This is a genomic window from Catellatospora coxensis (assembly GCF_016862635.1).
GTDB classification, from domain to species: Bacteria; Actinomycetota; Actinomycetes; order Mycobacteriales; family Micromonosporaceae; genus Catellatospora; species Catellatospora coxensis.
The window spans coordinates 1-57671 of record NZ_BONI01000053.1 but is presented as its reverse complement, the minus strand read 5'-3'; the positions used below and the strand labels follow the sequence as shown (position 1 = coordinate 57671).

Genomic DNA, 57671 nt, shown 5'->3' with positions numbered 1-57671 from the left:
TGCGCGCCCCGCTGCGCGACGCCGACGTGTTCCCGAAGACCGAGTCCGGCCGGCTGCGCACCTGGGTCGGCGTCGGCGGCTCGCCGCAGTCGGTGGTGCGCACCGCGCGCCACGGACTCCCGCTCATGCTCGCGATCATCGGCGGGCAGCCCGGCCGCTTCGCCCCCTACATCGAGCTGTACCGGCGCGCGGCCGAGCAGCTCGGCACCACCGCGTACCCGGTCGGCATGCACTCGCCCGGCTTCGTCGCCGACACCGACGAGCAGGCCAAGGAGATCTTCTGGCCGCACTACCGGGTCATCCGCGACCGGATCGGCGCGCTGCGGGGCTGGCCGCCGATCCGCCGCGCCGAGTTCGACGCCGAGGTCGAGCACGGGTCGCTGTACATCGGCTCACCGGACACGGTCGCTCGCAAGATCGCCCAGACGGTCCGCACGCTGGGCGTCGGCCGGTTCGACCTCATCTACACCGCGGGCGCGCAGCCGGTGAGCGCCCGCCTGCGGGCCGTCGAGCTGTACGGCACGAAGGTCATCCCCATGGTCCGCGACCTGCTCGCCGCCTGACCCGCCGGCACGGCATCGACCCCGAAGGACACGAGATGAACGACATCGCCCCGGACGGTCCGCGGACCCTCGGCATCCTCGGCGCGGGCAAGCTGGGCACCGTCCTCGGGCGGCTCGCCGTGGCCGCCGGATACCGGGTGCTCATCGCCGGGTCGGGGGACCCGGCCAAGATCGCGCTCACCGTCGAGGTGCTCGTGCCCGGCGCGGCCGCCGTCACCGCCCGCGACGCGGCCGTCCGCGCCGACACCGTCGTGCTGGCCCTGCCACTGGGCAAGTACCGCAGCCTCGACGCGGACACGCTGCGCGGCAAGCTCGTCGTCGACGCCATGAACTACTGGTGGGAGGTCGACGGCATCCGGGACGACCTCACCGACCCGCGTACCTCGTCCAGCGAGACCGTGCAGGCGTACCTGCCCGGGGCTCGCGTCGTGAAGGCGTTCAACCACGTCGGCTACCACGACATCGAGGACCAGGCGCGTGCCACCGGGCAGGCGGGACGGACCGCCGTCGCGATCGCCGGGGACGGCGCCGCCGACGTCGCCGCGGTCGCCGCGCTGATCGACGCGCTCGGCTTCGACCCGGTGGTGGCCGGTCCGCTGGCCGAGGGCATCCGGTTCGAGCCGGGCACCGAACTGTTCGGCGCCGACGTCGACGCCGCCGAGGTCCGGGCCCGGCTCGACCGCTTCCCGCAATCGGAACGCGGCCGCGCCGTCGCCCTGGCACGGGGGTAGTCGCTCGCCACCGAACAGGGCTCTGAAATCGGGCGGCCGAGATGGTGTCAAGGCGGCTAGGGTCAGCCGGTGCTGCCCCAAGAACATCTGATCGCCCGCGTACGGGAACTCTGCCAGGCCGATGAGCACCTCGTCGCCGCGCTCACGTACGGCTCCTTCGCACAAGGCGAGGCCGACGCGCACAGCGATGTCGAGTTCTGGCTGTTCTTCGGCGGGAACCACGCCCCAGCGCTCGACCACCGCGCCTGGCTCGACCGGGTCGGCTCCGTTCGCCACGTGGTGGTGAACGAGTTCGGTTCCCACGTGGTGTTCTTCCCGGACCTGATCCGCGGCGAGTTCCACTTCGCGACGGCCGACGACATCGCCTCCGTCGCCGGGTGGCCCGCCCGCAGTGCCCCGACCGACCGCATGATCGTGCTCGACCGCACCGGCGCGCTGCGGCAGGCCTTGGACGCGCTGCCCGCTCGTCCTCATCTGCCGACCAGCGCGAAAGAGATCGACGAGCTGTGCGGACGCTTCGCCAACTGGCTCGTCCTGGCGTACCACGTGGCGCAGCGCGGCGAACTGCTGCGCGCCGTCGACGCCCTGTCGCACGCCCAGCGCTACCTGCTGTGGATGGCGCGCCTGGCCGAGGGCAGGACCGGACACTGGCTGACACCGTCCCGCCGGGCGGAGTTCGACCTCGGCGTCGAGCTGGTCGATCCGCTCCGCCGGACCGTCACCGCGGCCGAGGCCGGTGCCGTCGGCGAGGCCATCGCCACCGCATGGGTCTGCGGCCGCCGGTTCTGGGTCGCGCTCGCCGAGCGTGTCGGCGGTGAGGTGCCACGCGAACTGTTCGCCGATCTCGATGCGGTCACCCTGTCGGCGTCGCGGCCAGCGTGAGGCAGATCGCCGCGACGGCGCATGCGCGTGGTCATCACGATGGGCTGCGGTGACGTGTGCCCGTACTTTCCGGGCCAGCGCCACGAGGACTGGAAGCTCGACGACCCCGCCGGGCAGGGCATCGACGCCGTACGCCCGATCCGCGACGAGATCCGCGACAGGGTCAAGGCCCTGCTCGACGACCTGGTGGCCGCTGACCGCTGAAGCGGTCCGGAGGCTGCCGGGCTGCGACGGCCCGGCGCGGCTCACCGTCAGGGACGGCCGGAGCAGCGACTACACTTCGCCGGACGCTGCCAGCGACGCCACCGTGCCACCGACCCCCGGGTGCTGCGGCGTCGACCACCGCCGAGGAGCATCCGGTGAGCCGAGCCCACGACCACGACACCGCCGACGGCCACGCCGGGCACGCGCACTCCCACGCCCCGGTCCCGGTGTCCCGGCGGGCCACCCGGCTGACCCTGGCCGCGCTGATCCCCGCCGCCGTGCTAACCCTGGTCGGGCTGTTCCTGCTGTGGCCCGGCGACCTCAAGACCGAGCCGTGGACCGGGGCCGTCAACCACGACGGCGTCGTGGCGTCCGTACGGATCATCGACTGTGCCGACGCCGCCGAGCCGCCCGCCCAGACCCCCGAGCAGAAGGCCCCGCCGGTATGCGGTGACGTCGTGGTGCGGCTCGCCGACGGCAAGGTGGTCACCACCTCGATCCCGTCGGGTCCGGGTGCGCCCGAGGTCGAGGCCGGTGACAAGGTCGTCGTGATGGAGACCGAGTCGTTCGAGCAGGACGGCGTGATCAAGTACGATATCGCGGACCACGACCGCACCGACGGGCTGTGGGCGCTGGTGCTGGCGTTCGTCGGCGCGGTGATCGCGTTCGGCCGCTGGCGCGGCGTGTCGGCGCTGGCCGGGCTGGCGTTCACGTTCGCCGTGCTGCTGATGTTCGTGGTCCCCGCCATCCTGCAGGGCAGCTCGCCGCTGCTGGTCGCCATCGTCGGCTCGTCGTTGATCATGCTGGTGGTGCTCTACCTGACCCACGGCTTCAACGCGCCCACGTCGATGGCCGTGCTGGGCACGCTGACCGCCCTGGCGCTGACCGGTGGCCTGTCGGCGCTGTCCGTGTCGCTGCTGCACCTGACCGGCATGGCCAGCGAGGAGTCGCTGTACGTCACGTTCGTCAACGCCGACATCAACATGCCGGGCCTGCTGCTGGCGGGCATCCTCATCGGCGCGCTCGGCGTGCTCGACGACGTCACCGTCACTCAGGCGTACACGGTCGCCGAACTCGCCAACGCGAACCCGAACCTGGGCTTCGGCGGCCTGTACCGGGCGGCGTCGCGGGTCGGCCGCGCGCACATCACGTCGGTCATCAACACCATCGTGCTGGCGTACGCCGGCGCGTCGTTGCCGACGCTGCTGCTGCTCACCGCGGGCGGCGCGCCGCTGGGGGAGATGCTGACCAACGAGTTCCTGGCGCAGGAGATCGTGCGCTCCGTGGTCGGCACGATCGGGCTGATCTCCGCGGTGCCGATCACGACGGCGCTGGCGGCCCTCGTCAGCAGCCGGAGCGAGGGCAAAGCCGCGACGCCGCGACGCACCCGGCCTCGTCAAGCCGACGCGCTTGAGCAGGCCTGGGGGCTGCCGCCGGAGGCGGACGCGTTCCGGCACCCGGCACCGGTCCGGCACGACCACGGCTGAGCTGCGATCGCCGAAGCCCTGCCGCTACCGCCGGGATACGGGGTGGGCAGGGTGTCGGCATTCGGACGTGTCGATGGCAGTGCCGGTGCTGCCGTCCGCGGCTGCCGCGCTGCCGAACAGGTGCCTGTTTCGGGCATGAATCAGGCACGCCCGATCCGTGGCTGCCGGCGGTCGGTCAGCCGCAGGCCGACGCCCCGTACCGCGTCGATGGTGGCGCCCGTGCCGAGCTGGCGCAGCTTGTGCCGGAGCCGCTTGACCACCGACTGGACGTCCGCCTTGCGTTCCAGGCCCTCGTCGCGCCACACCGCGCGGTGCAGCTCGGCGTAGCTCCAGATCCGCACGGGCTCGGTGGTCAGGCAGGTCAGCAGGTCGAGTTCCAGCCGGGTCAGGTCGACCTCGCGATTGCGGCAGCGGGCCGTGGACCTCGCCGAGTCGATGACCAGGGAGCCGTCGCCCGCGGCGGGCGCTGCCTCGGCACGCTGCTGCGGGGCCGCGATCAGCCGGCGCAGCTCGTCGAGGTCGGCCACCAGCAGGATCGGCGCGATGCCGTCCAGGCGTTCGGCGAGCCGGATCCGCTCGGCGGGCGACGGCGCGACCGCGATCAGCAGGGGGAACGGCTCACTGTCCGGATCGGACACTGCCGACTCGGTCTTCTGTTCCTCGATCACGGCAACCGCCCGAATGTGGTGAGCATGCTGACCAGCTCTCGTCATGGTCCTGACAGTGATTGGCAAATTCGCCGCCAACCTGGCAACCGTTAGCGACAAGTTGCTCACGGCAAGTTATTGATCGTCCTTTCTGCTCGATCATAGTGTCCAAACGGGCAACCGGCGTGACCCGCGCGGTGTATGGGGGTGTCACCGAGGGAGTCGTCGGATCGGCTCCATCGAACCGGGACGCCCCCGCACCCTCACTTTGGCTCGTTTCAATCGGGGTCGTTCTGAGGGAGGCAGCACCGATGTTCAGACGTCCACAATGGAGAACCAGTGCCACCAGGAAACTGGTGAGCGCCGGAGCGGCGGCCGTGCTCGCCGCGACCGGGCTGGTCGGCACCGGCTCGGCCGCACAGGCCGCGCAGGCCGCGGCCGACAAGATCCGGCCGGAGCTCGCCAAGCAGCTCCAGGCCAAGAGCGAGGGAGACTTCTGGATCCGGTTCGGCGACCGCGCCGACCTCAGCAAGGCCAAGGCCGTCAAGGACTGGGCCGAGCGCGGCACCGCGGTCGCCCAGGCCCTGCGCAAGACCGCCGCCGAGAGCCAGCAGAAGGTGCGCGCCGACCTCGACGCCGCGGGCGTGAAGTACCAGACGTTCTGGGCGACCAACGCCATCAAGGTGAGCAGCGGCTCCCTGGCCATGGCGCAGAAGTACGCCGCCCACGCCGAGGTCGAGGGCCTCTACGCCCCGATCGTCTACCAGGTGCCCGAGACCACCAAGGGCGCCGACGAGCAGACCGTGAACGCCCTGGAGTGGGGCATCGCGAACATCAACGCCGACGACGTCTGGGCGCAGTACGGCGTCAAGGGCGAGGGCATCACCATCGCCAACATCGACACCGGGGTCCAGTTCGACCACCCGGCGCTGGTCGCCTCCTACCGGGGCAACAACGGCGACGGCACGTTCGACCACGACTACAACTGGTTCAACGCGGCCAACACCTGTGACACGCCGTGCGACGACGACGGCCACGGCACGCACACCATGGGCACCATGGCCGGCGCCGACGGCGCGAACCAGATCGGCGTCGCGCCGAACGTCAAGTGGATCGCCGCGAACGGCTGCTGCCCCAGCGACGCCGCGCTGATCACCTCCGGCGAGTGGATGCTGGAGCCGACCGACCTGAACGGCCTGAACCCCGACGCGAGCAAGCGGCCCAACATCATCAACAACTCCTGGGGCACCGAGCTGCCGTCCAACGACCCGTTCATGGAGGACGTGACGCTGGCCTGGGCCGCGTCGGGCATCTTCGGCACCTGGTCCAACGGCAACAACGGCTCCGGCTGCCAGACCAGCGGGTCGCCGGGCAGCCTGGTCAGCAACTACTCGACCGGCGCGTACGACGTGAACAACAACATCGCCGGGTTCTCCTCCCGCGGCGCGGGCCAGAACGGCGAGATCAAGCCGAACATCTCCGCGCCCGGCGTGAACGTGCGGTCCAGCGTGCCCGACGACGGCTACGCGAGCATCAGCGGCACCTCGATGGCCGCCCCGCACCTCGCGGGCGCCATCGCGCTGCTGTGGTCGGCGGCCCCGGCCCTGGTCGGCGACATCGACGCGACCCGCGCCCTGCTCAACGGCTCGGCGGTCGACAAGGCCGACAGCCAGTGCGGCGGCACCGCCGCCGACAACAACGTCTACGGCGAGGGCCGCCTGGACGCGCTGGCGCTGCTCAACGCCGCGCCGATCGGCGACACCGGCACGCTGGCCGGCACCGTCACCGACGCCACGACCGGCAGCCCGCTCGCGGGTGCGACGGTGACCATCACCGGCTCGGTCGACCGCGAGGTGAGCACCGGGGCCGACGGCAGGTTCTCCACCCTGCTGCCGGTCGGCGCCTACCAGGTCGCCGTGGCGCTGTTCGGGTACACCGGCACGACGCGCTCGGCGACGATCACCGACGGCGCGACCACCACGGTCGACGTCGCGCTGAGCCCTGTCCCCAGCGTCGACGTCACCGGCTCGGTCACCGACGGCTCCGGGCACGGCTGGCCGCTGTACGCGAAGGTCACCGTCGAGGGCCCGTCCGGCGTCTACGACCACACCACCCCGGTCAACGGGCGCTACGCCCTCCGGCTGCCGGCCGGGGCGACGTACAGCCTGAAGGTCGAGCCGCAGTACCCGGGCTACCAGACGGTCACCAAGGAGGTCGTCGTCGGCACCGGCAACGTCGTGGCCAACGTCGCCGTGCCGGTGAAGGCCGACAGCTGCACCACCGCGCCCGGCTACGCCTACGGCTCCGACGGCGAGTACGAGACCTTCGACGGCACGACCGTGCCGGCGGGCTGGTCCGTGGTCGACAACAAGGGCAACGGCCAGGTCTGGAAGTTCACCGACGACGGCAACCGGGGCAACCTCACCGGTGGCAGCGGCGGCTTCGCGATCATCGACAGCGACGACTACGGACTCGGCGGCGCGCAGGACAGCTCGCTGGTCAGCCCGGTGGTCAACCTGACCGCGGTCACCGCCCCGGTCATCCGGTTCAACCAGGACTTCAACCAGCTCGGCTCCGACCGGGCCGACGTCGACCTCAGCCTCGACGGCGGCGCGACCTGGACGAACCTGCTGCGGCAGGCCGCCGACTTCCGCGGTCCGCGGACCACTGAGATCCCGATCCCGCAGGCCGCGGGCCAGTCGCAGGTCCAGGTCCGCTTCCACTACTACGACGCGTCGTACGAGTGGTGGTGGGCGGTCGACAACGTGCTGATCGGCAGCCAGGTCACCTGCGCCCCGGTCCCCGGCGGGCTGGTGCTCGGGCACGTGCGCGACAAGAACGACAACTCGTACATCAACGGCGCGACCGTCACCAGTGACGACAAGCCCGCCGAGAAGGCCACCACCGTGGCGACCCCGGACGACCCGGAGCTGCCCGACGGCTTCTACTGGATGTACTCGTCGCTGACCGGCGCGCACAAGTTCACCGCGCGGGCCGGCAACTACGTCAGCCTGAGCAAGCAGGTCACCGTGCAGTCCGACTGGGCGACCGCGGCGAACTTCGTGCTCGCGGCCGGACGCCTCACCGTGCAGCCGGCCAAGGTGAGCGCGACCGTGCAGATGCCCACCGGCAAGGCCGGCAAGACGTTCACGGTGACCAACAGCGGCGGCGCGCCGGTCGCGGTCGAGTTCAGCGAGCGCGAGGGCGGCTTCGAGCTGCTGCGGGCCGACGGTTCGAAGACGACCCGCCAGGAGGTCCTCGGCAGCGCCGGAGCGCCGGAGCAGCGGCTCAACACGCCGACGTCGTTCGCGGCGAAGGCATCGACGGGCAAGTCGGCCAACGTGGCGTCGCCCGCGGTCGGCCCGCAGGCCGAGCCGTGGACCGACATCGCCGACTACCCGGCCAACGTGATGGACAACCGGGTCGTCAGCCTCGACGGCAAGGTGTACTCGATCGCGGGCGGCAACGGCACGGACTCGTCGACGAAGAACTTCGTCTACGACCCCGTGGCCCAGACCTGGACGCCGATCGCCGACCTGCCCGGGGCCCGCAACGCCATGGCCGTGGGCGTCCTCGGCGGGAAGATCATCGCCACCGGCGGCTGGGGTGACTCCGGCCCCGACGGCAGCACCTGGTCGTACGACCCGGTGGCGAACACCTGGACGGAGAAGGCCGACAACCCCGCGCCGCGCGCCGCGGCCGGGCAGGCGGTCGCCGACGGCAAGCTGTACGCCATCGGCGGCTGCACCACCGCCAGCTGCACCCCGATGTCGAACGACGTGGTCCGCTACGACCCCGCCACCGACAGCTGGGCGGCGGTCGCCGACTACCCGAAGTCGGTGGCGTTCGCCTCCTGCGGCGGGATCGACGGCACGGTCTACTGCACCGGCGGCAACGACGGAAGCGCCGCGCAGAAGGCGAGCTACGCCTACGACCCGGGCGCCGACAGCTGGACGGCGATCGCCGACGCGCCGACCGACAACTGGGCCAGCTCGTTCGCCGTCGCCAGCGGCAAGCTGCTGGTCGTCGGCGGCTCGCTGGGCGGGGCCATCAGCAACGCCGGCTTCGCCTACGACCCGGCCGCGAACTCGTGGTCGAACCTGCCCAACGCCAACACCGCCCGGTACCGCGGCGGCGCGGCGTGCGGCTTCTACAAGATCGGTGGTTCGTCGGGCAACTTCAGCGCGATGCCGGACAGCGAGGTGCTGCCGGGTCTCGAAGGCTGCGCCGAGGCGGCCGCCGACGTCAGCTGGATGACGATCGACAAGACCGCCGTCACGCTGGCGCCGGGGGCGAAGGTCACCGTGACCGTCGCCATGTCGGCCAACGTGGACCAGCCGGGCACGTACACCGCCTCGGTCGGGATCAAGGAGAACACGCCGTACACGGTGGCTCCGGTGGCCGTCACGATGACCGTGACACCGCCGAAGACCTGGGGCAAGCTGCTGGGCACCGTCACCGGTACCAGCTGCCAGGGCGTGAGCGCGCCGATCGTCGGCGCGGTGGTCCAGGTCGACTCGTGGGCCAACTCGTGGACGTTCGCGACCGACGCCCAGGGTAGGTACGCCTACTGGATGGACCGCCGCAACAACCCGCTGACGCTGATCGTCGCCAAGGACGGCTGGAAGCCCCAGACCCGCCAGACGAGGATCAACACCAGCACACCCACGGTGGAGGACTTCGCCCTGTCTCCCATCCGGTGTTGACGGCTGACCGCTAGCTGATCCGGCCCGCCCGGTCCTCCGACCGGGCGGGCCGGACCATGTCCGGGGCGGCCGGGCCGGTCAGACCGGGGCGAGCCGGAAGCCGACGCCGCGGACCGCGTGGACGGTCACCGCCGCGTTCAGCCGGGCGAGTTTGCGGCGCAGCCGCCGCACCACCGAGTGCAGGTCGGAGCCCCGGCCCAGGTGCTTGTTGCCCCACACCTCCAGGTGCAGCCGCTCGTAGGTCCAGACCTGGCCGGGCACGTCGGCCAGGCAGAGCAGGACGTCGTGCTCCAGGCGGGTGAGGGCGACCTCCCGGTCGCGCCAGCGCAGCACCCGGCGGTCGGAGTCGACGGCCAGGTCGGCCGGCGGCGGCTGCGGGCGTTCGGGAACCCGGGCGGTCGCCGGCGGGGGCGGGGAAGCGACCGCGGCGACGGGCGGCGGCCCGGCGACGCCGAGGAAGTCCCGAGCCTGCTCGACGCTCGACACGATCAGCAAGCCGGCGCTGCCGCCGAGCAGCCGGGCCAGGTGGCGGCGCTCGGCAGGTGATGACGCGATGCCGATGACCAGGGAGCCGACCGGGATTCCCCGCATCTCCCGACACCTCCCCACTTCCCATCGATGGACCATCCTCGATGGAGATGAATATAGGTGAGGGTCGGGTGCCGCGCTCGCCGGATACGGCGACGGGAGGTGTGCCAAGCTCTCGCTTGTCCCTCCCGCGGTTCCAGTCTAACCGACGGCACCTGCCTCTCGAATCGGCCCGAATGACGATCTTTGTGCGCTGAGCCGCACATATGCTCGTCACTCCACCCCATTCGCGACTCCATGGGAGCACTGTGCCTGACGTCAGAACGCAGGAGATCGCCGTCGAGCAGCAGGTCGTCGACCGGGTCTACGACCGGACCGAGGCCATGCGCGCCCAGGCCGAGCAGCTGGCCCGCGAGGGCCACGGGCGCGCCGCCGCCGGTCCCGCCGGCGGACTCGTGGAACGCGACGCGATGGTCCACCACGCGGCGGGCAAGCTGCGGGCGCTGGACGCCGAAGCCGAAGGGCTCGTATTCGGCCGCCTCGACTTCGACGACGGCGAGACCTACCGCATCGGCCGTCTCGGCGTCCGCGACGAGGACCGCGAGCCGCTGCTCATCGACTGGCGGGCCCCCGCCGCGGCGGCCTTCTACCGGGCCACGCCCGGCGAACCGCTCGGGGTCGTCCGCCGCCGCGTCATCATCAGCCGCGGCCGCGAGGTCGTCGACCTCGACGACGACCTGCTGACCCCCGACGACGCCGGAAACCTGCGCGTGCTCGGCGAAGGGTCGCTGCTCGCCGCCCTGCAGCGGGCCCGCGGCCCGCAGATGCGCGACATCGTCACCACCATCCAGCGCGAGCAGGACGAGGCGATCCGCGCCCCCGCCCGCGGCGTCACCCTGATCAGCGGCGGTCCGGGCACGGGCAAGACGCAGGTCGCCCTGCACCGCGCGGCGTACCTGCTCTACACCGACCGGGGCCGGTTCGCCGACGGCCGGGTCCTGGTCGTCGGGCCGTCCACCGTCTTCACCAACTACATCAGCCGGGTCCTGCCCGCGCTCGGCGAGGACAGCATCCAGCTGCGCGCCCTCGGCGAGCTGGTCGACGGCGTCAGCGCGGTCCGCCGCGACCCCGCGCCGGTCGCCGAGATCAAGGGCAGCACCCGCATGGACGCGGTGCTGGCGGAGCTGATCTGGCAGGCCCCGCCGAGCGCACCGGACCAGCTGAAACTGGTGTACGCGGGCCAGGTCCTGAAGATCGGCCACGGTGAGCTGTCCGCGGTGCGCGAGCGGGTGCGCGCCGCCGCCGCGGCCACCGGGACGCTGCCCAACAGCGCCCGGCCCCTCGCCGCGAAGGCGCTGCTGGAGGCGCTGTGGGCCGAGGTCGACGGCGAACACCTGGACCGGGACCTGTTCGTCGACGACGTCGGCGACCGCCCGGAGTTCCGGAGCTTCCTCGTCGCCTGGTGGCCCCGGCTGAGCCCGCCCGACGTGCTGGCCTGGCTCGCCGACGCCGCCCGGACCCGCGGCGTGCTCGGCGACGCGGCCGGGATCCTCGCCGCCTCCTACCGCGGGGGCGCGGACTGGTCGATCGACGACGTGCCGCTGCTGGACGAGCTGACCGAACTGCTCGGCGAGCCGCCCGCCGCCCCGGCCCCGCGCGCCGAGCCCGCCCGGCTGCGCGAACTGACCACGGGCCCGCAGCTCGTGGACACGTTCGTGCTCAGCCTCGGGCTGCACGACGGCTGGAGCCTGTACGCCCCCGGACTGCCCACCCCGATGGCCGTCGCCGGGCAGTCGATCGACAACGACGCGATCGCCGCCGCGCAGCGCTGGGCCGCCGCGATCATCCTGCGGGAAGGCCACCAGGTCGTCAGCTGGATCGACGGGCACGACCCGTACGGCGAGGACGGTTACGTGCCCGTGCTCGCCGAGCCGCTGCCGGTGGCCGAACCGGACGACGAACCGGCCACCTGGGACGACTACGCCCACGTGATCCTCGACGAGGCGCAGGACCTGTCGCCGATGGAGTGCCGGATGATCGCCCGCCGGGCCGCGTACGCGTCGATGACCATCGTCGGCGACCTCGGCCAGGCGACCCATCCGCTGGCCGCCGCGTCCTGGAAGGAGCTGCTGGCCCGGCTCGACCGGCGCGAGGCGCGGATGCTCGATCTGCGCACCGGATACCGGGTGCCGCAGACCCTCGCCGACTACGCGGCGCGGATGCTCGCCCCGGGCATCGCGCCGACGCGGTCGTACCGGCCCGGGGGAGAGCTGTCGGTGCGGCAGGTCGACGACCTCGCCGCGGCGGTGCGGGAGGCCGCCCGCGACGCGCCGCACGATCGCAGCGTCGCGGTTGTCGCCGCCGACCACCTGATCGAGGCGCTCGGCCCGCTGGCCGACGCGCCGCACGTCACGCTGGTGCCGGCGGGCCTGGTCAAGGGCCTCGAATACGACCACGTCATCGTCGTGGAGCCCGCCGCCATCGTGGCAGCCGAACCCCGCGGCCGGCAACGGCTGTACGTCGTGCTGACCCGCGCGGTCGCCCGGCTCGACATCCTGCACCGTGCTCCGCTGCCACCCGCTCTGGTGCCTGAGCCTGAGTGACTCGGCGTAGTCCCGGCCGTGCGAAGGTCGTTTCGACTGCGGCTACATCTTCTTTGATGTGCCCACATCAAAGAAGATGTAGCCGCACGCACGACATGGCAGTCCGGTACGGTGCCGCGCATGACCACGGACGTGCACACGATCGACTGGGCGTCGCTGGAACACGCCTACGGCCCGGCGATCGACACCCCCGGGTTGCTCGGCGACCTGTGCTCAGCCGACGATGCCAAGGTCGCCGCGGCGCACAGCGCACTGTGGGCCAGCATCAACCACCAGGGCACGGTGTATCCGGCGACGGTCGCGGCGGTGCCGGCGCTGATCGACGCGGCGTTGCACGCCGTGCACCGGCGCGCGGACCTGGTGACCTGGATCGGCGCGCTGGCCGACCCGGCCCACTCCCACGGCCGGGACCTGCCCGCGGTCCAGACGGCCGTGCGGGAGCACGCGGCGGCGCTGGCTCCTCTGCTGGACGACGAGGAGCAGGAGGTCCGCGCCGCCGTGGTGTACCTCGCCGCGCAGACCAAGGCGGTGCCGGCAGCCGATCTCCTGGCGCTGTGGGAGTCCGAGGACGAGACGGACGTACGCGTCGCGCTGCTGTTCGCGCTGGCCGGGTGCGATGCGGAAGGCAGCGCGGAGACTCTGATCGAGGCTTTCCGCGACGACGAGCCCGAGGTGCGCCTGGCCGCCGCGCTCGCCATGCGGCGGGCCGGCCTGCTCTGGCCCGACGGCGCCGCCGCGGCGCTGGTCGAGGTGTACGAGGCGGAGGCCGACCTCGACGACGACTGGCACGGCGAGCACGAGCCGACCACCGAACTCGTCGTCGACGCGCCTGAACCGGTCCGGGAAGAACTGCTGACCAGGCTGCTGAACGCCGCATCGGCGGAGGTCCGCGGCACGGCACTGTGGATCACGAGTGTGCTGTTCCGGGAACGGCGGTCAGCGCGGGAGCGCTTCATGCCGCTGCCGAAAGCGCTGCTCGACGACCCGCGGACGCGGTCGGCCGCTGCCGACGTGATCCGCCAGGCGGGGCCGGCGGGCGCGTGCCACCGCGACGAACTGGCCGAGATCGCGGCCGGCTACCCGGCCGTCGCGACGGCGCAGGGCTTCACCGCGGAGCTGTACGCGGTGCAGGCTCTGATCCGGCTCGGTGATCCGCGCTGGGTCGGCTTCGCCTGCGCCGGGGCCCGCGCGGGCGGCGGCCATCACCTCCACCGCGGAGCCGCGCCGGTCAACCCCGAGACCGTCGCGGCGGTGCGGGCCCGGCTGGACGCGCTGCCGACCGGTGCGGTGAGCAGCGCCGACCGGGCCGAGTTCGCGACACTGCGAGCCGCGTTCGGCCCCTGGGGCGCGGCGGCGTCGCCGCTGGTGGCACGGCTGCGGGAGCTCGTGCCGGCGTACGGCGTTCTCGCCGGCGGCGTCCTGGCCGCGCTCGGCGACGACTCGCCGGTCGTGGTCGGCAGCGTGAGCGCGGCCGCGGCGACCGGCTCGATCACCGACGCGGTCGACCTGTGGCGGCTGACCGGAGCGACGGAGCCGCTGGTCGCTGCGGTGCGGTTGCGCCTGGATTCCGCCCGCCGGACAGCCGAGCAGGAGCCGCCCGACGGCACCGCGCGCTACGACGTCGAACGGGGCCTGCGCGATGCCATCCCGGCCGGAGCGTGCCTGGGTGAGCTGGCCGGCGACCTGCGCGCGGTGGCGCTGGGGGAGCAGCACCACGGCCGGCTGCGGCTGGCCGCTGCCCGGCTGCTGTGGGCGGCGACCGCCGAGACCGACGTGCCGTCGGCCGTCGCCCGGGGTTGCCTGAGCGGCGACCTTCCGGTGGCGAAACACGTCGCCGCGGAGGCGCTGGACCTGGTCCGGCAGGTGGACGACCGGACCCTCGCCGAGGTCTGCCGGGTCTGGTTGGACGACGACGGCCGCGCCGGGGTCGCCGCCGCGCGGACGCTGTGGGCGTTCGGGACGCCCCCGGCCGAGCTCATGCCGTGCCTGCGCCGCTGCCTGGAGAGCGGTTGGCTGAACCCCGCGCGGGAGGCGGTGGACCTGATCGTCGAGATGGGACACGCCGACGCGCTGCCGTTGCTGCGTGAGCTGGCCGAGCGCGACGAGGCCGTCGTCGTCGCCGGTCTCGAACCCGACCTCGTGTGGAACGACGAGGAGCTGCGCGACCGCTTGCGGGCAGCGGTCACGGCACTGGAGTGACACCACAGCGCGCCCGCCGGCCCGGCGTCGGCCGCGGCGACACCGTCGGCCGGCCGCCAGGCTTGCCCTGCTCAAGGCTGGTCTGATGGTTGGAAGGGCACCTTCTATAACGCGGAGCGTTAAGAAGGTGCCCTTCCTTTGTTCGGGGCTGTCAGTCGGTGCCGGACTCCATGGCGGCGTTGTCGAGCAGTTCGTCGTCGCCGGGGGCGTGGCCGCGGGAGGCGATGGTGTCGGCGCCGCCCTCGGGCAGCGCGCCGATGAGCTGGTGCGGGCCGGGCGGGACGGCGGCGGTGACCTGCAGGTGCGGGCCGCCGCCGACGATGCCGAGCTGGGCGTACTGCTCCAGCTTGGCGCGCGAGTCGGCGATGTCGAGGTTGCGCATGGTCAGCTGGCCGATGCGGTCGACGGGGCCGAACGCGGAGTCCTCGGTGCGCTCCATGGACAGCTTGTCCGGGTGGTAGCTCAGCGTGGGGCCGGTGGTGTCCAGGACCGAGTAGTCCTCGCCGCGCCGCAGCCGCAGGGTGACCTGGCCGGTGATCGCCGAGCCGACCCAGCGCTGCAGGGCCTCGCGCAGCATCAGCGACTGCGGGTCGAGCCAGCGGCCCTCGTACAGCAGCCGGCCCAGGCGGCGGCCGTCGTTGTGGTACGCCGCGACGGTGTCCTCGTTGTGGATCGCGTTGACCAGCCGCTCGTACGCGGCGTGCAGCAGCGCCATGCCGGGGGCCTCGTAGATGCCCCGGCTCTTGGCCTCGATGATCCGGTTCTCGATCTGGTCGGACATGCCCAGGCCGTGCCGGCCGCCGATGGCGTTGGCCTCCATGACCAGGTCCACGGCGGAGCCGAACTCCTTGCCGTTGATGGTCACCGGCCGGCCCTGCTGGAAGCCGATGGTGACGTCCTCGGGCTCGATCTGCACCGAGCTGTCCCAGAATCGCACGCCCATGATCGGCTCGACGATCTCGATGCCGGTGTCCAGGCGTTCCAGCGACTTGGCCTCGTGGGTCGCGCCCCAGAGGTTGGCGTCGGTGGAGTACGCCTTCTCGGTGCTGTCCCGGTAGGGCAGGTCACGGGCGAGCAGCCACTCGGACATCTCCTTGCGGCCGCCGAGCTCGCTGACGAACTGGGCGTCCAGCCACGGCTTGTAGATCCGCAGCGACGGGTTGGCCAGCAGGCCGTAGCGGTAGAAGCGCTCGATGTCGTTGCCCTTGAAGGTGGAGCCGTCGCCCCACACCTGCACGCCGTCCTCCAGCATCGCCCGCACCAGCAGGGTGCCGGTCACGGCACGGCCGAGCGGGGTGGTGTTGAAGTAGGCGCGGCCGCCGGAGCGGATGTGGAACGCGCCGCAGGCCAGCGCGGCCAGGCCCTCCTCGACGAGGGCCGCGCGGCAGTCGACCAGCCGGGCGATCTGCGCGCCGTACGCGTGCGCGCGACCGGGAACCGACGCGATGTCCGGTTCATCATATTGGCCAATGTCTGCGGTGTAGGTGCACGGAATCGCACCCTTTTCGCGCATCCACGCGACAGCCACAGAGGTGTCGAGTCCGCCGGAGAAGGCGATTCCGACGTGTTCACCGACAGGAAGGGACGTTAGGACCTTGGACACCTGCAAAGTATATGCACACGGCCGTATGACTATGCAAGTTGCGTGGTGGAGCGAGTCGCGGGCATCACCCGTACGTGGCCCGGCGGCGGGTGGTGATGCGCTGACCTGCCCGGGAGCGCACCATGGCCGGTCTAGCCTGGGGTGGTGGCGATGTCGCAGGCACGGCTCACACTGCTCGACGGCAGCACCTTCTTCACCACGGACGGCCTCGGCGACACCGGCGGGCCCGACGACGGCCTCTACTTCGCCGACACCCGTCACCTCTCCGTCTGGCGGCTGACGCTCAACGGCGAGGAGCTGCGCCTGCTCAGCTTCGACACGCCCCAGTACTACTCGGCGCGCATCCACGCGACCCTGCCCAGCGCGAGCGTCGGGGTCAACCCGGCCCTGTCCGTCCGGCGCGACCGCATCGTGTCCACCGGCGTGCACGAGGACGTCATCGTGCAGAACTACGGCGACGAGGTGTGCGAGCTGGTCCTCGAACTGTCGCTGGACGCCGACTTCGCCGACATCTTCGAGGTCAAGGACGCGAACATCGGCCCCCGCCAGGTGAACGCCACCGTCGCCGACGGCACGGTGACCTTCGCGTACCGCAACGGCGACTTCACCCGGGCGACCGCCGTCGTCTTCAGCGAGCCGGGAGAACTCGGCCCGACGGGCATACGGTGGGCGGTGCGGTTGCCCGCCCACGGCGAGTGGATGACGTGCATCGACGTGACCTGCTCCGACAACGACGGCGAGCACCCGCTGCGGGTCGGGCACGGCGGCTTCGGGCAGCTGGAGCCGGACATGCCGCAGACCATGCAGCAGTGGCTGGACGCCGCCCCGGTCCTGCACACCACGTTCGACCCGGCCCGGCACGCGTACCGGCACGCCCTGATGGACCTGGCCGCGCTGCGCTTCCACCCGCTCAAGGGCAGCGCGCACTCGGTGCCGGCGGCCGGGGCGCCCTGGTTCATGGCGCTGTTCGGCCGGGACAGCCTGATCACCGCGTACCAGGCGCTGCCGTTCCATCCCCGGCTGGCCCGGACCACCCTGCTGGCCCTGTCCATGGTCCAGGCCACCGAGACCGACGACTTCCGCGACGCCGACCCGGGCAAGATCCCGCACGAGCTGCGCCACGGCGAGCTGACCTTCACCGGCCGCACCCCGCACAGCCCCTACTACGGCACCCACGACGCGACGCTGCTGTTCCTGATCCTGCTCGACGAGTACGAGCGCTGGACCGCCGACACCGCGCTGGTCCGGCAGCTCGAACCGGCGGCCCGCGCCGCGGTGGGCTGGATGCGCGGCCCGGCCGACCCCGACGGCGACGGCTACCTCGAATACCGCACCCGGTCCCCGCAGGGCCTGGCCAACCAGTGCTGGAAGGACTCCTGGAACTCGATCATGTACGCCGACGGGCGGATCGCGAGCCCGCCCATCGCCACCTGCGAGATCCAGGGGTACGCCTACGACGCGCGGATCCGCACGGCGCGCCTGGCCCGGGAGCTGTGGGGCGACCCCGACCTGGCCGAGCAGCTCGAAAAGGAGGCGGCCGCCCTGCGGCAGCGCTTCAACACCGACTTCTGGCACCCCGGGCGCGGCCACTTCGTGCTCGCCCTCGACGGCGACAAGCGCCAGGTCGACGCGGCCACCTCGAACATCGGGCACCTGCTGTGGAGCGGCATCGTCGACGACGAGCACGCCGCGGCCACCGTCGCGCTGCTGCTCGACCCCCGGATGTCCTCCGGCTGGGGCGTACGGACCATGTCCAGCGCCGACCACGGCTACAACCCGATCGAGTACCACGACGGCACCGTCTGGCCGCACGACACCGCGATCGTCGCCGAGGGCCTGCGCCGGTACGGCCACCGCGACCGGGCCGCCGAACTCGCGATCAAGCTGCTCGAAGCGGCGGCCGCGTTCGGATACCGGCTGCCCGAGGTCTTCGCGGGCTTCGACCGCGAGGGCAACAAGCCGGTGGAGTACCCGACGCCCTCCTCACCGCAGGCCTGGTCGGCGGGCTCGGTCCTGCTGGTGCTGCGCACCCTGTTCGGCCTCGACGTCGTGGACGGCGCCCTGCGCCGGGCCGAGCGCCCCGCGGCGTTCGACGGCCCGATGCGCCTGGAGAACGTCCTGGTCCGCGGTCGGCGGCATACCGTCGAGATCTGATGCGCGGTGATCAGCGGGTCGCGCGAGAGGTCACGATCTCCACACCGCCGCCGAACCCGACTCGGCCGCTCAGCCTGCGCCCCGACGCCCAGGGCCGGCGGTAGGCCCAGGCCGCGTCACGGTCGGCGACCTCGCCGACCACGATCGTGAAATAGGTGGCGACGCCCTTCCACGGGCACACGGTCCGCCTCGTGCTGGGACGCAGGTACTGCCAGGCCACGTCGGCGGCGGCGAAGTAGACGACGCCGCCGGCGCGGACCGTGTCCTCGCCGTCGGCCAACACCGCACCCCGCCACACGGCACGCACTCGCACCGGCCTCACGTCCTCGCCGCCCCCGGCTTCGCGGGCCGCGCGCGGGTGGCTGGTGGACAGCCACCCCGCGCCGGCGGTCAGCAGCCGGTCAAGGCGGTCACGCGCTCATCAGGTTCTCGTCGACAAATCGGGTCGAATGACGGCTACCCCGATAGCGCCCCGTCAAACAGCGGACGGGTCATACGCCGCCTGCCACGAGCCGGTACACATGATCTTTAACTTCTCTGAATGCCGATTCCCGGCCATCCTGAAAGACATGCCCACCGACGTCGCCCTGTTCATCGGCACCACCTGGCTGCTCGCCATGCTGCCCGGCGCCGGACAGGCGCTCATGCTGCGCCAGCCTGGTCACCGCCGCCTGGTACGTGCTGTTCACCTGGGCGGTGAACCGCGGCCGCACGCTCGTGTCGCGACCTGCCGTGCACCGCGGGCTGCAGCTGCTCACCGGCGGCACGCTCGTCTGCCTCGGCGCCGCGGTCGCCCTGGGCGGCTGAGCCCGGCGGGAGGACCAGCCCGGCCAGGACCGCGGTCGCGAGCACCAGCACGGTGAACGCGAGCAGGGCCGGGCCCAGCCCCGCGAGCGCCACCGCGGCCGGGGCGAGCAGCGCGCCGGCGACCGCGGCCGTGGCGTCGCCGGTGTGGAAGGCGGCCGAGACCCGGCCCAGCATGCCGTCCGGGGTCGAGGTCTGCACGCGATGCCCGGTGACGATCTGCGCCACCGCCCCGGGCACCCCGCCCACCGCCAGGGCGAGCACCGCGACGTGCGGCGAGGTCGCGGTGAACATCACCAGAAAGCAGACACCCACCGCGGCGTACGCGACCGTCAGGACGGCGCGCGTCGCATACCGCGAAATCATGATCCTGCTGATCGCGGACCCGCAGAGGTAGCCGACGCCCAGCCCCGCGATCAGCCGGCCCAGGGTTTCCCCGGAGGCGTGCAGCCGGTCGGCGACGAAGGGGATCAGCAGCGCGGTGAGCGCGGCGTTCGCGGTCCAGTAGATCCCGCTGGTCGTCAGCAGCCCGCGCAGCAGCGGGGTGCGGACCACGTGGCGCAGCCCCGCGCGCAGCTCGGCGGTGATCCGCCGGGCGGTTTCGGGCGACGGGCCGGTGGCGGGGATGGCGACCCGTGTGATGATCGCCGCGGCGGCCAGGTAGCTCGCCACATCGACCAGCACCACCGCCTGGAACCAGCCCGTGGCCACCAGGTAGGTGCCGAGCAGCGGGCCGAGCATCCGAAAGGCGCTGTTGGCGAAGGCGGACAGGGCGTTGGCCGAGGCGAGGTCCGGCTCGCTGCCGACCACAGCCGGGGCCACCGCCCCGAGCGCGGGCCGCAGGAAGCAGACGGCGATGCTTTCGGCCAGCAGGCCCACGTAGAGCAGGGACACCCGGTCCGCGGTCGTGGCCAGGACCATCATCGCCACAGCGCCCGCGCTCGCCAGGTTGGCGGTGACGATGATCCGCTTGCGTGGCCACCGGTCCACCGTCAATCCGGCCCACGGTCCGATCGCCATCGTGGGCAGGGCCTGGACGGCCAGCGCGAGCCCGGTCGACATCGCCGAGTCCGTCAGCCGGTACGCCTGCAGCGGCACCGCCATCACCAGCAGCCAGGAGCCGAAGGAGTCGATCGTGGACGCGGTCCACAGCAGACGGAAGTTCCGGTTGCGCAGCACGGTGGGCTGAAATCCACGGACCGCCCGCGCCCGCCCCGCCTAGGATCGCCTGATGTCCCACCCGACGTACCCGCTGCGCACCGAGCGGCTCACGCTGCGCCCGATCACCCTGGACGACCTGGACGACGTGTACGCCTGGCAGAGCCGGCCCGACGTCGTGCGCTGGATGCTCGGCGCGGGACCGCGCACCCGCGAGCAGTCGCTGGCGTCGGTGACCGCGATGGCGGCCGAGGACGCGCTGCGCGCCGAGGGCGACTGCCTGACCCTGGCCGCCGTCGCCGAGGGCAGGGTGATCGGGACCGTGGAACTGGTCTGGCGCAGCCAGGCCGATCACACGGCCGAACTCGGATACGTCTTCCACCCCGACCACGGCGGCCGGGGGCTGGCCACCGAAGCCGCCCGAGCGTTGCTGGACTGGGCGTTCGGCGAGTTCGGCCTGCACCGGGTGTACGCCCGCTGCCACGCCGGCAACGAGGCGTCGGCACGGCTGATGGCGCGGCTCGGCATGCGCCGGGAGGCCCGCCACGTCGAGAGCTACCTGTTCCGCGGCGAATGGGCCGACCAGCTCGTCTTCGCCGTCCTCGACCGCGAGTGGCGGTCACCGGGCCCGGCCGCAGCGGGCTGACCTCCGCCGTCCGGGTGGCGTGCCTGTCGGAATGGCGTCGAGCCGTTGGCGGGCGCCGCGCGCCGGTGCCACAGTGCGTTGGCCCGCGGCGGTGTTCGCCCCGGGTGTCGCAGCACGGTGGAGGAACACGTGAGTTTCACCAAGGACGACGGTCCGGCGCGCGCCGGGTTCACCGCCGCTCTGGAGGCGGGCGGGTACGGGCTGCCCGACCCGTCGACGGCCGGCCACGGGCACGCGCACGGCGTCGACGGGGTGTCGACGTCGGTGCGCACGGCGGTGCACCGCGGGCGGGAGATCCGCATCGAGACCACATACAAGATCACTATTGACGGCAAGCCGCTGGAAGGCGGCCTGGAGGTCCTCGACAACGGCGCGGTCCACTATCACGGGCTGCCGCAGTACGCGCTGCCGTCGGCGATCGACATGTGCAAGCGGGTCCTGGACTACTTCGGCACCGAGCCGCCGGCCGCCGACGAGCTCGGCTGCCTGACCGGCGAGCACGGCGAGCACTGCGGCAACGGCACCACCTGCTGCGTGCCCGACCAGGGCCGGCACGGCACGGACCACGAGCACGGCCCGGACCACCAGCACGGCGAGCACGGGCACCAGCAGCCGGTCCCGGCGCAGCCCCAGCCGCACGACCACGACCAGCACGAGCACCACGGGGAGGGGCACCGGTGACCGCCGTACGCGCCGACATCCAGACCTCCGACGCCGCCCGCGACCGCTTCCTGGCCGGTGTCGTCGCCCTCAACGCCGAGCAGTCGGGCTACACCACGTCGCAGCTCAACCAGCTGCTGTCGCCGTCCCTGCCGGGTTTCCGGCTGTACGGCGTCGACCAGCCGCTGACGACCTGGGACCTGTTCGTGCTGTGGCACTTCGTGGCGATGCAGATGCCGAGCAGCCCGCAGCGGCCGATGCGCAACCTGGCCCACGGCGGCCCGATCTTCCTGCCCTGGCACCGCATGTTCCTGCTGCGCCTGGAGCAGCAGATCCAGCGGGTCACCGGCGACCCCGACGCCGGCCTGCCGTACTGGGACTGGACCGTCGACGGCGGCCTGCCCGCCGACCAGCAGCACGTCAGCTCGCTGTGGGGGGCGGCGGCGCTGGGCGACGCGCGCGGCGACGTGGTCAGCGGCCCTCTCGCGGCGATGCGGGTGCGGCTGATGGGCTACGGCACGCAGCTCTGGTCGGTCGCGCCGCGTCCGCTGCAGCGCAACGCGGGCACCGACACCGACGTGCCGGGCCTGCCGACGGCCGAGGACGCCAAGTGGGCCCTCGAAGAGGGGATCGGCTACGACAGCGCGCCCTGGGACGTCAGCTCCGACGGCTTCCGCAACCGGGTGGAGGGCTGGATCGACCCGCGCCGGGTCGGCCAGGCGGGCAGCCCGCAGATGCACAACCGGGTGCACGTGTGGGTCGGCGGTGACATGGGTCCGGGCAGCTCGCCCAACGACCCGCTGTTCTATCTCAACCACTGCAACGTGGACCGGCTGTGGGAGGCGTGGCTCACCCGCGGCGGGCGCTCCTACGCCCCGGGCGACGGCGACGACCAGCGGCCCAGCGGGCAGGGCCCGAACGACACCATGGTCACGCTGCTCGGCGAGCCGCTGACCCCGTCCCAGGTGCTCGACCCGTCCGCCTGGTACAGCTACGACTCGATCGCCTAGGAGAAGCGCGACGGCGCGGCCCGATGGGCCGCGCCGTCGCCCGTCCTTCGCTCAGGCGAAGGCGAACAGGGGCGGGAACGCCAGCACGACGATCCAGGCCCAGGCCGCGTACACCACCAGGTAGCGGGTCTGCCAGCGCTCCAGCCGGCCGAACGGCAGCCTGCCGCGGACGAAGCCGAAGAACAGCCACGCCGACCAGGACAGGTTGGCCAGCAGGACGAGGTTCTCGCCCAGCGCGGCGGTCTTGTTGGCGGTGAAGCCGAACTCGGTGATCCGGCCCGTGATCGCGGCCAGCACCAGCACGTCGATGACGAGCGCGGTGACCACGAGGGCGAGCTGCACCTTGTCGAAGATCCCGGCCGGGGCGGCCGGGTCGCGGGCCGAGATGGCGTACAGCAGCAGGCCCAGCACGACGACCAGCAGCAGGTCGAAGATGATCAGCACGTCGCGCTCGACGTCGATGCCGTTGCTCGACCACACGATCGCGCCGAGCAGCACCACCAGGGTGACCGTGAACAGCGGGGTGAACACGCGGGTCAGCACGGGCGCCATGTTCTCGATGACGCTCTGCTTGGCCTCCACCAGCCAGGCCGCGACCACGACGGCGGCCATCGCGCCGCACGGCACCAGCCACGTGCCGACAAACGTCTCGGCGTCCAGGCCGATGGCCGAGAAGGTGCCGACGGTGAACGCGGTCAGCACCCCGCCGCCGAGGGCGATCAGCACGAAGTAGATGAACCACTCGCCGGTGAACCGGATGAAGTCCATCCGCCGCCGGTCGTTGCGCCAGTCGCCGCCGGTGTAGGCGACGCCCACCACGAGCCAGAGCGCGATCGGCAGGTGGATGGCGCTGAGCACGATCGTCTGCGAGTCCTCGGCCATCGGGAACGCGTTGACCGCCGCCGCGCCGACCGCGAACAGCGCGGCCAGCACGCCGATCACGGCCGGTGCCAGGCGCCGCCGCCAGGCGAAGTACGCCGCCAGCGGGGCGAGCGCGAACAGGCCGAGGTTGCGGGCGTAGAAGGTGCCGCCGCCCTCCATGCTCACCCCGAACAGCGCCGGCGCCTTGATGCCGAGCGCCGCCACGGCCGCGAACGCGATCATGATGAACAGCTCGCGCCGGTTGCCGCTGCTCGGCTTGCCGGCGTCGTCGCCGGTCAGCACGAGCTGCTTCCACAGCCGCTCGGAGTGCTCCCGGGCGAACTCGCGGGACAGCTCGTCGAGGCTGCCCATGCGCTTGACGGCGATGAGGAACGCCTCGTCGGCGTGCAGGCCCGCCGAGGTCAGCTCCGCGATCCGGTCGCGGAGGTGGTCCTCCAGCTCCTCGGCGTCGGTGGTGTGCAGTTCCCGGCGGCGGCGCATGTACGCCCGCCACTCGGCGATCTGCTGTTCGAGTTCGTTGCCGCTGTCCACCGTCATCCGGCCACGCCCCAGGCGGGGGCGGGGATGGGGCGCAGCGACGCCCCGGCGTTCCAGACGCCGCGCAGGGTGTCCACGACCGCGGCCCACTGCCGGCGCTGCTCGGCCAGCTCGTTCAGGCCCTGCTCGGTGATGCGGTAGTACTTGCGCCGCCGCCCCTCGACCGGGGTGTGCCAGGTCGACTCGACGTGGCCCAGCCGCTCCAGCCGGTGCAGCAGCGGGTAGAGCAGGCCGTCGGTCCACTCGAGGTGGCCGCCGGACAGCTCGTTGACCTGTTTGAGGATCGCGTAGCCGTAGCTCTCGCCCTCGGCCAGGATGCCCAGCACGAGGGGGGTCGCCGAGGCCGCGACGAGATCTTTCGTGATGTGCACGAGAAACCGCCTATACCTAGAACTGTTATGCATCTTAGTTCTAGGTATAGCGGCGGCGCAACGCAAGCCGTGATCATGGTGTGGCAGGCTGGGCGGGTGCAGCAGGATCCACTCACCTCGGCCCAGCGGCTGGCCAACCTCGGCGACCACGCGGGCGCGCTGCGCTTCGCCCGCGAGCTGGAGACGCTGTACGCGCTCGACGGCGACGACGGCGCGACCATGCTCGTCTGGGTCCGCCTGTGCATGGCCCGCTGGCAGGCCGTACAGGACGAGCCGGACCGCCCGGCGGCGCTGCGCACGCTGGACGCGGCCGAGCAGACCTGGCGTTCGCCGGCCGTGCAGGACTCGGAGCTGGTGCACGTGCTAGGCGCGGAGCTGATGTCGCTGCGCAGCTTCGTGCTGCGCCAGCTCGGGCACGCCGCCGAGAGCCTCGCGGCGGGGGAGCGGGCCCTGGACCTGTTCGCCGAGCTGGAGCAGACCGCGCCCGAGGTGCTGTCGGCCGTGGGCCGGGTGCCGCTGCTGCTCAACCGCGGCGCCGCGCTGGCCGACCTCGGCCGCACCGCAGCCTCCCTCGCGCCGCTGGAACAGGCCCTCGACGTGCTGCGCACCACCGCCCCGGGCAGCCACCGCGAGATCGAGATCGAGCTGCTGGTGCTGCGGGGCACCTCACTCACCCTGCTCGCCCGGTTCGCCGACGCCGCGGCCGCCGAGACCGAGGCGATCACGCTGGCCCGTACGCAGACCGGCCGGGCGGCCCGGCACCTGCTCGCCACCGCGCTGACCAACCACGCCACCACGCTGACCCGCACCCGCCACCTCGACGAGGCGCTCGCCATGGTCGAGGAGGCCGGCGACGTGCTGCGGGAGACCGACGGGGAACCGGTGACCGCCGTGCAGCGCCGCCGCTGGGCGATGCCGCTGTCCACCGAGGCCGAGGTCCTGCTGGCGTTGGGCCGCCGGGCGGAGGCCGCGCGGACCGCCCGGCGGGCGGAGCCGATCCTGCGCGAGTACGCCGAGCACGCGCCGCTGCTGGTCGAGGGCTCGCTGGCCAACGTGTGCCTGCTCATCGGCGACGCCGAGGACGACCCCGCCTACGCCGCCGAGGCCTTCGAGCGCCTGGACCGGCTGAACGAGCAGTTCCCGGGCCGGTACGAGTACTGGTGGCGGCGCGCCGCGGAGCTGGTCGCCCGGCTGCGCGGGGCGTGAGCCGGGGCGCGACGGTCCGTGAGCCGTCGCGCCCCGGCTGGATCATCCGGGTCAACCCGCGGCGCAGGAGACCGTGGGCCAGGTGTGATTGCCGTTGTGCTGGATGGTGACGCCCCAGTTGTTGCCGTTGCCGTTGGGTCTGGCGACCAGCTGCTGGGCGGTCGGGTAGCTCGCGCTGACGTTCCAGGTGGCGAGCACCTTCGCCGGGGACGGCACGTTCATCGTCACGGTCCAGTTGGTGGCCCCGCTGACCGAGACGTTCAGGTTGTAGCGGTCGCTCCACTGCTGTCCGGCGGACAGCGTCGCGGTGCAGCCGCCGCCGCCCCCACCGCCTCCACCACCGCCGCCTCCGCCGGAGGAGCCCAGCGTGATGTTGGAGTTGCCGCTGCTCTGGTAGCCCTCCGTGGCCAGGATCATGTAGTCGTGGCTGCCGAGGCTCATGCCCTTGCTCGCCCACGCGTCGAAGTGGTTGCCGGAGGTGATGGTGCCGCCGGTCTTCTTCGACTGCCGCACGCTCCAGTACTGGTTGAACGTCCTGGTGCCCTCGATGGACGGGGCGTTGTAGCGCGTCGTCTGGTAGATGTCGTACGTGCCGCCGTCGCTGGTGACGGTGCCCTTGTACGTGCCGGTGGGCCGGTAGGTGCCCCAGTTGTCGACGATGTAGTACTCGACCAGCGGGTTGCGGGTCCAGCCGTAGAGCGTCAGGTACGCGTTGCCGGACGGGTTGAAGCTGCCCGAGTAGGTCACCGACCGGCGGCCGCCGGTGCTCCAGCCCTTGCCGGCGACGAAGTTGCCGGTGTTGCTCCACGAGGTGCTGTAGTTGCCGCCGGAGCCGAGCTCCATGGACACGGTGCCCTGGCTGTCGGTCCAGAACGAGTAGAAGTAGCCGTTGTTGGTGCCGGTCTGGTTCGAGGTCACCGCCGCGTTCGCGATGCCGGGCAGCGCCGTCGAGGCGGCGAGCATCGCCGCGACGCAGGCGGCGCCGAGCAGCAGCCTGGCGCGGCCGCGGCGGTTCGGGGGAGCGGGTGCGTTCATGGGGGTGCTTCCTCCTCGTGAGGGTTCCGACGGGACGGTTCGGGTCTCCCGGGATCGACGGGGTTGACGTCTGTCGATGGCGCAAGTATTCGTTCGGCGTCGCTGGGATGTCAACGACTTCCGGAAACTATCGGTGCCACGTGGCGATGGCGCGCCCGGTTCGTTGTGCACGTTTCGCCATATGGTGTCGCGGCGCGGACGCGGTCGGGCGGCGGCGGACGGTCATGCTTCACCCGATGCCGTCGGCCGAAAGTTTCGGAGTGCTTCCGGGTGCACGATGCGCCGGAAGCCCGGCATCGGCGTGCCGCAAAGGGGTGGCGGTGCGCCGGGCGCGGGGGCAGACTGCTGCCATGATCGAATTGCGGGTGCTGGCCCCGGACGACTGGCCGATCTGGCGGGAGCTGCGGCTCGCCGCGCTGGCCGAGGCGCCGTACGCCTTCGGGTCCCGGCTGGCGGACTGGCAGGGCGACGGTGACCGTCCCGAGCGGTGGCGGGGGCGGCTGGAGATCCCCGGCTCGTACAACCTCGTCGCGCTGCTCGACGGCCGCCCGGCCGGCATGGCCAGCGGTGTGCCGACCGAGGACCGCGTGGTCGAGCTGATCTCGATGTGGGTGCGCCCCGACGCCCGCGGCCGGGGTGTCGGCGACCGGCTGCTGGCGGCGGTCGAGCAGTGGGCCCGGCAGGAGCGCGCGCAGGTGCTGAAGCTGGCCGTGGTCGAGGGCAACGACGCCGCCACCGGCCTCTACCGGCGTAATGGCTTCCAGCTCACCGAGGAGGTCGGTGACCTGATGCCCGACGGCGTGCGCCGCGAGCAGATCATGGCGAAGGAGCTGGCGGCCGGCTGACGGGCGTCGAAGCGCCCCGGGTTGCCCTCCCCGCACGTTCCATGATCGGATGCTGGCAGCATCGCGTGCCGGTGGCGGACCGCGCCAGGCATGGAGGTGTGGAACCGAAGGGACCGGCCCAGGTGGCTTCCCCTGCCGGCGACCGCGTGGTCGCCTTGAGCACCCAGCTCGCGCAAGCGCATCAGGAACTGCGGCGGCGTGTCCGCGAGATCAGATCGGGTATCACCCGCCGCGATGTCGGCCACGACGCGCTCGTCACCCACTGCCTGGCCTTCTGCGCCGCGTTGACCTCGCATCACCGGGGCGAGGACGCCGGGATGTTCGCCGAGCTGCTCGGCGAACGCCCTGACCTGGCCCCGACGATCGCCAAACTCGTCGAGGACCACGGCCTGATCACCTCGATCCTGTCCCGGGTGGCCGAACTCGCCGGGTCGCCCGGCGGCACGCCGGAGGAGATCGGCCGCGAGCTCGACGGCCTGACGGCGATCATGGAATCCCACTTCGCCTACGAGGAGCGCGTGCTCGGCGAGGCGCTCGACCGGGGCGTGGCGGACACCGGCTGGGCCGACCCGGTGTTCCGGTTCCGCGACCACGTGGGCTGATCCGCCGGGGTGCGGCGCGGGCCGCACCCCGGCTCCGGATCAGGACGCGGTACGCGCGGCGCGCAGCGCGCCGGCCCACCACAGCAGGTCGTCGGCGAGCAGCTTCAGGAACGGCTCGGCCGGGGCGAACACCGCCGTGTCGGTCGGGTCGGCCTGGTCGCGGGCGGGCAGGTAGATCTCGGGCGCGATGTGCACCGCGTGCCGCAGCGGGGCCATCTCGAACTCGACGGTGACCTGCCGCAGCTGCTCGATCGCCCGCGCCCCGCCGACGCCGCCCCAGCCGACGAAACTGGCCGGCTTGCGGTGCCATTCCGCGTACGTCCAGTCCAGGGCGTTCTTGAGCACCGCGGAGTAGCCGTGGTTGTACTCGGCGGTCAGGAAGATGAAGCCGTCGGCGCGGTCCACCGTCCGGCCGAACCGTGCCACCGCCTCGTCGGCGTACTGCCGCGGGGTCCACATGGGGGCGGCCCCGTCGAAGAACGGCAGCGGATGGTCGCGCAGGTCGACCAGCTCGAATTCGACCCCCTCGTACTGCCGGCCGAACTCCAGCACCCAGTGGGCGATCCGCTCGCTGAACCGCCCCTCGCGGGTCGTTCCGTTGATGACCTGGATGAGCATGTGATGGTCCCTTCGTGGCCACGCGGCATTGATCACCGCGTTTCCCCAGCTTGGCCGGGACCTGCCCGGGTGGGCAAAACTCGGGTTAGCTACTTACCATGGGTAAGTGCCTGCGAAGATCTCCGCCTACGTGCCCGACCACCACGACGCCAGCGACGCCGCTTGCCGCGGCTTCCAGCCGGTCCTCGAACTGCTGGGCCGCCGCTGGGTCGGCATGATCATGCTCGCCGGGCGGCGCGGCGCGCGCCGGTTCGGGCACTACCGGGCCTTCGCCGAGGGCATCTCCGACCGCGTGCTGACCCAGCGCCTGCGCGAACTCGAACAGCACGGCCTGATCGAACGCCAGGTCATCCCCAGCACCCCGGTGCAGATCCTGTACACGCCCACCGCCCGCGGCGTCGAGTTGATGGACGCGCTGCAGCCGCTGTTCGACTGGACCGCCCGCAACCCGGGCGTGTTCGTGCACCAGGAGTGACCGTCAGGCGGCCGCCTGCTTGACCACCTCGACCACCAGGTGTTTGGTCACCGGCTGCTCGCTCTCGGTGCTGATGTCGGCCAGGCCGCACAGCACGTTCAGCTCCGGCATGTAGCCGGCCGCGTTGCCCGGCGGGACCATGTACTCGACCGCCCGGTAGCCGTATAGGGTGCGCCGGGTGCCGTCCTTGGAGAAGCTGGTCACGTCGATCAGGTCGAAGTCGGACAGCCCGCGTTCGCGCATGTCGTCGGCGTTCATGAAGATCACCGTGCGCAGGCCCTTGACGCCGCGGTAGCGGTCGTCGTTGGAGTAGATGCTGGTGTTGAACTGGTCGTGCGAGCGCACCGTGGTCAGCATCAGCCGGCCCTCGCCCGGATCGACGTCGTCGGGCAGCGGCCCGGACCAGAACTCGGCCCGCCCCGACGGCGTCAGGAAGTCGCGCTCGCGGGCCGGCTGGGCGATCCGGAACCCGTGCGGGCGGCGGGCACGGGCGTTGAAGTCCTCGAACCCGGGCAGCACCTGCGACATGGTGTCGCGGATGCGGTCGTAGTCGTCGACGTAGTCCTGCCAGGGCGTGCGGCTGCCGGGCAGGGTGGCCCGGGCCATGCCGCCGAGGATCGAGCACTCCGAGCGCAGCTGCGGTGAGGCGGGGTCCTTCATGCCGTACGAGATGTGCACCATCGCCATCGAGTCCTCGACGGTGACGCCCTGCTCGCCGGTGGCCTGCTGATCGCGTTCGGACCGGCCGAGGCAGGGCAGGATCAGGGCGCGCCGCCCGTGCACCACGTGGCTGCGGTTGAGCTTGGTGCTCACCTGCACGGTCAGGTCGCAGTTGCGCATCGCCTCGAAGGTGCGCGGCAGGTCCGGCGCGGCCAGCACGAAGTTGCCGCCCATGGCGACGAACACCTTCACCTCGCGCCGCTGCATCGCCTGGATCGCCGCCACGGTGCCCAGGCCGTGCTCGCGCGGCGGGTCGATCCCGCACACCTGCGCCAGCTTGTCCAGGAAGGCCGGGGTCGGCCGGTGGTTGACGCCGCAGGTGCGGTTGCCCTGCACGTTGCTGTGCCCGCGCACCGGCGCGGGTCCCGCCCCCGGGCGGCCGATGTTGCCGCGCAGCAGCAGCACGTTGGTGATCTCGCGGACGGTTTCCACGCCGTGCTCGTGCTGGGTCAGCCCGAGGCACCACGCGATGATGACGCGCTGCGAGGCCAGGTACGACGCGGCCAGGGCGCGGATGTCGGCCTCGGCGATGCCGGAGCCCCGCACGATGTCGGCCCACGGCGTGGCCGCGACGACCGCGCGGTACTCGTCGAAGCCGGACGTGTGCGTGTCGATGAAGTCCCGGTCGAGCGCGGCCGGGTCGCTGTCGGCGGCTTCCAGCACCGCCTTGGCGACGCCGCGCATCAGGGCCAGGTCGCCGCCGATGCGGACCTGGACGTTACGGGTGCCGGTGCGGGTGGTGCGGAAGGTGGCCATGTCGACGAACTCGTGCGGCACGATGGTGCGCCGCGAGGCCGCCTCGATCAGCGGGTTGATGTGCACCAGGGCCGCGCCGCGCCGGTCGGCCTCGGCGAGCCAGGTCAGCATGCGGGGCGCGTTGCTGGCCGCGTTGTCGCCCATCAGCCAGATCGCGTCGGCCTGCTCCCAGTCCTCCAGGTCGGTGGTGCCCTTGCCCGAGCCGATCGCCGCGGTCAGCGCCCGGCCGCTGGCCTCGTGGCACATGTTCGAGCAGTCCGGCAGGTTGTTGGTGCCGAACTCGCGTACCCACAGCTGGTAGAGGAACGTCGCCTCGTTGCTCAGCCGCCCGGACGTGTAGAACGCCGCCTCGTGCGGGCTGGCCAGCCCGCGTAACACGTCACCGACCAGGGCGAACGCGTCGTCCCAGGAGATCGGCACGTAGTGGTCGGTGTCCGGGTCGTAGGTCATCGGCTCGGCCAGCCGGCCGACCGCCTCCAGGTCGTGGTCGGTCCACCTGGCCAGTTCGGTGACGGTGTGCGCGGCGAAGAAGTCGCGGTCGGCCCGGGGCGGGGTCATCTCCCAGGTGACGTGCTTGACGCCGTTCTCGCAGATGTCCAGCCGCAGGCCGGTCGGGTCGTCCGGCCAGGCGCAGCCGGGGCAGTCGAAACCGCCGTCCTCCTGGTTCATCACCAGCAGCGCCCGGATGCCCTCCACCGGCTCCGGGCTGCGCAGCAGCACCTTGCCGACGCTGCGCGCCGCGCCCCAGCCCGCCGCCGGGTGGTGGTACTCGTGCCGCGAGTGGTCGCCGTCCGGCACCGGGCCGCGGCCCAGCGCGGCCGCGCCGGGCACGGCGCCCATCATCAGCTGTTCGGTGTCGGCTGCCGGGTCGGGTGACGGTGCCATCGGATCCGCCTTCCTCGCGCGCCTGCCGGAACCGGTCGGCGCCGGAGGGCCTGTGCCGCGACTTCAGTCGCCGGGCCGCCTCCTCAGGGGCAGCGACCGGCGCAGATGGAGATCATTTTATGCCCGCCGGCCCGGCCCGGGGCGGGTTCCGGCAAACCCGCCATGACCGAGCCGTGACGCCGCGCTGACACCCCCTCGCGACCGTGGTCGTCAACCGACCCCACGAAGGGAAGTCAGATGGCAACGAACGTCACCCGGCGAGCGGGGAGCAGGTTCTCGCTCGCCGGACTCGCCATGGCGTGCGCGGCGGCCCTGCTGCTCGCCACGCCCGGATCGGCGTACGCGTTCCCCGACAACGGCGACAGCACGCTCGCCGACAACGCGACGCACACCTACTGCTACACCAGCGGCTTCACCACGGACGCGTCGGTCGGCGCGTACGCCATGGCGGTGCTCGGCAACACCACCGACATGGACGACCTGTTCCCGATCGACCCGCCGACCTGCTCCTTCATGGAGACCGACGTGTGGTGGTGGGAGCTGAACCTCGCCGCAGGCGTCCGCGGCACCCGCAGCTGCTGGCTGGAGAGCCCGAACGGCATCTGCACCTCCTCCGACCTCACCCTCGACTACGCCGAGCTCGACGTCGGCGCGTTCGACTGGGAGGACCGGCGCAAGACCGCGGTGCACGAGGTCGGCCACAGCGTCGGCCTGGACCACGACCCCGACTGCGCGATGATGTCGGGCCAGGTGCCCGACGCCACCCTGCAGTGGCGCACCTACTGCGCCGACGAGATCGCCGACATCAACGCCGCCTACTGAGCGGGAGAGGAACCGTCATGCGCAAGATCCATTCTCTGCCGGCCCTGGCGCTGGCCGCGGCACTGAGCCTGTTCGCCGCGGGCTGCGCGGGCGACCGCGCGCCGGCCTCGGCGGAGCCGTTCGCGGCCCTGGTCACCAGGGGCGTCGACGTCGACTACACGCCGCTGGCGACCCCGGCGGCCGCGATCGCCGCGGGTGAGCTGATCGTCGAGGGCACCCTCACCGGGGTGACCACCGGCATCGACCTGCAGTTCGCCAACACCGCGTACACCGAGCGCTGGGACGGCGCTTATGTCACGCTGGTCGTCACCGTCGACCGCGTGGTGGCCGGCAACCCGGCGCAGGTGCACAACGGCAAGGTGTTCGTGCAGGTGCTCAAGAACAAGGCGGTCAGCCCCGAGGCGCTGGCCGGTGCCAACGCGAACCCGAAGGTCGTCGCGGTGCTCGACAACCTCGCCGGCTGGACCCCGGGCGGCGGGGCCACCGTCGTCCGGCCCACCACGGTGCCGGCCGCGGCCCCGCTGTTCGCGGCGTACACCGACGGGCTCTGGCTGCAGGGCACGGCCGACACCGTGATGTTCGGCCTGGGCGCCGAGCCGGGCGAGCTCGGCACGGCCTGGGGCGGCGCGGACACGGTCGCGGAGTACGCGGCCAAGATCCGCCAGGTCGGCTAGCACCAGGCAGGACACCGATCGCGCGGCCGGCACCGGTCGCGCGATCGGCTGCGTTCCGCCCTAAAGTGTGACGAATGGAGCTGACAGGGGAGTACGTACCCGGAACCTGGGACATGTCGGTCAAGCAGGTCGAGACCTACGAGTCCAGTGGCGGCACGAAGGGCACCACGATCATGGGCAAGCCCGTCGTCGTCGTGACCATGCGCGGCGCGAGGTCCGGGAAGATCCGCAAGACCCCGCTGATGCGGGTCGAGCACGGCGGCAGCTACGCCATCGTGGCGTCGGTCGGCGGGCGGCCGAGCAACCCCGACTGGTACCACAACATCGTCGCCGACCCCGAGGTGCTGCTGCAGGACGGGCCGGACCGCCGGGCGTACACCGCGCACCTGGCCACCGGCGACGAGCGTCGCGTGTGGTGGGACCGGGCGGTGGAGGCCTTCCCGACCTACGCCGACTACCAGCAGCGGGTCACCCGCGAGATCCCGGTGTTCGTCCTCGACCCCGCCTGACCGCACGCCCTCCGGGACCGTGCCCCACCCGGCGAGCCTCTAATATGGAGTCTTCGTCGGGCCGGGGCCGCTCCGCGCCGACCGGTCCGGAGGGGGCGTGGCGGGCATGTCCGCCGAGCAACGGCTGCACACGAGCATGGTCTCGATCGACGTCCCGAACGGCCACCCGGTCGGGGCCGGCTTCCTGGCCGCGCCGGACCTGGTCTGCACCGCCGCACACGTGATCACCAAGCTGCTCGCCCGCACGTCCGGCGAGCCCGGCGTGGGTACGCAGGTCACGGTCCGTTTCCTGGCGACCGGCACCAGCGGCACGGCCGTGGTCGAGGTGTGGCAGCCCCGGCGGGAGTCCGACATCGCCGTGCTGCGGCTGACCGAACCCGCCCCCGAGGCGGTGCGGCCGGTGCGCCTGGTCGACGAGCCGGACGCCTGGGGCCACCGGTGCCGCATGTTCGGCTTCCCCGAGCACCACCCCGACGGCGTGTGGGCCGTCGGCACCATGCACGGCCGGCAGGGCTCCGGCTGGCTGCAGATCGACGACGACCGCAACGCCGGTTTCTGGGCGACGCAGGGGTTCAGCGGCGGCCCCGTCTGGGACGACGACCGCCAGGCCGTGACTGGCATGATCGTCGCGACCGAGGCGCTGGCCGGGCGGCGTACGGCATACGCCCAGCCCGCGGCCGCGCTGCTCGCCGCGGCGCCCGAGCTGGCCGGGTGGGCCGAACCGCCGGGCCGGTGGGACGACAGCCCGTTCCGAGGACTGGAACCGTTCCGGGAGCAGGACGCCCCGCTCTACTTCGGCCGGGCCACCGAGGCCGCCGAGCTGGCCGAGACCGTGTGGCGGGAGCCGTTCACGGTGCTCAACGGCGCGTCCGGCACGGGCAAGTCGTCGCTGCTGTCGGCCGGGGTGTTGCCGCGGCTGCGGACCCGGCCCGCGATCATCGTCGGCCTGCGCGTCGCGGCCGGTGTCACCGCCGAGAGCGTGCTCACCCGAGCCCTGGCGCAGGCGTTCGACCTGCCCGACGCCACCCCGGCCGAGATCGCCGCCGCACTGCGGGCCGGCCGGATCGGCGACCTCGTCGTCCAGGCCCTCGACCGGGCGTACGCGCAGCGCCTCGTCATCGTCGTCGACCAGCTCGAAGAACTCGTCGGCCACGAGCCCGCGCAGGCGACGGAACTGTTCACGCTGCTGCGGGCGCTGTGGGAGTCGACCCGCACCGTCCGGGTCATCGTCACGCTGCGCTCGGACTTCCTGGACCAGGCGGCGGCACTGTCCGGGCTCGGCGCGGCATGGACGCACGCCATCACGTACCTCGCCCCGCTGACCGGCGACGCGCTGCGCGAGGCGGTCGAGGGGCCGCTCGCGGCCGCGGGCCGCACCGCCGAGCCGCGGCTGGTGGACCGCATCCTCGCCGACGCGGGCGCGACCGCCGGCGCGCTGCCGATGGTGGAGTTCCTGCTGGAGCGGCTGTGGCGGTCCGAGCCCGGCGACGTGCTCACCCACGAGACGTACGACGCGCTCGGCGGCGTCGGCGGCGTCATCGCCGGGTACGCCGAAGAGGTGCTGCGCGAGCGCATCCCGCAGGCCGAGCTGCCCGCGGTGCGCTCGCTGATGCTGCGGCTGGTGCAGCCGACCGCCGCCGGGACCGCGCTACGCCGCCCGGTGCGCGCCCAGGACCTTACCCCGCCGATGCTGGCCGTCGCCCGGGAGCTGGCCGCCGCCCGGCTGGTCGTGACGTCGCAGGACCGCGACTCCGGGGCGGTCACCTACGAGCTGACCCACGACGCGCTGACCCGCCGCTGGCAGCGCCTCGAAGACTGGCTGAAGGAGTCGGCGGAGTTCTGGCAGTGGTACGAGACCCTGCGCGTCAGCCGCGAGCAGCAGGAACCGCTGCGCGGCGCGCGCCTGGACGCGGCCCGGGAGTGGCTGCGTACCAGCGGCGACGAGCTCACCCAGCAGGACCGCGACTTCATCCTCGCCAGCCGCCGCCGCAGCCGGCTGTTCGGCCTGGCCTGGCGGTCGGTCGCCGGGGTGGTGGTGCTGCTGCTGGTGGCGACGACCGCGTTCGCGGTGCGGCTGCAGCAGCGTGGCGAGGACCTGCAGGCGCGGCTGCGCGACGCGAGCGCCCGCGACCAGGCGGTGCAGGCGCTGCGGTACACCTCGACCGACCTGAACAAGGCGGCGCTGACCGCGCTTGCCGCCTACCACGACAAGCCGCTGCCCGAGTCGGCCGGCGCGCTGTTCCAGGTGTACGCGCAGCTCCACCAGGTCAGCCGGATCCTGCCGGGCACCGCGAACGTGACCGCCCTGGCCGTCGCCGCCGACCCGCCCGCGCTGCTGACCGCCGACGGCTCGCTGCGCCGCTGGCAGCTCGACGGCGGCGGTCGGCCCGTCTCGGTCGTGCTCGACGAACTCGCCTCGGACGTGATCACCGACCGGTCGGGCAGGCGGATCGCGTACAGCAGCGCGGAAGGCGTGACGGTCATCGACGAGAAGGGTGACCGGAAGAGCCTGCCGCTCGCCGAGAACACCGGCGTACGGCTCGAGCGGTTCGACCCGTCCGGGCAGCGGCTGCTGCTGTTGGTGCGCCGGCACGAGGACGACCCCGTCCGGGCGATGATCTGGGACCCGCGTGACGGGACGGAGATCGAGCTGCCGCCGACCGAGGTGGAGTACGCCTGGTTCGGCCCCGACACCGACACCGTGCTGCTCCGGTCCTCGGCGTCCGGCGACACCGTGGTGTGGGACGTCAAGGCGGGCAGGGCCGCGGCGCGGATCAGCGACGACGTGGTGGGCGTCAGCCCGGACGGCAGGCAGGTCGTGCGCTGCCCGAAATTCTCCGCCAAGGGCACGATGCGGCTGTTCGAGCTGCCAGCGATGCGGCAGACGCGCGAGCTGACGACGCCGTGCAACGCCCTGTTCGGCAATCAGCTCGGGTTCGACCCCGGGGGCGAGGTCCTGCTGAGCCTCGTGTTCGAGGCGACCTCCGCCAGCCAGGCCGTGCAGGTCGTCGCGACCGGCAGCGGCGACACCGGCGTGCTGGCACTGCCCCGGCTCGGCGGGGAGAGGCCCGACCAGCGGGTCGTGCCGGTCGCGGTGCCGCACGACGGGGGCTGGCTGGTGGCGCACGCGGCCGACGGCGGGGTCATGCTGTCCGACGTGCCGCGAGCGGCGCTGACCGAGCTCGGCGCGGACCTCGTCGCGCCCGGCGCGCAGCGGGCGTTCCCGATCGGCCCGCTGGCCGTCGATCGGGCGGCGACCCCGAACCGGCTGTGGCAGCTGCCGTCCGGCCGCCGGGTGGACAGCGCGTTGCCCGCGACCGAGCGGGTGCTGATCGCCGACGACCGCTACCTGTTCACCGCCGACGCCGACGACACCACCCTGTCGCTGCGTGACCTGCACGATCCGACCGTGGTGCGGCACGAGCTGGCCACCCCGGCGAGCCCGCGCCTGGGCGAGGCGGCGGGCTCCCGGCTGGGCTGGGCCTGCGTGGTCCGCACCGCCGGCAGGCTGATCCACTTCAACGGCAGCGTGATCCGCCGCTGGGACTATCCGAGCCTGCGCCCGCTGGAACCGGTCGACCTCAGCGGCGAGCCCGGCATCGACACCAAGGCCCGCAACGGCACCTGCGCCTACGACGAACAGCGGCACCTGCTGGCGGTGAACACGTCCGGCGGCGTCGTCACGCTGTGGAACGCCGAGGACGGCAAGCGCTACGGCGACCCGCTCCGCTTCGACGAGTTCAACAGCGTGATGCAGCTGGCCTTCGACGATCGCGGCGAGCGGCTGGCCGTCTCCAGCGAACGGGGCCAGGTCGGCATCATCGACCTGGCCCGCCTGAAGATTGCCGCGACGCTGACGGCGCCCACGAACCCCCAGCTCGCCAACGTCTGCTGCCGGCTGCAGAACTTCCATGGCGACACGGTCTACCTGCAGAACGGCGAGCAGTTGGCGGTGTGGGAGGTGACCGGCCCGAGCGTGCTGCGCACGCTGGTGCTGCCCCCATCGGCAGACCTCGAGGAGTACCGGCAGGGCGGCACCGCCGTCGACGGGGCGGCGACGACCTTGACCGTCAGCGGCGTCAAGTTCGGACTGCGGCAGTTCGCCCTCGACCCGCAGGAGTGGCGGCGGCACCTGTGCGAGGTGGTCGGTCGGGGGCTGACCGACGCCGAACGCCGCGCCGCCGCGGCCGAACCCGACGACGACGACATCTGCCCCGGCTGGAAAGGCTGAGCATGCAACCGCTGATCGAAGTGACCCTGGAGGACGGCACCCGGCTGCTGGTCGAGCCGAGCGACGGCGAGCGCGACGAGCTGGTCGAGGCCGGGGTCGGCGACCACATCACCACCGCGCGGGACAGCTTCCAGACCATGATGAGCCGGCTGCGCCCGGTGATCCAGTCCGTGACCGACCAGGTCGGCTCGCTGCCCCGGCGGCCGGACAAGTTCACCGTCGAGATCGGCATCAAAATCACGGCTGAATCCGGCGTGGTGATCGCCAAAGCCGCCAGCGAGGGCCACCTCACCCTGACCATGGAGTGGTCCGGCCCCGAACGCGGCCCGGTCCCGAACCCCCGCCAGCCGGGCGAGTAACCCCGCCCGACCTGGCCGTTCCCGCCACTAGCGAAAGGAAGGGCACCTTCCACAACGTATACGTTGTGGAAGGTGCCCTTCCTTTCCTCAGGCCGCGATGAAGCTGCGGATCTGGGTGAGGACGTTGGTGTTGGTGAGGAAACCCAGGTGGGTCTCGCACAGCACGTTGTTGTTCGTGGCCCCGGTCAGGCGGGTGCTGGTGTACGGGATGATGATGCCGTCGCAGGCCGAGTACCAGGTGCCGTACTTGGCCGTGCCGGGCGTCTCGTCGCCGTCGGCGAGGTCGAGCAGGAACAGCGAGCCCGGGTACATCTCGATGCACGAGACGTTGATCAGGCACGCGCCGGCGTAGGTGGTGCCGTGGTTCGCGCCGGCGATCGAGGCGACGTGGCTGACGTTGGCCGAGCCGCCCAGCTCCTCCAGGTACCAGCGGGTGACCAGGCCGCCCATCGAGTGGTTCACGATGGCGACCTTCGACGCGCCGGTCTGCGCCTTGACCTGGTTCACCTTGTCGCGCAGCCCGGCGGCGCTGATCTGGTTGGAGCCGGCCCAGTTGTAGTCGTACGTGTAGAGGCGGGTGAAGCCGCCGGCCCGGAAGACCGACAGCGCGGTCGTCCAGTTCGACGAGTTGCCGATGAAGCCGTGCACGAAGATCACCGGTGTGCTGGTAGCCGCGCTGGCGGGCGTCGCGGGGGCGACCACGAGCGCCGCGGCGGCGAGCAGGGCCGCGCCGGCGGCGATGAGACGTTGGCGGATACGCATGGGGAGCCCTTCGGTGGGACGGTGCGTGTGGTGTCCACGAGCATCGGAGCAGCGCCCGGCTGTCTGCATCGGCGTAATCGCCGGTCTGGGATCCATATCAGGCATCGTCAGATGGCGATGTTTAGACGTATAGTGACGACCGGTGGTACGGCGGCCACTCGCGTTCCCGCGTGTTTGATTCCGTTGATTCGGGAGGGAACGTGAACGAAGCCGACCCGACCCACTGATGGGAGACCGCCGATGGGCAACCGTCCCTGCCGCATCGCCGCCGCCACCGTCCTCGCCGTCCTCGCCGGGATGCTGCTCGGCGCGCCCGCGGCCTCGGCCGTGCCGCCGGACTACACCACCAGCGAGGCGGGCAACCCGTTCGCCGACGGCTGGTACGCCGATCCCGACACGGTCGTCTACGGCGACCGCTACTGGGTGTTCCCGACGACCTCGAAGAGCTACGCCGAGCAGACCTACCTGGACGCCTTCTCCTCCACCGACCTCGTCAACTGGACCAAGCACCCCAACGTGCTGACCAAGGCGAACGTCTCCTGGGCGTCGTACGCGATGTGGGCGCCCGCGCCGATCCAGCGCAACGGCAAGTACTACCTCTACTTCGCCGCCAACGACATCCAGAACAACAGCAGCCTCGGCGGCATCGGCGTGGCCGTGGCGACCCAGCCCCAGGGCCCCTACGCCGACGCGCTGGGCCGCCCGCTGATCGACCGGTTCCAGAACGGCGCGCAGCCCATCGACCAGGACGTCTTCATCGACGACGACGGTCAGGCCTACATGTTCTACGGGGGCTGGGGCCACGCGAACGTGGTCAAGCTCAACGCCGACATGATCAGCCTCGGCACGCACGCCGACGGCACGGTCTACAAGGAGATCACGCCCGCGGGTTACGTCGAGGGCCCGCAGATGTTCAAGCGCAACGGGAAGTACTACCTGATGTGGTCCGAGGGCGGCTGGACCGGCCCCGACTACTCCGTCGCGTACGCGATCGCGAACTCGCCGCTGGGCCCGTTCGCCCGGCTCGGCAAGGTGCTCGCCCAGGACGCCGCCGTGGCCCGCGGCTCCGGGCACAACTCCGTGGTCAACATCCCCGGCACCGACACCTGGTACATCGTCTACCACCGCCGGCCGCTCAGCGAGACCGACGGCAACCACCGGCAGCTCGCGTACGACCGGATGGTCTTCAACGCCGACGGCACGATCGCCCCGGTGACCATGCGGGTGCGCGACGACTTCGCCGACAACAACGCCTTCGGCTGGCGAACCTACGGCGGCACGTGGGGCGCGAGCGGCGGCCGGTACGCGGCGGCGAACTCGCTGGGCGGCAAGGCGCTGCTGGACACCAACTTCGGCAACGTCACCTACGACGCCGACGTGGCGGTGACCTCGGGCGGCGGCGACGCCGGGCTCATCTTCCGGGTCACCAACGCCACCACCGGCACCGACGGTTACACCGGTTACTACGCGGGCATCAGCCCCGCGGGCCGGGTCGTGCTCGGCCGGGTCAACAACAACTGGACCCAACTCCAGGCGACGGCCATGACCGTCGCCGTCGGCGCGACCTACAAGCTGCGGGTGACCGCGATCGGATCCTCGATCAAGGTGTACGTCGACGACATGGTCACGCCGAAGATCAACGTCACGGACGCGACCTACCCCACCGGGGCGACTGGGCTGCGCGTGTTCAACGCCGCCGCCGCCTTCGACAACGTCTCGGTCAGCCCACCTGTCGGCTCCGGGACCAACCTGGCGCAGGGCCGCCCTGCGACCGGCACCACCGCATGCCAGGCCGCCGAAGGCCCGGAGAAGGCCGTCAACGGCACCGTCAACGGCGGCAACACCGACAAGTTCTGCTCCGCCGTGACCGGGGCCTGGCTGCGCGTCGACCTCGGCGCGAGCCGGGCGATCAACCGGTTCGAGGTCGCCCACGCCCAGGCGGGCGGGGAGTCGGCGACCCTGAACACCAGGGCCTTCACCATCTCGGTGTCGGCCGACGGGGTGACCTGGACGCAGGCCGTCAACGCCACCGCGAACACCGCCGCCACCAGCACCCACCCGGTCAGCGTCACCGGCCGGTACATCAGGCTGAACGTCGTCACCCCGGCCCAGAACACCGACATCGCCACCCGCATCTACGAACTGCGCGCCTTCGGCTGACCCGTTTCCGCCGGCCGTCCGCCCTCGGTTGACCGGGTGGCGGTGGATTCCACGCCCCGCCAGATCAGATCTGGCGGGGCGTCTGGCGCCTACCGGGTGGCGGGGTCGCCGCACCGTGCGAGCCGGCCGCGTTGACGTGGTGGACGAGAGGAATGTGATGGCGGTGAACCGAACCGGCCTGGCGGTGGAGACCTCCGGGCTGGTGAAGACGTTCGGTAAGACCCGGGCGGTGGACGGGCTGGACCTGGCGGTGCCCGCCGGGACGGTGTACGGCCTGCTCGGGCCCAACGGGGCGGGCAAGACCACGGCGGTGCGCATGCTGGCCACGCTGCTGCGCCCCGACGGGGGAGAGGCCCGGGTGTTCGGGCACGACCTGCGCACCGAGGCCGACGCGGTGCGCACCCGGGTCAGCCTGACCGGCCAGTACGCCTCGGTCGACGAGGACCTGACCGGCACCGAGAACCTGATCCTGCTCGGCCGGCTGCTCGGCTACCGCAAACCGGCCGCCCGCGAGCGCGCCGCGCAGCTGCTGGCCGCGTTCGGGCTGACCGAGGCGGCCGACCGGCAGGTGAAGAAGTACTCCGGCGGCATGCGGCGGCGCATCGACATCGCCGCCAGCATCCTGAACACCCCCGACCTGCTGTTCCTGGACGAGCCGACGACGGGCCTGGACCCGCGTAGCCGCAACCAGGTGTGGGAGATCATCCGGGCGGTGGTGGCGCAGGGCACGACGGTGCTGCTGACCACGCAGTACCTGGACGAGGCCGACCAGCTCGCGGGCCGGATCGCGGTCATCGACGAGGGTCGGGTCATCGCCGAGGGCACGCCGGGGCAGCTCAAGTCCTCGATCGGGGCGGGCACCGTGCACCTGCGGCTGCGCGACGCGGCCCAGCGCCCCGAGGCGGAGCGCCTGCTGGCGAAGGTGCTGGACACGACCGTGCAGCAGGAGGCCGACCCGGTCGCGCTGACCGCGCGCGTCGGCGGCTCGGGCGCGGCTGTGGACGCCGCCGCGGCCGGTTCGCGGGCCCTGGCGGAGCTGGCCGGCGCGGGCATCGTCGTCGACGAGTTCTCCCTCGGCCAGCCCAGCCTCGACGAGGTGTTCCTGGCCCTGACCGACAAGGCCGCCCGAACGGAGGAGAAGGCATGAGTACCGCGACTGTCGCCCCGGAGAGCACCGCTTATACGCCGTCGGCCGAGTCCATCGCCGCGGTGCTCGCGCCGGGGGAGAAGCCGCGGCGGCCTGGGCCGCTGTCGGCGTCGCTGACGTTCGGCTGGCGGGCCATGCTGAAGATCAAGCACGTGCCTGAGCAGCTGTTCGACGTCACGATGTTCCCGATCATCATGACGCTGATGTTCACGTACCTTTTCGGCGGCGCGCTGGCCGGTTCGCCGCGCGAGTACCTGCAGTACCTGCTGCCCGGCATCATGGTCACCAGCGTCGTCATGATCACGATGTACACCGGGGTCGGCCTGAACACCGACATCGAGAAGGGCGTCTTCGACCGCTTCCGCACCCTGGCGGTGTGGCGGCCCGCCGCGCTGGTCGGCATGATCTTCGGCGACCTGCTGCGCTACGTGCTGGCCGCCCTCGTGATCATGGGCGTCGGCCTGGTGCTCGGCTTCCGGCCCGGCGGCGGCGTCATGGGCGTGGCAGCCGGCATCGGGCTGCTGGTGGTGTTCTCGTTCGCGTTCTCCTGGATCTGGACCTGGCTCGGCCTCATCCTGCGCAGCGAGAAGTCGGTGATGGGCGTCAGCATGCTGGTGCTGTTTCCGCTGACGTTCCTCAGCAACGTGTTCGTGCAGCCCACCACGATGCCGGGCTGGCTGCAGGCGTTCGTGGACGTCAATCCGATCACCCAGCTGGTGGCGGCGGTGCGCTCGGTGATGACCGGCGCGCCCGAGGCCGGGGCGATCACGTGGGTGCTGGTCGCGAGCGTGGCCTGCACGGCGGTCTTCGGCGCGCTGACCATGTACCGCTACAACCGCAAATGACGGTCCACCGCCCTGGCGGCGTTCATAGCCGCCAGGGCGGTGCCTGGTCCGGGTGGTAGCCGCAGGCGTTGCCCGTCGATACGCTCGCCCGCAGATGCTCCGCCAGCTCCGGGTGCAGGTCGTCGAGCCGCCGCAGCGTGTCGCGGATCCGGGCGGTGACCGCCTTGCGGGCGCGCTCGCCGTCGTCGCCGAGCCGCCTGGTGCGCCCGCCCAGCCCCGCCGCCGCCCGCAGCTCGGCCAGCAGCGCGTCGCGTTCGGACTCCAGCGCCTGCCGCTGGGCCGTGTCGTCGCGCCGGGCGGCCGCGTCGAGGGCGTCGTCGAGCTGGTCGAGTCGCTGCCGGTAGTGCGCCTTCGCTGTGTCGTCGAGCACCGTGTCCGCGCCCATCCGCCGCGCCGCGACGGCCGCCGCTCCGCCCGGCGGGTCGGCCAGCTCCACTGCCGCGACGTCCGTGCCCGGGCGGCCGAGCAGCTCGTGCAGGTCGCGCAGGCCCTTGGCGTCGGGCAGGTGCACGGTCCGGCCCGCGTACCGCACCCGCCAGGTGGCGTCCTCCCGCACGAACTCGCATGCCGCGGCGTCCGCCTCCGGCCCGCGCTCGCCGTCGTAGGAGTCGCCGCCGAGTCCGGTCAGCTGGGCCATGCCGAGTTCGGCCGCCTCGCGGACAGCCCGCTCCCGCAGCACGGCGGCCGTCGCCGCGTCGCCGGGGCCATCCCGGCGGGACAGGACCCGGGCCAGACCCGTGCGCGCCCGTACGGCCCACGGCCGGGCCTGCATCCGCTCGGCCGACTCCGCCGCGGCCGTGTACTCGGCCACCGCCTCGTCCCAGCGTCCCGCCGCCGCGTCGACCTCGGCCAGCCAGAAGTCCAGCGGGCCGCTCACGTCGCAGCCCCACAGCGACACCGCCCACTCGCCGCGGTACGGCGTCAGCGCCTCCCGGGCCTTGGCACACCGGTCCGGGTCGGCCGTCGCGGCGGCGAGCTGCGCCCGCAGACGCAGCCACAACCGGGTGACCGACGTCGGGTACGGGTCGTGCTCGCTGCGCGCCTCCGCGGACGCCACCAGCCGCAGCGCCTCGGCGGTGTCCCCGCGCTCCACCGCCGTGATCGCCTGGACCAGCGGCAGGTACGGATGATCCTGCGCCTGCAGCAGATCCAGCAGCCGGCCCGCCTCCGCGAAGCGGCCGCGCTGCATCGCCAGCGCCCAGTCCAGGTGGTACTGCATGAACGTGAAGTCGGCGTGGCCCTCGCCCTCCCCGGTGCGCAGCTGCGCCAGCCACGCCTCGGCCTGGTCGAACCGGCCCGTGGTGGTGGCGATGACCGCCTGGTCGACCAGCAGCGATATCCGCATGCGCAGGCTGCCGTCCCGCTCGGCCGCCGCCACGAACGCGCTCACCTGCTCCAGGTAGCCGGGGTCGCCCAGCTCCAGCAGCGCCACCCAGCGGAACGACGCCGCCAGCGCCTCCGCGCCGGTGTCCGCCGAGCGGCGGCTCACCTGCTCCATCTCGGCGGTCAGCGCCTCCCGTTCCCGCGCGCCGCCCGGACCCCAGCTGATGTCATGCCGCGCCCAGAGGCTGAACATCAGCGCCTCGTCGTCGCGGCCCGTACGGGCCAGCAGCTCGGTGCGTACGATCAGGCTCTGCGCCAGCTGCTCCGGCGTCGCCGCGTGCGCGCCCTCGCCGATCAGCGCCCGGTACGCCTCGCGCAGCAGCCCGCGCCGCAGCTCGGTGCGCGCGTCGCCGTCGCGGCCGTGCCGGAACACGACCAGTGCCATCCAGGCCAGCAGCTCCGCGTCGCCGGTCTCCCGGGCCAGCGCGGCGGCCTCCTCGAACAGCCGCCAGCCCTCCGCCCGATCCCCGAGGTGGTACACGCTCCGGCCCAGGTCGGTCAGCACCCGCACCCGCCGCAGCGGCTCGCGTACCAGCTCCAATGCCCGCCGGTAGTGCGCGATCGCCTCGTCGGTGGCCAGCCGGTCGCCCGCGTCCGCGGCCGCCGCCAGCAGCCGCGCCACCGCGGCCTCCGGTTCCAGCAGCGCACCGGCCAGGTACGCGTGCCGGGCCAGATCCGCGGGCAGCACCAGCCCCGCCACCTCCGGCGACGCCTCCGCCGCCCGTGCCACCGCCGCGTGCCGCTCCTGCCGGGCCGCTTCGCCCAGCCCGTCGTGCAGCGCCTCGCGCACCAGGTCGTGGGTGAAGGCGAACCGGTCCCCGCCGAGCGCGGCGACCAGCCGGGCCTCCTCGGCCAGCGCCAGCAGCCGGTCCACGGCGGCGTCCGGGGTGCCCGACACCGCTACGAGCACCTGCCGCGGGAACTCGCGGCCGAGCACCGCGGCCGTGGCGAGCAGCGCGGTGACGTCGTCGGGCAGCAGTGCCAGCCGCCTGGCCAGCGCGTCCCGCACGCCTGGCGCGACCGCCAGCACCCCGCCGCCGCTGTGCCACAGCCGCGCCGTCTGCTCCACGAAGAACGGGTTGCCGCCGGTCCGCCGGTGCACCTCCGCGGCCAGCGCCGCATCCGGCGCGGCTCCCGCCGTCCGCGCCATCAGCTCCGCGACCTCGTCGCGGCCCAGCCCGGTGAGGGTCACCGTGGTCGCCTTGACCGACAGCGGCACCATCAGCTCCCGCAGCGGGTGGCCCGGCGCCTCCACCTCGACGTCGCGGTACGCCCCGATCAGCAGCACCCGCTCCGACCAGGTGTGCTGCGCCGCGAACCGGAGCAGCCGCAGCGACGCCGCGTCCGCCCAGTGCAGGTCGTCCAGGGCCACCACCAGCGGACGGCGCTGCGACAGCGCGACGAACGCACCGGTGACCGCGTCGAACAGCGGGAACTCGCCGTCGAGCGGCGCGCTGTCCGCGTCCGGGCCGCCCTCGCCGAGCAGCACCGCCAGCCCGGCCCCGCCCGCCTGCCGCGCCACCGCCCAGCCGGCCTCGCCGACGCCCCGGCGTACGGCCCGCAGCACCTGCGTCCACGGCCAGAACCCGGGCGCGCTCTCGGCGTCCCAGCAGGTCCCCGCGACAACCAGCGCACCGGCCGCACGGGCCTGCGCCATCGCCGCCGTGAGCAGCGAGGTCTTGCCGATGCCCGCCTCCCCGGCGACGAGCACCAGCCCGCCGTGCCCGGCCATCGCCCGGGACACCTCGTCGTGCAGCACCGCCGACGGGTGGGCGCGGCCGATCAGACCCGCGCTCACGCCGCCCTCCGCGCGGTCGTCCCCAGCTCGCTGCCCCGAATGCCCATAGACCGACCAGGCTATCCGTCACCCCGGACATCATCTCGACGCCGTCCCCGGGCTGTAGCCCTGATGTAGGGCGAATGTAGGCAATGCCGTCATCGTGAACCGGTCGGCCGTCCAACGGTGGGAAGGAAGCCCCATGCCGGATCGTCACCGCAGATTCGTCCAGGTAACCGCGGTCGCGGTGGCGCTGCTCGCGGGCGGTGTCGCGACACCGGCCGGGTCCTCGGCCGCGCCCGCCCCGGCGGCGGCCGTGGCCGATCGGGTGCTGCGCGTCTACAACAACAACATCGAGAACCTGGTGACCAACAACTCCGACGGGTCGTGCACCCGGATCTCCGGCCCGGACCACCTGACCTCGATGCTGGTCGACGACGCCGGGCGCACCGGCACCAGCGGGGTGGTCGCCCCCGACATCCTCATCGTGCAGCAGGTGCGCGGCACCGGCCAGGCCTCCGCGTACGCCGACCAGCTGTCGGCGAAGTTCGGCTACCCGGCGGGCACGTACCGGGCGATCGTGGTCTGGGACGACCCCGAGCCGTGGGGCAGCACGCACCGCTGCGACGACCAGTCCCTGGGCGACCTGAAGAAGAAGCAGACCAACGGCATCATCTACAACACCCAGCGGCTCAGCCTGGCCTCCGGCGACATCTCCAAGTACTGGAGCGCGGGCTGGCTGAAGCCGGGCACGGCGTACGACAACGGCGCGGGCTGCACCCTGTACAAGCCGCCGAACAACGACGACGGCAGCACCAACGAGTGGAAGTGGAAGCGCACCAGCGCGATCGCCGCCCGGTTCACCATCAAGGCGACCGGCACCAGCGTGTTCGTGGCGACCATGCACCTGCCGCAGGAGAACCGGCAGAACGCCTGCGCCGGCGACGGCGACAAGGGCGTCGGCGGCACCGGCATCCACCTCGGCGCCGACGCGACCACCCTGCTGAACGCGTCCACGATCCGGATCGTCGGCATCGACGCCAACCGCACCGGCATCCCCGTGAGCACGCTCAGCGGCTACGGCATGACCGGATACGGCACGGCGGCCACCAACGGCTCCAGCAAGATCGACTACCTGTTCGTCCGCGGCACCGTGCAGTCCTCGCCGATCGGCCACACCGTGAGCAGCACCAAGTCCAACCACCTCGCCCTGTACAGCTTCATCGCGTTCTGACGAAAGGAAGGGCACCTTCACATCGCCATGCGTTGTAGAAGGTGCCCTTCCCAACGATTGGCGCAGTCGGAGCAGGGCGTTCAGCCGGCGGTCTGGTTGAAGTCGGGCAGGATCAGCGAGCCGTCCGGGGCCAGGGTGAAGCCCGGGTTGTGGGCGATCTCCCAGACGTGCCCGTCGGGGTCGGCGAAGAAGCCCGCGTACCCGCCGTAGAACGTCTCCTGCGCGGGCTTGGTGACCGTCGCTCCGGCCCCGGCCGCCACCGCCATGATCTCGTCGACGTCGGCGCGGCTGCGTACGTTCTGGGCCAGGCAGATACCGCCGAAGCCGTCGCCGCCCGGGTCCGGCACCCCGGCGTCGGCGGCGACCTTGTCCCGTCCCCACAGCACGACGGCCATGCCTCCGGCCTGGAAGAACACGGTCTGCTCGATCTCCTGCCCCCGCCAGCCGAGCCGCTCGTAGAAGGTCCTGGCCCGAGCAAGATCCGCGACCCCGAGCGTGACGATGCTGATGCGCTGCTCCATCGCTGCACCGTAACCCCACGGCCGCCCCGTCGGTGCGGGTCAAGGTCACTCGACTTGCCAGGCACCTGCGCGAAAGCGCGTCCAAGATACGCGCATCTGCCCGGCAAGTCGGCTGATCTCGGGCGGGTGGACCGCCGCGGGGCAGCGGGGATGGTCGATCGGGTGGCAGGGGTTCACCTGTTTGGTTAGGGTGCGGGGCGGCGCCCCACCGGGCGCGACCCCCATGGAAAGGCTCGACACATGACCTCCCCCTCCGGTATGCCGTCGCGGCGGCAGCTGCTCACCGGCGCGGCCGCGGCCGTCGTCGCGGGTCCGCTGGTCGCCGCGATCCCGGCCCAGGCGGCCGGGAACGGGCAGCCGCAGACCTACGACCTGACGGTCCTCGGCACCTCCGACACCCACGGCAACGTCTTCAACTGGGACTACTACCGCGACAAGGAGTACGACGACAGCGCGCACAACGACGTCGGCGTCGCGAAGGTGGCCACCCTGGTCAACCAGATCCGCGCCGAGCGCAAGGGCAAGGCGACGCTGGTCCTCGACGCGGGCGACACGATCCAGGGCACCCCGCTGGCGACGTTCTACGCCAAGCAGGAGCCGATCACGTCGACCGGGGAGCGGCACCCGATGGCCCGCGCGATGAACGTCATCGACTACGACGCCATCACGCTGGGCAACCACGAGTTCAACTACGGTCTGCCGCTGCTGGACCTGTGGATCCGCCAGCTCGGTTTCCCGGCGCTGGCCGCCAACGCGGTCAAGGCGCGCTCGGGCAAGCCGGCGTTCACGCCGTACGTCATCAAGAAGGTGTCGCTGGGCCACGGCGCGCCGTCGCTGCGGGTGGGCATCCTGGGTCTGACCAACCCCGGCGTCGCGATCTGGGACAAGGCGAACGTCGAGGGCAAGCTGCGCTTCGAGGACATGATCGCGACCGCGGCGAAGTACGTGCCGATCATGCGGGAGCGCGGGGCCGACATCGTGCTGATCTCCGCGCACGGCGGCGACAACGGCGTGTCCAGCTACGGCGACCTGCTGCCCAACGAGAACCCGACGGCGCTGATCGCGCAGCAGGTGCCCGGCATCGACGCGATCCTGTTCGGCCACGCCCACAACGAGGTCGTGGAGAAGTTCGTCGCCAACGAGGCGACCGGCGAGCTGGTGCTGCTGTCCGAGCCGTCGAAGTGGGGCCAGCGGGTCACCCGGATGGACTTCACGCTCAGCCGCGAGCGCGGCCGCTGGAAGGTCACCGCCAAGCACGCCACCATGCTGAACACGAACACCGTCGTCGAGGACCCGAAGGTCGTCGCCGCGGTGAAGGCGCAGCACGACAAGACCGTGGCGTACATCAACCAGGTCGTGGCGACCTCGGTGGTGGAGCTGTCCGCGGAGAAGTCCCGCTACGTCGACACCCCGATCCTCGACTTCATCAACAAGGTGCAGACCGACACCGTGGCCGCGGCCATGGCCGGCACCTCGTATGCCGGCCTGCCGGTGCTGTCGATCTCCGCGCCGTTCAGCCGCACCGCGCTGTTCCCGGCCGGCGACGTGAAGATCAAGGACCTGGCCGGGCTGTACATCTACGACAACACCCTCGAAGCGGTGGTGCTCACCGGCGCCGAGGTGCGCGCCTACCTGGAGTACTCGGCCAAGTACTTCCGCACGCTCGCCCCGGGTGCGCCGGTCGACCCGGCCGCGATCAGCGAGCCGACCGTGCCGGACTACAACTACGACACGTTCTCCGGCGTCGACTACGAGATCGACATCAGCAAGCCGGTGGGCCAGCGCATCACGGTCCTGAACCACGCGGGCACGACCACCCCCGTCGCCGACGCCGACCAGTTCGTGGTCGCGGTGAACAACTACCGGCGCAGCGGCGGCGGCGGCTTCCCCGGCATCGTCAAGACCCAGGTCTACAACGAGCAGCAGGAGATCCGCCAGCTGCTGATCGACTGGGCGCAGGCCAAGGGCGTCATCGACCCGGCCGACTTCTCCCAGCAGAACTGGAAGCTGGTCCGCGAGGGCGTCCCGGTCTTCTGACCCGCGCGTCGGGCACGTGTGGCGCGGCACGGGCCGCCCCGCGTGAACCGCAGCGGAGCCGGTCGAGAATCGACCGGCTCCGCTGCCCGTTGTGGGACTGTTCGGGAAGGGCTCAGTGCGGCGGCGGGACCGCCGGCCGGGCCGGGATCGCCACCAGCGCCAGCAGGGCCAGCGCCCAGGCGACCACGGCGCCCCAGCCGACCAGGGCGCCGACCTCGCCGCCGCCGGACTCGGCGAACTCCGCGAACAGCGCGCCCACCCCGATCACCAGGGCGACCCCGGCGAGCAGCCCTGCCGGCAGCCGGCGTCCGCGGCGCCACAGGGCCAGGCCGGCGAGGGCGAGCAGCGCGGCCAGGCCGGCCAGCACGACGAGGAACAGGATGACCGACACCAGCGCGGTGCCGCCCACGGACGTGTCGCCGCGGCCGAACAGGCTGCCCGACACCAGCATGACGACAAGGAACACCAGCGCCGCCGCCGCTGCCGCCGCGCACAGCCAGGCCGCGATGAGATCAGCGTTATTGGGCCGCGCGGCGTGCGGCCCCCCCGTGGGTCCAGACATGGCGGCAGCTTAACCCGGTGCTCGATAGATGTCGATCCCTTGCCGTGCGGTGGGCCGCCCGTGATCAGCGGCGCAGGGCGGCGACCGGCTCGATCCGGGCCGCCCGGATCGCCGGGTACGCGCCCGCGACGACGCCGACGACCAGACCGGCGAGCGGGGCGGGCAGCACCGCCGCCGGTTCGAGGATCGCGGTCCACCCCCGGGCGAGCGCGACGGCGACCACCGTCATGGCGCCGACGGCCGCGCCGACCCAGCCCGCCAGCGAACCGATCGCCGCGCTCTCGGCCAGGAACTGGGCGGCGATGTGCCACGGCCGCGCGCCCAGCGCACGGCGCAGCCCGATCTCCGGCACCCGCTCCAGGACGGCGACCATCGTCGTGTTCGCGATGCCGACCGCGCCGATCAGCAGGCATACGCCGGCGAGCAGCAGGAACAGCATCCCGACGTCGGCCGAGACCTGGTCGCGCAGCTGGCGCGGGTCGGGCGGGGTGACCACCGTGAACCGTTGCGGCGCGTCCGGGCGCAGGGCCAGCGCGGCCTGGGCCGCGACCACCTGGGCCGCGCCCAGCTCCGTTTCCACCAGCATCTTCGCCCGCCGGCCGGCCCCGGGCCGGCCCCAGAACTCCTCCGCGCTGTGCCTGGGCACGAGCACCGCGAACATCAGTTCCGGCAGCCGCGCCGAGCCGTCCAGCACCCCGATCACGGTGAACGGCACGCCGTCGATGAACACCGCCGGCCGCAACGCCAGTTCGGTGACACCGAGCTGGCGGGCGGCGGCCGCGCCCAGCACCGCGACGCGCTCGCCACGGCGGTCGTGCAGGGCGTCGAACGCCCGGCCCTGCGACCACCCCGGGCGGATCGCGTCGAACAGGCCGGGCGAGGCGGCGATGACGGGGATCTGGGCCGGCGCCGATCGACCCGGCAGCACCACCCCGCCGACCTCCGGCGCCGTGTCGCCGCCGACCGGCCACCAGACCCCGGCGGCACGCACCCCGCGGATCGCGCCGACCCGGGCGTCGGCGTCGGCCGTGAACGCCGGGTCCAGGTGGTCGCGGTCGGCCTCGTCGGCGTCCTCGACGACCACCTCGGTCGCGGCCAGCGCGGTGAAGCGCTTGCCGATCTGGCCGCCGGCGGTCGCGGTCAGGCCCAGCACCGCGACGAACGCCGCGACGCCGAGCACGGTGCCCAGCGCCGTCAGCGCCGTCCGGGCGGGCCTGGCGCGCAGCCCGGCCACCCCCTCACCGGCCAGGTCCCGGATCCGCAACCGGGAGGGAGCCACCTCGGCCGCGCTCATGTGGCCGCCGGCGTCGACTCGGTGAGCCGTCCGTCCCGGATGGTCACGGCCCGCCTGCCCCGCGCCGCGACCACCGGGTCGTGGGTGATCGTGACGACGGTCTGCCCGGCGGCCCGTACCTCCTCGATCAGGTCGAGGATCCGCTCGGCGGTCGCGCTGTCGAGGTTGCCCGTGGGTTCGTCGCACAGCAGCAGCGCCGGCTGCGGCGCCAGTGCCCGGGCGATGGCCACGCGTTGCCGCTCACCGCCGGACAGCTGCGAGGGCAGGGCGTACGCCCGGTGCGCCAGGCCCACCCGGTCGAGCATCTCCAGGCCGGTCCGGCGGCGGCGGGCGCTCGGCACACCTGAATACATCAGTGCCACGGTGACGTTGTCGAGCGCGCTGCGGTGGGGCATGAGATGGAACGCCTGGAACACGAAGCCGATCCGGCGGGCGCGCAGGCCGGCCCGCCGGGCGTTGCCGAGGCCGGCGGTGTCCACGCCCTCGAACTCGTACCGGCCCTCGGTCGGGCGGTCGAGCAGCCCGACGACGTTGAGCAGCGTGGACTTGCCCGAACCGGACGGTCCGAGGATCACCACGTGGTCGCCGGCCGCGACGGTCAGGTCGCACTCGCGCAGCGCGCGGTACGGCGGCGGCCCCGGATAGGTCAGCCCGATCCCGCGCAGGTCGAGCAGCGCCGTCATGCCGCGCCCACCACGACCAGGTCGCCCGGCGCGAGCTGCCCGGCGACCGCGGTCACCGCCGCGTATCCCTGCCCGGAGACCCCGACGGTCACCGCCACCCGCTCGGTGCCACCGGCGACCTGCCTGACCACCGACGTCTGCCCGTCGGGCGCGGCGAACAGCGCCGACAGCGGCACCACCAGGACCGGGCCGGACGAGCTGGCGGCCTCCACGGCCAGCCGCACATCCTGGCCCGCGAACGACTCCGGCAGCGCCGTGCCGGTGGGGCGGACCACGAGCGGGTGGCTGCGCGCACCGGACTCGTCCTGCGTCAGGTCACCGACCTTGTCCACCTGGCCGGTGGCCGACACACCCAGCACCTCGGAGGTGATCTCCACCGGCATGCCCTCGCGTACCAGCTTGCTCTGGGCCGGGTTGAGGCTCGCCTGGACGACCAGCGCACCGCTGGAGACGGTGACCAGCGGCGGGCGGACCTCCTCGCCGACGCGTGCGGTCAGTGCCTCGACCCGGCCCGGGAAGGCGGGCAGGAACACCACCTCGCCGGCCGGGAGCATCGGCCCCGACCGCGCCTGCAGGGCGACCAGCGCCTGCCGGGCCGCGGCGAGGTCCTCGCCGGCGTAGCGCAACGCGGTCCGGGCCTGCGCCACCGGGTCCTGCGGATCCGACGACGACGACGCCGGCGACGGCGCCGTCCGCAGCAGCGCCGCGAGCGTGGCCTCGGCCTCCTGCACGAGCCGCTCGGCGTGGCGCACCGCCTCCGCCTGCGCGGCGACCGCGCGCTCGTCGTCGGCGCCGGTGGTGCCCACCTCGTAACCGACCTCGCGGTACAGCTCCCGCAGCGCCCGCTGGGTGCCCGCACCGAACCGGCCGGCCGGGTCGGTCACCCGGTGCCCGAGCCCGGTCAGGGCCTTCTGCAGCTGCGTCACGTCCCGGCCGGTGGAACCGGGGCGCAGGTCGCGATATACGGGGATCGACCCGGGCAGGGCGATCAGCGGTCGCCCGGAGACCTCCAGCAGCACCGCGCCCGCCGGGAACGTCTGCCCGGCCCGCACCCGCACGCCCGTGACGACCGCCCGGCCGCCTTCTCTCGGCGAGGGGCTGACCTCGAAGCGCCCGCCGGCGACCACCACACCGCGCAGCACCACGGTGTCCTTGAGCACCCGGTGCTCGACGGCGGCGGTCAGCACCGTGGGTGGTGGCGGCGCGGCCTCGGCGGCCACCTGCTGCGGCGACCGCACCCAGCGCTGCGACAGCACACCTCCGGCGAGGATGACGGCGGTGACGGCCACCAGCACCGTCAGCCCGGACGGTCCGCGGCGTCGCCGGCGTCCCGCGGACGGCTCGTGTTCGTGGTCTTCCTCTGCCATGCCCGTCCCCCCGCGTCACCGCACAGCGGCGGCACCGTGGGAGAGCCTATCGATCACCACCGTTGTCCCGTGGCCCCCGCGAGTGGCATGTTGCTGCCATGGCGCGGTGCCTGCGCATCCGTCCAATTTAGTCCTGTCTGGGCGACGGCTTGGTGATATGTGCTGCGTAATGAGGCTTGCCAAACCTTCGGGACACGAACCATCATCGGCGTCATGTCCTCGGGTCGGTCCGACCGCCCCGATCGACCTAGATCATTTCGTAACCACGGGGAGGAACGAAATGGACGCCAACGCCGAGATACCCACCGGACGGCAGATCGAGGTCATCCGCCTGCTCGCCGACGGCAGCACCGACGAGACGATCGCGCGCAGGCTCGACGTCTCGGTGCGCACCGTCCGGCGCGACATCGCCGACCTCACCCGCCAGCTCGACGTTCAGGGCCGGATGGCCCTGGGCGTGGCCGTCGAGCGTCTCGACTGGCTGACCACGCTCCGCAAGCCCGGTGACGACCAGCCGCACACCGGACCCGCCGCCGCCGACTGACCCGGCGTGCGGCCCGGCCGCTGCCGCAGCCGGACCGCACCCGCTATCGACCGACGTCAGCCCAGTTCAACGACGATCCGGGCGGCGTTGGTCAACCGCGTCTGCAGCGCCTGCGCGATCTCGCGCAGTGCCTCGCCGTGGCGCTGCACGGCCTGCTGCTGGTACGCCGTCTCCACCGTCGCCCAGATCGCGACGAGGTCGACCTCCTTCTTGCACCGGGCGTCGGCCAGCGCCGTGGCGATCTCCCGTTCCCCGGGCCGGTCGCCCTGCCACCCCGGATCGTTGATCGCCTGATGCGGGTCGGTGTAGTCGAACCCGGCCCGCGACATGCACTCGCTCCACCTACCGAACGCCTGCACGACGCGGTCGTCCTCCTGGGAGCGCGCGTAGCTGTCGCGCGACAGCTGCTCGGCCAGGTCCGGCTGGGACACCTTGCCGATGCCCTCCTCCAGCCTGCGCCTGGCCTCGCCCATGCAGCCGCCGTCCGGCACGGCCAGGCCGTTGTGGACCTTCGGACCGTTGCCCGTCACCACGGCCTGGGCCGCCGCCGAGAACGGCGCCCGCTCGGGCTTGCGCCCGCCGGCCGCGATCGCTTTCGACGGCCGGTAGCCGTCGACCGCGGCCGCCGCGGCGTCGATCAGCCCGTACCGGCGCTCGTGGCGGGTGTAGGGCGCCGGGATCACCGGCGAGGGCGGCATGTCGAAGCCGAACCTCAGCATGCACGACCTGGCCAGCGCCTCGGTCGCCTGCGAGATCGGCCGTGTCTGGTCCGGCCCGATCAGGTACGGGTCCAGCGGCAGCGAGAAGGTTCGCAGGTCACCGACCGGCAGCAGGGCACCGATGGGCGGCGCGCCCTGCCCCGCGGCCGGGTCCTCCTGGGCGCAGCCGGCGGCCGTGCCCAGGAGGGCGAACACGACCGCGCCGGCGACACCCCGTGCGAGTCGGCGAAGCGGCGGGTTCATCTCAGGAATGCCAGTAGTGCGAGCTGAACTTGTCGTTGAACGTCGCGCTCAGCTGCGGCCGGTCACCCCAGGCGGGGGTGCCCAGCCAGTCGCCGAAGCCCCACTTGTCCGTGTAGGCGTCGACGGTGTAGCTGAGGTCGTAGTTGCGCAGCGACGACACCCGGTCGTTGACCAGGCAGTCGCAGCCACCGAAGAACGTGTAGGTGGTGTAGTTGTGGATCTGGTTGTGGAAGTCGGCCTTGCCCCCGCCGTAGTACTGGTTCTCGAAGAGGCAGACCTCGCCGTTGTCGCACACGTTGTCGTAGCTCACGGCGTGCGCGGGCGCGGCGACGGCGAACGACGCCGCGAACGCGACGACGAGGCCGAGCAGCACTGTGCGGATTCTTGTCACGTGGACTCCTGACGTCCGTCGGAAACTGCTGCTTCACCCTCGATGAGGGCTGATCGCACCGTATGGCGAGCGCCTTTCCCGACCTAGCCCGTGACCGTGGCAGCTTCGTGCCGTCCGCGAACGACAAGGGCGTCACCAGCATGGATGCAGCGGCGACAGCTTGTTGCCATTGACCACCGCCATTGCCAATGGTCAGGCTCGAACGTGTCTGGAATCCGCCGGCAAAGGAGAACGAAGGAGGCGTAATGAAAGTCCGAAAGCCGTGGGCCATCGGCGGCCTGGGCGCCGTGCTCGGCGGCATCGCGCTGGCCGTGACGCTGGTCGCCGGCGGCGGACCGTCGCTGACGAGCACGCCGACCGGCAGCGCCCACGCGGACGAGCTGCACCACTTCGAGGACGTGCCGACCATGCTGGCGACCTCGGACCTGGTGGTCACCGCGAAGGTCGTCAAGATCGGGAAGGGCCGCAGTGTCGGCCCCGACGACGGCTCGAAGATCACGTTCCGCGAGGTGCGCCTGCAGGTGCTGTCCATCCAGTACGACCGCACCGGCGCCCAGCCGGCCGAGCTGGTCGTCGAGGAGGAGGGCTGGGACGCCAAGGGCCGCGGCTACACGCTGGAAGGGCTCAGCTGGAGCAAGGTCGGCGACGTCGGCCACTTCTTCCTGGTCCGCAAGCGGGACGCCCCGGACCGGCACCGGCTCGTCAACAGCCAGGGCCGGGTACTCATCAAGGACAGCCGGCTGGACGGCAACCAGCGGGCCCACTTCAACGCCGAGATCACCGGCATGAGTCCCGCCACGTTCGAGAAGCTGCTCACCGCCGCCGCCGCCGACGTCCGTGCCGGGCGCATCAAGCCGCAGCGCCCCGGCGCGGCGGACTGACCGGCACCGCCGGTCACCAACGAGAAAGGAGCTACACATGAGCTGGACTCGACGGCTGCTCGCCGTCGCGGCCGCCTCGGCGATGGTGGTGGCGGCGGCCCCGCTGGCCGCCTCGCCCGGCTGGGCGAGCCACGACTGGTGGGCCGACCCCGACAACGCCACCCAGTACGTCTCCAGCGTCAGCCTGACGTCGAACGGCGGCAGCGCCGTCTGGAACGGCCGTTTCGAACTCGACCGCTCCGACGTCAACACCGCCGTCGGCAACGGCGACATCAACGTCTACGACGGCTACTACGGCGACACCGGCTGGGCCGGCCAGGCCGACTGCATCAACGTCACCGCCCTGGCGGACTGCGACGTGTTCGAGGTCAAGTTCAACCAGACCTACATGGACAACTACACGCTGCAGGAGTGGATGAAGGTCGGCTGCCATGAGTTCGGCCACACGGGCGGGCTCGACCATCGCACCACCAGCACCGACGGTGACCTGAACTCCTGCATGCGCACCGGCACCGCCAACCTGTCCCTCGACCTCGACCAGCACGATCTCGATGTCATCAACGACGACGTCTGAGGCGCCCGCCGTCCGCCGCCGCAACCCGCGGTGGTGGACGGCGGCCGCCGCCACCGTGCTGGCCGCCGCCGGCGTCGCCACCTACCTGCTGGTCCGCGACACCGATCCGGTGGACTGGAGCGGCCGGACCGAGTTCTGCACCGCGGCAGCCGAGTTCGAGGTCGGGCGGCCGAGAATGCCCCGGGTGCAGCGGGTCGCCCTGCTGCAGCGGCTGGAGAAGAGCGCGCCGCCCGGGTTCCAGGAGGACCTGCGCGAGCTCGCGCACGCGCTCGGCGAGGCGCCCGGCCGGATCGAGAAGCTCCCCGAGTTCCTCGACAGGAAGGCCACCCGCGTGTTCACCTTCGCCGAGAGCCGGTGCGGCATCGACGTGCCCGGCATCGACACCTGACCATCCCCGTCGCGCCGGCGCGGCCGGGGACCCCGCCGGGTCCCCGG

The 57671-nt window shown here is 72.3% G+C and carries 49 protein-coding genes and 1 pseudogene (1 of these 50 running past the window's edge); 30 read left to right on the top strand and 20 right to left on the bottom strand.

All coding sequences use genetic code 11. The features are described from left to right. From Cco03nite_RS27575 to Cco03nite_RS27555, 5 genes and pseudogenes are all read left to right on the top strand, one after another. Positions 1–563: the 3' portion of an LLM class flavin-dependent oxidoreductase gene (locus tag Cco03nite_RS27575; RefSeq protein WP_203695177.1), read on the top strand. It extends 469 nt beyond the left edge of the window; only the last 563 of its 1032 coding nucleotides appear in the window; its start codon lies off the left edge, out of view; its stop codon occupies positions 561–563. A 35-nt stretch (positions 564–598) separates the two neighbouring features. After that, on the top strand, positions 599–1294 hold the full coding sequence (locus Cco03nite_RS27570; protein ID WP_203695175.1) for an NADPH-dependent F420 reductase: 696 nt from the start codon (positions 599–601) through the stop codon (positions 1292–1294). A 69-nt stretch (positions 1295–1363) separates the two neighbouring features. Further along, a complete protein-coding gene (locus Cco03nite_RS27565; RefSeq protein WP_203695173.1) occupies positions 1364–2176 on the top strand; it encodes a hypothetical protein in 813 nt (270 codons plus the stop codon). A gap of 27 nt (positions 2177–2203) precedes the next feature. Beyond that, positions 2204–2380 (top strand): annotated as a pseudogene (locus Cco03nite_RS27560) (low molecular weight phosphatase family protein); the annotation flags it as partial. Between the two features lie 155 nt (positions 2381–2535). Beyond that, entirely contained in the window at positions 2536–3867 is a 1332-nt protein-coding gene (locus Cco03nite_RS27555) for a YibE/F family protein (RefSeq protein ID WP_239167708.1), read from the top strand. Positions 3868–4007: 140 nt separating this feature from the next. Here the strand turns inward: Cco03nite_RS27555 and Cco03nite_RS27550 are convergent, their stop codons facing one another. After that, entirely contained in the window at positions 4008–4535 is a 528-nt protein-coding gene (locus Cco03nite_RS27550) for a winged helix-turn-helix domain-containing protein (RefSeq protein ID WP_239167707.1), read from the bottom strand. Between the two features lie 335 nt (positions 4536–4870). Here Cco03nite_RS27550 and Cco03nite_RS27545 point away from each other — a divergent pair, with 335 nt between their 5' ends. After that, on the top strand, positions 4871–9220 hold the full coding sequence (locus tag Cco03nite_RS27545; RefSeq protein WP_239167706.1) for a S8 family serine peptidase: 4350 nt from the start codon (positions 4871–4873) through the stop codon (positions 9218–9220). Positions 9221–9298: 78 nt separating this feature from the next. Here the strand turns inward: Cco03nite_RS27545 and Cco03nite_RS27540 are convergent, their stop codons facing one another. Then, positions 9299–9811, bottom strand: a complete 513-nt coding sequence (locus Cco03nite_RS27540; protein WP_203695169.1) for a winged helix-turn-helix domain-containing protein — start codon at positions 9809–9811, stop codon at positions 9299–9301. A gap of 245 nt (positions 9812–10056) precedes the next feature. Between Cco03nite_RS27540 and Cco03nite_RS27535 the strand changes: the two genes are divergently transcribed. After that, positions 10057–12351 (top strand): HelD family protein, encoded by a 2295-nt coding sequence (locus tag Cco03nite_RS27535; protein ID WP_203695167.1) that lies wholly within the window; start codon positions 10057–10059, stop codon positions 12349–12351. Positions 12352–12471: 120 nt separating this feature from the next. After that, positions 12472–14550 carry a HEAT repeat domain-containing protein gene (locus Cco03nite_RS27530; protein WP_203695165.1) on the top strand — a complete coding sequence of 693 codons (2079 nt, stop codon included), beginning with the start codon at positions 12472–12474 and terminating at the stop codon, positions 14548–14550. 151 nt (positions 14551–14701) lie between these two features. Here the strand turns inward: Cco03nite_RS27530 and argG are convergent, their stop codons facing one another. Next, positions 14702–16153, bottom strand: a complete 1452-nt coding sequence (argG, locus tag Cco03nite_RS27525) for an argininosuccinate synthase (protein ID WP_203695163.1) — start codon at positions 16151–16153, stop codon at positions 14702–14704. Between the two features lie 150 nt (positions 16154–16303). On the opposite strand from argG, the gene Cco03nite_RS27520 reads away from it, so the two are divergent. After that, the gene (locus tag Cco03nite_RS27520) at positions 16304–18307 is read left to right on the top strand and encodes an amylo-alpha-1,6-glucosidase (RefSeq protein WP_239167712.1); all 2004 of its coding nucleotides are present in this window, start codon (positions 16304–16306) and stop codon (positions 18305–18307) included. Between the two features lie 10 nt (positions 18308–18317). Here Cco03nite_RS27520 and Cco03nite_RS27515 read toward each other — a convergent pair whose 3' ends face one another. From Cco03nite_RS27515 to Cco03nite_RS27505, 3 genes are all read right to left on the bottom strand, one after another. Further along, entirely contained in the window at positions 18318–18620 is a 303-nt protein-coding gene (locus Cco03nite_RS27515) for a DUF427 domain-containing protein (protein WP_203695159.1), read from the bottom strand. 178 nt (positions 18621–18798) lie between these two features. After that, positions 18799–18972, bottom strand: a complete 174-nt coding sequence (locus Cco03nite_RS27510) for a hypothetical protein (RefSeq protein WP_203695157.1) — start codon at positions 18970–18972, stop codon at positions 18799–18801. Continuing rightward, positions 18950–20290 (bottom strand): MFS transporter, encoded by a 1341-nt coding sequence (locus Cco03nite_RS27505; RefSeq protein WP_203695155.1) that lies wholly within the window; start codon positions 20288–20290, stop codon positions 18950–18952. The genes Cco03nite_RS27510 and Cco03nite_RS27505 overlap by 23 nt, the downstream gene beginning before the upstream one ends. Before the next feature lie 52 nt (positions 20291–20342). On the opposite strand from Cco03nite_RS27505, the gene Cco03nite_RS27500 reads away from it, so the two are divergent. The 3 genes from Cco03nite_RS27500 (at position 20343) to Cco03nite_RS27490 (ending at position 22585) form a co-directional block, all read left to right on the top strand. After that, on the top strand, positions 20343–20915 hold the full coding sequence (locus tag Cco03nite_RS27500) for a GNAT family N-acetyltransferase (protein ID WP_203695153.1): 573 nt from the start codon (positions 20343–20345) through the stop codon (positions 20913–20915). Between the two features lie 129 nt (positions 20916–21044). After that, a complete protein-coding gene (locus Cco03nite_RS27495) occupies positions 21045–21596 on the top strand; it encodes a hypothetical protein (protein WP_203695151.1) in 552 nt (183 codons plus the stop codon). Continuing rightward, positions 21593–22585, top strand: coding sequence for a tyrosinase family protein (locus tag Cco03nite_RS27490; protein ID WP_203695149.1), 993 nt, complete (start codon positions 21593–21595; stop codon positions 22583–22585). The genes Cco03nite_RS27495 and Cco03nite_RS27490 overlap by 4 nt, the downstream gene beginning before the upstream one ends. A 51-nt stretch (positions 22586–22636) precedes the next feature. Here Cco03nite_RS27490 and Cco03nite_RS27485 read toward each other — a convergent pair whose 3' ends face one another. Both Cco03nite_RS27485 and Cco03nite_RS27480 read right to left on the bottom strand, forming a co-directional pair. Next, positions 22637–24004, bottom strand: coding sequence for a permease prefix domain 1-containing protein (locus Cco03nite_RS27485; protein WP_203695147.1), 1368 nt, complete (start codon positions 24002–24004; stop codon positions 22637–22639). Continuing rightward, complete coding sequence (locus tag Cco03nite_RS27480) at positions 24001–24375, bottom strand: PadR family transcriptional regulator (protein ID WP_203695145.1); 375 nt, start codon at positions 24373–24375, stop codon at positions 24001–24003. The genes Cco03nite_RS27485 and Cco03nite_RS27480 overlap by 4 nt, the downstream gene beginning before the upstream one ends. 96 nt (positions 24376–24471) lie before the next feature. Here Cco03nite_RS27480 and Cco03nite_RS27475 point away from each other — a divergent pair, with 96 nt between their 5' ends. Continuing rightward, the gene (locus Cco03nite_RS27475; RefSeq protein ID WP_203695143.1) at positions 24472–25581 is read left to right on the top strand and encodes a hypothetical protein; all 1110 of its coding nucleotides are present in this window, start codon (positions 24472–24474) and stop codon (positions 25579–25581) included. Between the two features lie 51 nt (positions 25582–25632). Here the strand turns inward: Cco03nite_RS27475 and xynA are convergent, their stop codons facing one another. Further along, a complete protein-coding gene (gene xynA / locus Cco03nite_RS27470) occupies positions 25633–26616 on the bottom strand; it encodes an endo-1,4-beta-xylanase XynA (protein WP_203695141.1) in 984 nt (327 codons plus the stop codon). A 350-nt stretch (positions 26617–26966) separates the two neighbouring features. Here xynA and Cco03nite_RS27465 point away from each other — a divergent pair, with 350 nt between their 5' ends. After that, positions 26967–27461 carry a GNAT family N-acetyltransferase gene (locus tag Cco03nite_RS27465; protein ID WP_203695139.1) on the top strand — a complete coding sequence of 165 codons (495 nt, stop codon included), beginning with the start codon at positions 26967–26969 and terminating at the stop codon, positions 27459–27461. A 122-nt stretch (positions 27462–27583) separates the two neighbouring features. Then, entirely contained in the window at positions 27584–28063 is a 480-nt protein-coding gene (locus tag Cco03nite_RS27460) for a hemerythrin domain-containing protein (protein WP_203695137.1), read from the top strand. 39 nt (positions 28064–28102) lie between these two features. Here the strand turns inward: Cco03nite_RS27460 and Cco03nite_RS27455 are convergent, their stop codons facing one another. After that, complete coding sequence (locus Cco03nite_RS27455) at positions 28103–28681, bottom strand: NADPH-dependent FMN reductase (protein WP_203695135.1); 579 nt, start codon at positions 28679–28681, stop codon at positions 28103–28105. A 106-nt stretch (positions 28682–28787) separates the two neighbouring features. On the opposite strand from Cco03nite_RS27455, the gene Cco03nite_RS27450 reads away from it, so the two are divergent. Next, the gene (locus Cco03nite_RS27450; RefSeq protein WP_203695133.1) at positions 28788–29156 is read left to right on the top strand and encodes a winged helix-turn-helix transcriptional regulator; all 369 of its coding nucleotides are present in this window, start codon (positions 28788–28790) and stop codon (positions 29154–29156) included. 3 nt (positions 29157–29159) lie between these two features. On the opposite strand, the gene Cco03nite_RS27445 is transcribed toward Cco03nite_RS27450, so the two are convergent. Continuing rightward, positions 29160–31517 carry an FdhF/YdeP family oxidoreductase gene (locus Cco03nite_RS27445; RefSeq protein ID WP_203695131.1) on the bottom strand — a complete coding sequence of 786 codons (2358 nt, stop codon included), beginning with the start codon at positions 31515–31517 and terminating at the stop codon, positions 29160–29162. A 237-nt stretch (positions 31518–31754) separates the two neighbouring features. Here Cco03nite_RS27445 and Cco03nite_RS27440 point away from each other — a divergent pair, with 237 nt between their 5' ends. The 5 genes from Cco03nite_RS27440 (at position 31755) to Cco03nite_RS27420 (ending at position 38112) form a co-directional block, all read left to right on the top strand. Beyond that, positions 31755–32339 carry a hypothetical protein gene (locus Cco03nite_RS27440; RefSeq protein WP_203695129.1) on the top strand — a complete coding sequence of 195 codons (585 nt, stop codon included), beginning with the start codon at positions 31755–31757 and terminating at the stop codon, positions 32337–32339. Between the two features lie 17 nt (positions 32340–32356). Then, a complete protein-coding gene (locus tag Cco03nite_RS27435) occupies positions 32357–33013 on the top strand; it encodes a hypothetical protein (RefSeq protein WP_203695127.1) in 657 nt (218 codons plus the stop codon). A 74-nt stretch (positions 33014–33087) separates the two neighbouring features. Further along, a complete protein-coding gene (locus Cco03nite_RS27430) occupies positions 33088–33522 on the top strand; it encodes a nitroreductase family deazaflavin-dependent oxidoreductase (protein WP_203695125.1) in 435 nt (144 codons plus the stop codon). 106 nt (positions 33523–33628) lie between these two features. Then, on the top strand, positions 33629–37753 hold the full coding sequence (locus Cco03nite_RS27425) for an nSTAND1 domain-containing NTPase (protein WP_239167711.1): 4125 nt from the start codon (positions 33629–33631) through the stop codon (positions 37751–37753). A gap of 2 nt (positions 37754–37755) precedes the next feature. Next, positions 37756–38112 (top strand): CU044_2847 family protein, encoded by a 357-nt coding sequence (locus Cco03nite_RS27420; protein ID WP_203695121.1) that lies wholly within the window; start codon positions 37756–37758, stop codon positions 38110–38112. Between the two features lie 87 nt (positions 38113–38199). Here Cco03nite_RS27420 and Cco03nite_RS27415 read toward each other — a convergent pair whose 3' ends face one another. Then, on the bottom strand, positions 38200–38874 hold the full coding sequence (locus Cco03nite_RS27415; protein WP_203695119.1) for an esterase/lipase family protein: 675 nt from the start codon (positions 38872–38874) through the stop codon (positions 38200–38202). 240 nt (positions 38875–39114) lie between these two features. Between Cco03nite_RS27415 and Cco03nite_RS27410 the strand changes: the two genes are divergently transcribed. The 3 genes from Cco03nite_RS27410 to Cco03nite_RS27400 all read left to right on the top strand — a co-directional run bounded on the left by Cco03nite_RS27410 (position 39115) and on the right by Cco03nite_RS27400 (position 43026). Further along, positions 39115–41034, top strand: coding sequence for a family 43 glycosylhydrolase (locus Cco03nite_RS27410; RefSeq protein ID WP_239167705.1), 1920 nt, complete (start codon positions 39115–39117; stop codon positions 41032–41034). A gap of 157 nt (positions 41035–41191) precedes the next feature. After that, positions 41192–42181: an ATP-binding cassette domain-containing protein gene (locus Cco03nite_RS27405; RefSeq protein WP_203695117.1), complete on the top strand. Its 990-nt coding sequence runs from the start codon at positions 41192–41194 to the stop codon at positions 42179–42181. Further along, positions 42178–43026 carry an ABC transporter permease gene (locus Cco03nite_RS27400; RefSeq protein WP_203695115.1) on the top strand — a complete coding sequence of 283 codons (849 nt, stop codon included), beginning with the start codon at positions 42178–42180 and terminating at the stop codon, positions 43024–43026. Before Cco03nite_RS27405 ends, Cco03nite_RS27400 begins: the two co-directional genes overlap by 4 nt. A 22-nt stretch (positions 43027–43048) precedes the next feature. Here Cco03nite_RS27400 and Cco03nite_RS27395 read toward each other — a convergent pair whose 3' ends face one another. Next, complete coding sequence (locus Cco03nite_RS27395) at positions 43049–46207, bottom strand: ATP-binding protein (protein WP_203695113.1); 3159 nt, start codon at positions 46205–46207, stop codon at positions 43049–43051. Between the two features lie 181 nt (positions 46208–46388). Between Cco03nite_RS27395 and Cco03nite_RS27390 the strand changes: the two genes are divergently transcribed. Beyond that, a complete protein-coding gene (locus Cco03nite_RS27390) occupies positions 46389–47420 on the top strand; it encodes a hypothetical protein (protein WP_203695111.1) in 1032 nt (343 codons plus the stop codon). Between the two features lie 80 nt (positions 47421–47500). Here the strand turns inward: Cco03nite_RS27390 and Cco03nite_RS27385 are convergent, their stop codons facing one another. Beyond that, the gene (locus Cco03nite_RS27385) at positions 47501–47941 is read right to left on the bottom strand and encodes a VOC family protein (RefSeq protein ID WP_203695109.1); all 441 of its coding nucleotides are present in this window, start codon (positions 47939–47941) and stop codon (positions 47501–47503) included. Positions 47942–48181: 240 nt separating this feature from the next. Here Cco03nite_RS27385 and Cco03nite_RS27380 point away from each other — a divergent pair, with 240 nt between their 5' ends. Further along, a complete protein-coding gene (locus Cco03nite_RS27380; RefSeq protein WP_203695107.1) occupies positions 48182–49978 on the top strand; it encodes a bifunctional metallophosphatase/5'-nucleotidase in 1797 nt (598 codons plus the stop codon). A gap of 112 nt (positions 49979–50090) precedes the next feature. Here the strand turns inward: Cco03nite_RS27380 and Cco03nite_RS27375 are convergent, their stop codons facing one another. The 4 genes from Cco03nite_RS27375 to Cco03nite_RS27360 all read right to left on the bottom strand — a co-directional run bounded on the left by Cco03nite_RS27375 (position 50091) and on the right by Cco03nite_RS27360 (position 53884). Next, positions 50091–50540, bottom strand: coding sequence for a hypothetical protein (locus tag Cco03nite_RS27375; RefSeq protein ID WP_203695106.1), 450 nt, complete (start codon positions 50538–50540; stop codon positions 50091–50093). A 64-nt stretch (positions 50541–50604) separates the two neighbouring features. Next, positions 50605–51834, bottom strand: a complete 1230-nt coding sequence (locus tag Cco03nite_RS27370) for an ABC transporter permease (RefSeq protein WP_203695104.1) — start codon at positions 51832–51834, stop codon at positions 50605–50607. Continuing rightward, positions 51831–52517, bottom strand: a complete 687-nt coding sequence (locus Cco03nite_RS27365; RefSeq protein WP_203695102.1) for an ABC transporter ATP-binding protein — start codon at positions 52515–52517, stop codon at positions 51831–51833. The genes Cco03nite_RS27370 and Cco03nite_RS27365 overlap by 4 nt, the downstream gene beginning before the upstream one ends. Beyond that, positions 52514–53884: an HlyD family efflux transporter periplasmic adaptor subunit gene (locus Cco03nite_RS27360; protein ID WP_203695201.1), complete on the bottom strand. Its 1371-nt coding sequence runs from the start codon at positions 53882–53884 to the stop codon at positions 52514–52516. The genes Cco03nite_RS27365 and Cco03nite_RS27360 overlap by 4 nt, the downstream gene beginning before the upstream one ends. A gap of 280 nt (positions 53885–54164) precedes the next feature. On the opposite strand from Cco03nite_RS27360, the gene Cco03nite_RS42560 reads away from it, so the two are divergent. After that, positions 54165–54428, top strand: coding sequence for a response regulator transcription factor (locus Cco03nite_RS42560; protein ID WP_239167704.1), 264 nt, complete (start codon positions 54165–54167; stop codon positions 54426–54428). A gap of 56 nt (positions 54429–54484) precedes the next feature. Here Cco03nite_RS42560 and Cco03nite_RS27350 read toward each other — a convergent pair whose 3' ends face one another. Beyond that, on the bottom strand, positions 54485–55390 hold the full coding sequence (locus Cco03nite_RS27350) for a hypothetical protein (RefSeq protein ID WP_203695098.1): 906 nt from the start codon (positions 55388–55390) through the stop codon (positions 54485–54487). Position 55391: 1 nt separating this feature from the next. After that, positions 55392–55781 carry a peptidase inhibitor family I36 protein gene (locus tag Cco03nite_RS27345; protein ID WP_203695096.1) on the bottom strand — a complete coding sequence of 130 codons (390 nt, stop codon included), beginning with the start codon at positions 55779–55781 and terminating at the stop codon, positions 55392–55394. 245 nt (positions 55782–56026) lie between these two features. Here Cco03nite_RS27345 and Cco03nite_RS27340 point away from each other — a divergent pair, with 245 nt between their 5' ends. Genes Cco03nite_RS27340 through Cco03nite_RS27330 form a run of 3 tightly spaced genes read left to right on the top strand, consistent with a single transcriptional unit; the run spans position 56027 to position 57624 of the window. Beyond that, a complete protein-coding gene (locus tag Cco03nite_RS27340) occupies positions 56027–56662 on the top strand; it encodes a hypothetical protein (RefSeq protein WP_203695094.1) in 636 nt (211 codons plus the stop codon). A 37-nt stretch (positions 56663–56699) separates the two neighbouring features. Then, positions 56700–57236, top strand: a complete 537-nt coding sequence (locus Cco03nite_RS27335; RefSeq protein WP_203695092.1) for a hypothetical protein — start codon at positions 56700–56702, stop codon at positions 57234–57236. After that, a complete protein-coding gene (locus Cco03nite_RS27330; RefSeq protein WP_203695090.1) occupies positions 57214–57624 on the top strand; it encodes a hypothetical protein in 411 nt (136 codons plus the stop codon). Before Cco03nite_RS27335 ends, Cco03nite_RS27330 begins: the two co-directional genes overlap by 23 nt. The last annotated feature ends 47 nt before the right edge of the window (positions 57625–57671 follow it).

Coding starts and splice junctions, on each gene's coding strand:
- Cco03nite_RS27570 (WP_203695175.1), top strand. CDS start 599: ATGAACGACATCGCCCCGGACGGTCCGCGGACCCTCGGCATCCTCGGC.
- Cco03nite_RS27540 (WP_203695169.1), bottom strand. CDS start 9,811: ATGCGGGGAATCCCGGTCGGCTCCCTGGTCATCGGCATCGCGTCATCA.
- Cco03nite_RS27530 (WP_203695165.1), top strand. CDS start 12,472: ATGACCACGGACGTGCACACGATCGACTGGGCGTCGCTGGAACACGCC.
- Cco03nite_RS27520 (WP_239167712.1), top strand. CDS start 16,304: ATGTCGCAGGCACGGCTCACACTGCTCGACGGCAGCACCTTCTTCACC.
- Cco03nite_RS27500 (WP_203695153.1), top strand. CDS start 20,343: ATGTCCCACCCGACGTACCCGCTGCGCACCGAGCGGCTCACGCTGCGC.
- Cco03nite_RS27485 (WP_203695147.1), bottom strand. CDS start 24,004: ATGACGGTGGACAGCGGCAACGAACTCGAACAGCAGATCGCCGAGTGG.
- xynA (WP_203695141.1), bottom strand. CDS start 26,616: ATGAACGCACCCGCTCCCCCGAACCGCCGCGGCCGCGCCAGGCTGCTG.
- Cco03nite_RS27465 (WP_203695139.1), top strand. CDS start 26,967: ATGATCGAATTGCGGGTGCTGGCCCCGGACGACTGGCCGATCTGGCGG.
- Cco03nite_RS27455 (WP_203695135.1), bottom strand. CDS start 28,681: ATGCTCATCCAGGTCATCAACGGAACGACCCGCGAGGGGCGGTTCAGC.
- Cco03nite_RS27445 (WP_203695131.1), bottom strand. CDS start 31,517: ATGGCACCGTCACCCGACCCGGCAGCCGACACCGAACAGCTGATGATG.
- Cco03nite_RS27440 (WP_203695129.1), top strand. CDS start 31,755: ATGGCAACGAACGTCACCCGGCGAGCGGGGAGCAGGTTCTCGCTCGCC.
- Cco03nite_RS27435 (WP_203695127.1), top strand. CDS start 32,357: ATGCGCAAGATCCATTCTCTGCCGGCCCTGGCGCTGGCCGCGGCACTG.
- Cco03nite_RS27430 (WP_203695125.1), top strand. CDS start 33,088: ATGGAGCTGACAGGGGAGTACGTACCCGGAACCTGGGACATGTCGGTC.
- Cco03nite_RS27425 (WP_239167711.1), top strand. CDS start 33,629: ATGTCCGCCGAGCAACGGCTGCACACGAGCATGGTCTCGATCGACGTC.
- Cco03nite_RS27420 (WP_203695121.1), top strand. CDS start 37,756: ATGCAACCGCTGATCGAAGTGACCCTGGAGGACGGCACCCGGCTGCTG.
- Cco03nite_RS27415 (WP_203695119.1), bottom strand. CDS start 38,874: ATGCGTATCCGCCAACGTCTCATCGCCGCCGGCGCGGCCCTGCTCGCC.
- Cco03nite_RS27410 (WP_239167705.1), top strand. CDS start 39,115: ATGGGCAACCGTCCCTGCCGCATCGCCGCCGCCACCGTCCTCGCCGTC.
- Cco03nite_RS27405 (WP_203695117.1), top strand. CDS start 41,192: ATGGCGGTGAACCGAACCGGCCTGGCGGTGGAGACCTCCGGGCTGGTG.
- Cco03nite_RS27400 (WP_203695115.1), top strand. CDS start 42,178: ATGAGTACCGCGACTGTCGCCCCGGAGAGCACCGCTTATACGCCGTCG.
- Cco03nite_RS27390 (WP_203695111.1), top strand. CDS start 46,389: ATGCCGGATCGTCACCGCAGATTCGTCCAGGTAACCGCGGTCGCGGTG.
- Cco03nite_RS27385 (WP_203695109.1), bottom strand. CDS start 47,941: ATGGAGCAGCGCATCAGCATCGTCACGCTCGGGGTCGCGGATCTTGCT.
- Cco03nite_RS27380 (WP_203695107.1), top strand. CDS start 48,182: ATGACCTCCCCCTCCGGTATGCCGTCGCGGCGGCAGCTGCTCACCGGC.
- Cco03nite_RS27375 (WP_203695106.1), bottom strand. CDS start 50,540: ATGTCTGGACCCACGGGGGGGCCGCACGCCGCGCGGCCCAATAACGCT.
- Cco03nite_RS27370 (WP_203695104.1), bottom strand. CDS start 51,834: ATGAGCGCGGCCGAGGTGGCTCCCTCCCGGTTGCGGATCCGGGACCTG.
- Cco03nite_RS27365 (WP_203695102.1), bottom strand. CDS start 52,517: ATGACGGCGCTGCTCGACCTGCGCGGGATCGGGCTGACCTATCCGGGG.
- Cco03nite_RS27360 (WP_203695201.1), bottom strand. CDS start 53,884: ATGGCAGAGGAAGACCACGAACACGAGCCGTCCGCGGGACGCCGGCGA.
- Cco03nite_RS42560 (WP_239167704.1), top strand. CDS start 54,165: ATGGACGCCAACGCCGAGATACCCACCGGACGGCAGATCGAGGTCATC.
- Cco03nite_RS27350 (WP_203695098.1), bottom strand. CDS start 55,390: ATGAACCCGCCGCTTCGCCGACTCGCACGGGGTGTCGCCGGCGCGGTC.
- Cco03nite_RS27340 (WP_203695094.1), top strand. CDS start 56,027: ATGAAAGTCCGAAAGCCGTGGGCCATCGGCGGCCTGGGCGCCGTGCTC.
- Cco03nite_RS27335 (WP_203695092.1), top strand. CDS start 56,700: ATGAGCTGGACTCGACGGCTGCTCGCCGTCGCGGCCGCCTCGGCGATG.
- Cco03nite_RS27330 (WP_203695090.1), top strand. CDS start 57,214: ATGTCATCAACGACGACGTCTGAGGCGCCCGCCGTCCGCCGCCGCAAC.